Source organism: Bacteroides sp. B1-V-101 (assembly GCF_023656585.1).
GTDB lineage: Bacteria > Bacteroidota > Bacteroidia > Bacteroidales > Bacteroidaceae > Bacteroides > Bacteroides thetaiotaomicron.
Genome location: NZ_JAMOKH010000028.1, coordinates 1 through 57,671, shown reverse-complemented (window position 1 = coordinate 57,671; position 57,671 = coordinate 1). Strand labels below are relative to the sequence as shown.

At 42.8% G+C, this 57,671-nt stretch carries 46 protein-coding genes and 4 pseudogenes; 27 read left to right on the top strand and 23 right to left on the bottom strand.

All coding sequences use genetic code 11. The features are described from left to right. The first annotated feature begins 234 nt into the window (after positions 1-234). The 3 genes and pseudogenes from NBH01_RS18650 to NBH01_RS26715 form a co-directional block, all read left to right on the top strand. Positions 235-1,440, top strand: coding sequence for a hypothetical protein (locus tag NBH01_RS18650; RefSeq protein WP_004308143.1), 1,206 nt, complete (start codon positions 235-237; stop codon positions 1,438-1,440). A gap of 33 nt (positions 1,441-1,473) precedes the next feature. Next, positions 1,474-1,743, top strand: a complete 270-nt coding sequence (locus NBH01_RS18645; protein WP_004318665.1) for a hypothetical protein — start codon at positions 1,474-1,476, stop codon at positions 1,741-1,743. Positions 1,744-1,808: 65 nt separating this feature from the next. Then, positions 1,809-2,937, top strand: a pseudogene (locus tag NBH01_RS26715) (transposase); the annotation flags it as partial. A 154-nt stretch (positions 2,938-3,091) separates the two neighbouring features. Here the strand turns inward: NBH01_RS26715 and NBH01_RS18630 are convergent. The 7 genes from NBH01_RS18630 to NBH01_RS18600 all read right to left on the bottom strand — a co-directional run bounded on the left by NBH01_RS18630 (position 3,092) and on the right by NBH01_RS18600 (position 11,001). Then, complete coding sequence (locus NBH01_RS18630) at positions 3,092-5,251, bottom strand: BACON domain-containing protein (protein WP_250700214.1); 2,160 nt, start codon at positions 5,249-5,251, stop codon at positions 3,092-3,094. A gap of 83 nt (positions 5,252-5,334) precedes the next feature. Then, positions 5,335-6,225 carry an Lcl C-terminal domain-containing protein gene (locus NBH01_RS18625; RefSeq protein WP_004308146.1) on the bottom strand — a complete coding sequence of 297 codons (891 nt, stop codon included), beginning with the start codon at positions 6,223-6,225 and terminating at the stop codon, positions 5,335-5,337. 54 nt (positions 6,226-6,279) lie between these two features. Continuing rightward, positions 6,280-6,786 carry a hypothetical protein gene (locus NBH01_RS18620; protein WP_004308147.1) on the bottom strand — a complete coding sequence of 169 codons (507 nt, stop codon included), beginning with the start codon at positions 6,784-6,786 and terminating at the stop codon, positions 6,280-6,282. Continuing rightward, complete coding sequence (locus tag NBH01_RS18615; protein ID WP_004308148.1) at positions 6,787-7,695, bottom strand: fimbrial protein; 909 nt, start codon at positions 7,693-7,695, stop codon at positions 6,787-6,789. It lies immediately after the preceding gene. Between the two features lie 47 nt (positions 7,696-7,742). Next, a complete protein-coding gene (locus tag NBH01_RS18610) occupies positions 7,743-8,636 on the bottom strand; it encodes a FimB/Mfa2 family fimbrial subunit (protein ID WP_224202606.1) in 894 nt (297 codons plus the stop codon). Positions 8,637-8,904: 268 nt separating this feature from the next. Then, a complete protein-coding gene (locus NBH01_RS18605) occupies positions 8,905-10,065 on the bottom strand; it encodes a hypothetical protein (RefSeq protein WP_004318672.1) in 1,161 nt (386 codons plus the stop codon). A 108-nt stretch (positions 10,066-10,173) separates the two neighbouring features. Further along, positions 10,174-11,001 carry a hypothetical protein gene (locus NBH01_RS18600; RefSeq protein WP_250700213.1) on the bottom strand — a complete coding sequence of 276 codons (828 nt, stop codon included), beginning with the start codon at positions 10,999-11,001 and terminating at the stop codon, positions 10,174-10,176. A 73-nt stretch (positions 11,002-11,074) separates the two neighbouring features. Here NBH01_RS18600 and NBH01_RS18595 point away from each other — a divergent pair, with 73 nt between their 5' ends. After that, positions 11,075-11,461, top strand: a complete 387-nt coding sequence (locus tag NBH01_RS18595; protein WP_185981525.1) for a hypothetical protein — start codon at positions 11,075-11,077, stop codon at positions 11,459-11,461. Next, entirely contained in the window at positions 11,421-11,933 is a 513-nt protein-coding gene (locus NBH01_RS18590) for a hypothetical protein (RefSeq protein ID WP_171033839.1), read from the top strand. The genes NBH01_RS18595 and NBH01_RS18590 overlap by 41 nt, the downstream gene beginning before the upstream one ends. A 7-nt stretch (positions 11,934-11,940) precedes the next feature. On the opposite strand, the gene NBH01_RS18585 is transcribed toward NBH01_RS18590, so the two are convergent. From NBH01_RS18585 to NBH01_RS18530, 12 genes and pseudogenes are all read right to left on the bottom strand, one after another. Continuing rightward, entirely contained in the window at positions 11,941-12,507 is a 567-nt protein-coding gene (locus NBH01_RS18585; protein WP_004318675.1) for a DUF3575 domain-containing protein, read from the bottom strand. 581 nt (positions 12,508-13,088) lie between these two features. Beyond that, positions 13,089-14,741 (bottom strand): tetratricopeptide repeat protein, encoded by a 1,653-nt coding sequence (locus NBH01_RS18580; RefSeq protein ID WP_138343251.1) that lies wholly within the window; start codon positions 14,739-14,741, stop codon positions 13,089-13,091. 236 nt (positions 14,742-14,977) lie between these two features. Next, on the bottom strand, positions 14,978-16,165 hold the full coding sequence (locus NBH01_RS18575) for a clostripain-related cysteine peptidase (protein WP_008771494.1): 1,188 nt from the start codon (positions 16,163-16,165) through the stop codon (positions 14,978-14,980). Positions 16,166-16,564: 399 nt separating this feature from the next. Then, the gene (locus NBH01_RS18570) at positions 16,565-17,581 is read right to left on the bottom strand and encodes a hypothetical protein (protein ID WP_004313753.1); all 1,017 of its coding nucleotides are present in this window, start codon (positions 17,579-17,581) and stop codon (positions 16,565-16,567) included. A gap of 35 nt (positions 17,582-17,616) precedes the next feature. Continuing rightward, a complete protein-coding gene (locus NBH01_RS18565) occupies positions 17,617-19,956 on the bottom strand; it encodes a TonB-dependent receptor (RefSeq protein ID WP_004318683.1) in 2,340 nt (779 codons plus the stop codon). Between the two features lie 73 nt (positions 19,957-20,029). Further along, the gene (locus NBH01_RS18560; protein WP_008017067.1) at positions 20,030-20,395 is read right to left on the bottom strand and encodes a hypothetical protein; all 366 of its coding nucleotides are present in this window, start codon (positions 20,393-20,395) and stop codon (positions 20,030-20,032) included. 286 nt (positions 20,396-20,681) lie between these two features. Continuing rightward, positions 20,682-20,981 (bottom strand): annotated as a pseudogene (locus NBH01_RS18555) (hypothetical protein); the annotation flags it as partial. Between the two features lie 204 nt (positions 20,982-21,185). After that, positions 21,186-22,589 (bottom strand): hypothetical protein, encoded by a 1,404-nt coding sequence (locus NBH01_RS18550; RefSeq protein ID WP_004318688.1) that lies wholly within the window; start codon positions 22,587-22,589, stop codon positions 21,186-21,188. Beyond that, a complete protein-coding gene (locus NBH01_RS18545) occupies positions 22,589-23,026 on the bottom strand; it encodes a copper resistance protein NlpE (RefSeq protein ID WP_004318689.1) in 438 nt (145 codons plus the stop codon). The genes NBH01_RS18550 and NBH01_RS18545 overlap by 1 nt, the downstream gene beginning before the upstream one ends. Before the next feature lie 151 nt (positions 23,027-23,177). Next, complete coding sequence (locus NBH01_RS18540) at positions 23,178-23,762, bottom strand: pilus assembly protein N-terminal domain-containing protein (RefSeq protein ID WP_004318691.1); 585 nt, start codon at positions 23,760-23,762, stop codon at positions 23,178-23,180. A 2,792-nt stretch (positions 23,763-26,554) separates the two neighbouring features. Next, positions 26,555-27,496 (bottom strand): SecDF P1 head subdomain-containing protein, encoded by a 942-nt coding sequence (locus tag NBH01_RS18535; protein WP_234141651.1) that lies wholly within the window; start codon positions 27,494-27,496, stop codon positions 26,555-26,557. Between the two features lie 299 nt (positions 27,497-27,795). Then, entirely contained in the window at positions 27,796-29,448 is a 1,653-nt protein-coding gene (locus NBH01_RS18530; protein WP_062694790.1) for a tetratricopeptide repeat protein, read from the bottom strand. Between the two features lie 458 nt (positions 29,449-29,906). Here NBH01_RS18530 and NBH01_RS18520 point away from each other — a divergent pair. After that, positions 29,907-31,035 (top strand): annotated as a pseudogene (locus NBH01_RS18520) (OmpA family protein). A 182-nt stretch (positions 31,036-31,217) separates the two neighbouring features. On the opposite strand, the gene NBH01_RS18515 reads toward NBH01_RS18520, so the two are convergent. Continuing rightward, positions 31,218-31,379, bottom strand: a complete 162-nt coding sequence (locus NBH01_RS18515) for a hypothetical protein (RefSeq protein ID WP_004318703.1) — start codon at positions 31,377-31,379, stop codon at positions 31,218-31,220. A 259-nt stretch (positions 31,380-31,638) separates the two neighbouring features. Here NBH01_RS18515 and NBH01_RS18510 point away from each other — a divergent pair, with 259 nt between their 5' ends. From NBH01_RS18510 to NBH01_RS18455, 12 genes are all read left to right on the top strand, one after another. Then, positions 31,639-32,265, top strand: coding sequence for a TetR/AcrR family transcriptional regulator (locus NBH01_RS18510; RefSeq protein ID WP_004309917.1), 627 nt, complete (start codon positions 31,639-31,641; stop codon positions 32,263-32,265). Further along, on the top strand, positions 32,262-32,495 hold the full coding sequence (locus NBH01_RS18505) for a hypothetical protein (protein WP_004318707.1): 234 nt from the start codon (positions 32,262-32,264) through the stop codon (positions 32,493-32,495). The genes NBH01_RS18510 and NBH01_RS18505 overlap by 4 nt, the downstream gene beginning before the upstream one ends. Before the next feature lie 56 nt (positions 32,496-32,551). Beyond that, positions 32,552-32,782 (top strand): hypothetical protein, encoded by a 231-nt coding sequence (locus NBH01_RS18500; protein ID WP_004309916.1) that lies wholly within the window; start codon positions 32,552-32,554, stop codon positions 32,780-32,782. Positions 32,783-32,896: 114 nt separating this feature from the next. After that, positions 32,897-33,712 (top strand): zinc transporter ZupT, encoded by an 816-nt coding sequence (gene zupT, locus NBH01_RS18495; protein WP_004309915.1) that lies wholly within the window; start codon positions 32,897-32,899, stop codon positions 33,710-33,712. Between the two features lie 213 nt (positions 33,713-33,925). Further along, positions 33,926-36,292 carry an efflux RND transporter permease subunit gene (locus NBH01_RS18490; protein ID WP_004309914.1) on the top strand — a complete coding sequence of 789 codons (2,367 nt, stop codon included), beginning with the start codon at positions 33,926-33,928 and terminating at the stop codon, positions 36,290-36,292. Position 36,293: 1 nt separating this feature from the next. Beyond that, positions 36,294-38,048, top strand: coding sequence for an ABC transporter ATP-binding protein (locus tag NBH01_RS18485; protein WP_004309913.1), 1,755 nt, complete (start codon positions 36,294-36,296; stop codon positions 38,046-38,048). Positions 38,049-38,066: 18 nt separating this feature from the next. Continuing rightward, positions 38,067-39,809 carry an ABC transporter ATP-binding protein gene (locus NBH01_RS18480; RefSeq protein ID WP_004309912.1) on the top strand — a complete coding sequence of 581 codons (1,743 nt, stop codon included), beginning with the start codon at positions 38,067-38,069 and terminating at the stop codon, positions 39,807-39,809. A gap of 39 nt (positions 39,810-39,848) precedes the next feature. Further along, positions 39,849-40,634 carry an outer membrane lipoprotein-sorting protein gene (locus NBH01_RS18475; RefSeq protein ID WP_004309911.1) on the top strand — a complete coding sequence of 262 codons (786 nt, stop codon included), beginning with the start codon at positions 39,849-39,851 and terminating at the stop codon, positions 40,632-40,634. Further along, positions 40,634-41,893, top strand: a complete 1,260-nt coding sequence (locus NBH01_RS18470) for a DUF1302 family protein (protein WP_004309910.1) — start codon at positions 40,634-40,636, stop codon at positions 41,891-41,893. The genes NBH01_RS18475 and NBH01_RS18470 overlap by 1 nt, the downstream gene beginning before the upstream one ends. A 215-nt stretch (positions 41,894-42,108) precedes the next feature. Further along, positions 42,109-42,564 (top strand): HU family DNA-binding protein, encoded by a 456-nt coding sequence (locus tag NBH01_RS18465; RefSeq protein ID WP_004318713.1) that lies wholly within the window; start codon positions 42,109-42,111, stop codon positions 42,562-42,564. Between the two features lie 18 nt (positions 42,565-42,582). Then, positions 42,583-44,925 carry a TonB-dependent receptor gene (locus NBH01_RS18460; RefSeq protein WP_004309908.1) on the top strand — a complete coding sequence of 781 codons (2,343 nt, stop codon included), beginning with the start codon at positions 42,583-42,585 and terminating at the stop codon, positions 44,923-44,925. Positions 44,926-44,955: 30 nt separating this feature from the next. After that, positions 44,956-46,194 (top strand): DUF4374 domain-containing protein, encoded by a 1,239-nt coding sequence (locus NBH01_RS18455; protein ID WP_004309907.1) that lies wholly within the window; start codon positions 44,956-44,958, stop codon positions 46,192-46,194. 92 nt (positions 46,195-46,286) lie between these two features. Here NBH01_RS18455 and NBH01_RS26810 read toward each other — a convergent pair whose 3' ends face one another. Further along, positions 46,287-46,466: an IS3 family transposase gene (locus NBH01_RS26810; RefSeq protein WP_029425493.1), complete on the bottom strand. Its 180-nt coding sequence runs from the start codon at positions 46,464-46,466 to the stop codon at positions 46,287-46,289. A 983-nt stretch (positions 46,467-47,449) separates the two neighbouring features. On the opposite strand from NBH01_RS26810, the gene NBH01_RS18445 reads away from it, so the two are divergent. Continuing rightward, on the top strand, positions 47,450-48,289 hold the full coding sequence (locus NBH01_RS18445; RefSeq protein ID WP_004309905.1) for a hypothetical protein: 840 nt from the start codon (positions 47,450-47,452) through the stop codon (positions 48,287-48,289). A 303-nt stretch (positions 48,290-48,592) separates the two neighbouring features. Here NBH01_RS18445 and NBH01_RS18440 read toward each other — a convergent pair whose 3' ends face one another. Both NBH01_RS18440 and yfcE read right to left on the bottom strand, forming a co-directional pair. Further along, entirely contained in the window at positions 48,593-48,748 is a 156-nt protein-coding gene (locus tag NBH01_RS18440) for a hypothetical protein (protein ID WP_004309904.1), read from the bottom strand. Positions 48,749-50,239: 1,491 nt separating this feature from the next. After that, positions 50,240-50,779, bottom strand: a complete 540-nt coding sequence (gene yfcE / locus NBH01_RS18435) for a phosphodiesterase (RefSeq protein ID WP_004309903.1) — start codon at positions 50,777-50,779, stop codon at positions 50,240-50,242. 285 nt (positions 50,780-51,064) lie between these two features. Between yfcE and NBH01_RS18430 the strand changes: the two genes are divergently transcribed. The 8 genes and pseudogenes from NBH01_RS18430 to NBH01_RS18395 form a co-directional block, all read left to right on the top strand. Further along, positions 51,065-52,000 carry an amidoligase family protein gene (locus NBH01_RS18430; protein ID WP_004309902.1) on the top strand — a complete coding sequence of 312 codons (936 nt, stop codon included), beginning with the start codon at positions 51,065-51,067 and terminating at the stop codon, positions 51,998-52,000. Then, entirely contained in the window at positions 51,997-52,224 is a 228-nt protein-coding gene (locus NBH01_RS18425) for a hypothetical protein (RefSeq protein WP_004309901.1), read from the top strand. The genes NBH01_RS18430 and NBH01_RS18425 overlap by 4 nt, the downstream gene beginning before the upstream one ends. 250 nt (positions 52,225-52,474) lie before the next feature. Continuing rightward, on the top strand, positions 52,475-53,254 hold the full coding sequence (locus tag NBH01_RS18420) for a ParA family protein (RefSeq protein WP_004309900.1): 780 nt from the start codon (positions 52,475-52,477) through the stop codon (positions 53,252-53,254). Positions 53,255-53,265: 11 nt separating this feature from the next. Next, positions 53,266-53,679 carry a DUF3408 domain-containing protein gene (locus NBH01_RS18415; protein WP_225694338.1) on the top strand — a complete coding sequence of 138 codons (414 nt, stop codon included), beginning with the start codon at positions 53,266-53,268 and terminating at the stop codon, positions 53,677-53,679. 4 nt (positions 53,680-53,683) lie between these two features. Further along, the gene (locus tag NBH01_RS18410; RefSeq protein WP_004309898.1) at positions 53,684-54,436 is read left to right on the top strand and encodes a hypothetical protein; all 753 of its coding nucleotides are present in this window, start codon (positions 53,684-53,686) and stop codon (positions 54,434-54,436) included. A gap of 451 nt (positions 54,437-54,887) precedes the next feature. Then, positions 54,888-55,154, top strand: a complete 267-nt coding sequence (locus tag NBH01_RS18405; RefSeq protein WP_029425492.1) for a DUF4134 domain-containing protein — start codon at positions 54,888-54,890, stop codon at positions 55,152-55,154. An 11-nt stretch (positions 55,155-55,165) separates the two neighbouring features. After that, the gene (locus tag NBH01_RS18400) at positions 55,166-55,516 is read left to right on the top strand and encodes a DUF4133 domain-containing protein (RefSeq protein WP_004309896.1); all 351 of its coding nucleotides are present in this window, start codon (positions 55,166-55,168) and stop codon (positions 55,514-55,516) included. After that, a pseudogene (locus NBH01_RS18395) lies at positions 55,479-57,563 on the top strand (TraG family conjugative transposon ATPase); the annotation flags it as partial. The gene NBH01_RS18400 and the pseudogene NBH01_RS18395, both read left to right, overlap by 38 nt. Positions 57,564-57,671 lie beyond the last annotated feature (108 nt).

Sequence of the window (57,671 nt, the reverse complement as noted above, 5' to 3'; positions counted from 1 at the left end):
TTATAGGCAAGAATCGGGCTGAATTTAAATCTTTTCGCTTATTTTGCACTTGTCGGTTGAGCCTGCGTCATCTCCAAAAAGAGTAAAACAGGGTTTTATGGGTGATTTTAACGTGTGTAAAAGAAAATGCTACCCAAATAACTTCAAATAAAGACAACTCTATTTCAAGCGGCAAATGAGTTCTACAGCTTGAATTTGAATAATACAAACAATAGGATTCTCCTTTAAAAAGTCATGAAAAAGATTCATTTACTTCATTACTTATTGTTGTGCTACATGGTTCTTGCGGTAGCTACATCGTGCGGCGATGACGAGGATGACTACGCCCCCGACAATGTAAATGATCCCGAGAAACTAACTGATCCTTTGCCTACTACCGACCAGTTAGGCGTAACACACAACAACACGCTTTATTACCTTTCGTTCTGGAGCAAAGAAGACCATATGATATCCGAGAACATGATAAACCGTTACAAGGAGGCGGTTCCTTATGCTCCGGGAAAGAAGATGGAGGTTGGCGACGCGTTCTTCTTTACCCGGCAGGACATTGACCGGATTCAGTCGGATACCGATTTGCTGGCTGACATCAAGGATATGTTCCATAAGCGGAGCATCGTGATGATGATGGAGGGAGGAACGAACGAGGATTTTAATACCGTCTGCACGTTGCTGGATTGCTATAATCCTTATGCGAAGGAAGATGAGTCTTATTCGGACGAACTGCCGCTGTGGGTATTTTCTGGACCGCTTCCGTCGGCGAGCGGATTCTATTCCAAGCTCAATGCGCTCAGTACTGCTACCGGAGCTGATGGCAAAGAATCTGTACAGACGATTAATGAATACGGGCAGGGATTTCATTGCGACATGACAAGTCAAAGTTTACAAAGAGCCCTGGAACCGAAAGCTCCGTCAAACGGTTCGTCGGATTTGAAAAACTTGATATCTGCCTATATCGTTATCGGTCAAAATAGCTATACCGCACCTCCTGTTCATGGACATGAAGGTAAAGGGACAACCGATAATTTTCAAGTAGAAGCTAAGATATGGACCGCTTATAGCAAAGACCGGAAAGAACATTTTTATTTGGTAAATCTGGGTTTTATAGCCTATGTAGAACCTTCTTTTTATGGAGAATGGCATACCAAGGTCAGTACTCTGAAAATGAAAGGGTATGGCTTTTGCCTGACTGACGTAAATTTGGAATTCGCTCCGGTTCACCCGAATGGTGCCATTATTCATGCACATTCCCCGCAAACTACGGAACGCCAGAGCTCTTATACCAGCAGTGTCTCTTTCGAGTTAGGAGGAAGTGTCAGTGTCACTGGACCAGAGATTTCAGGAGGAATAAGCATTTCCAATAGCCATACGGAAACAATAAATGATATTGAAGTTATCAATAGAACCAATCCGGCCCAAGGAAGCCCACAGCTTAGGTGGTAGTTTAATTTACGCGAACCTTCTTCACATTTTAATATGTTTTGTTACGCGTCGAGTGCTGTCAATGGAGGTGCTAAGGCCGGGATAACCACTTGTAGCTTGTCCACAGATTTTATTATTTCTGTACCTGATGGAGCTGACAACGAATGGAAAGTAAGCATGTATCCAACACTGAAAACATATTTCTTTAGTGACCTTTTTGGATTCCATGATCAATATGAAACGCTATTTGATGATGCGGCAGAAAGCTGGATTGGCATCGAAAAAGTTTTTAACTTGCCGACTGTCGATCTGAAAGATGAATGATTTGTTACGTTGATATTAATAATTTCTAAAGTTATTGGATTATGAGAAAAACATTCTTGGTGATGAGCAGGCTTATCGATTTATTTGTGGATATCTTGCCTATAGATGAGCTTGGGTTTAAACATGTCAAACTTCAATCAGAAGGGAGACCACCGTATAATCCTGCAACATTACTAAAATTGTATTTATATGGTTATAAGCACTCAATAAGATCATCAAGAAAGTTGGAACACTTCCTGTAAAGTAAATGTGGAATTATGGTGGCTATTAGGAGGCTTAATGCCCTCTTTTCGGACAATTGCTTATTTAAAAAAAAATAATGCGGAGGCTTTTAGAAAAGTCTTTAGGCAGTTTGTCCTTATGCTAAAGGATATGGGTCTGATAGAAGGCGAAACCATAGGTATAGATTCTTTCAAGATATTTGCCCAAAATAGTCTCAGAAACAATTATACACAAAAGAAGATAGACAGACATCTTGAATATATAGATAACCGTATTGAAGAATTTGAAGTAGCTTTAGATAAGACTGATAAAGAAGAAGAAAAAGAACTTCTTAAATCTAAGATTAAATTACAACAAGACAGGCGTAAGAAATACGAAACTCTTGATACGGAATTGAAGAATAGTAATGATACTCAAATAAGTCTAACAGACAAAGATTCAAGAGCATTAATGTTAACCAATAATGTATCAGGAGTTGAATATGCGGTTCAAGCAGCCTTTGATAGTAAACACAAATTATTGGTTCACTCTCATATTGGAGCATCAACTGATAAAAGAGAACTATCAACAGCGGCATTGACCGTCCAGGAACTACTACAATTAGATTCGTTCAACACACTTAGCGATGCCGGTTATACTAGCGGCGACCAACTACAAGCCTGTAAATATTCAGGAATATGTACTTATTCATCGCCTATGCCATCAACATCACCTAATTCGAATTCCATACCACTGGCTGAATTTCATTATATAAATGACGGAGATTATTATATCTGCCCTTGTGGAGAACAAATGACAACAACAGGGAAATGGAGAATCCGTCCCAATTATAGATCAAAAGTATATAAAACATCAGCTTGTGTAAATTGCTCAATAAGAGAAAAATGTACTCAAAATCAAAATGGCAGAGTAATAGAAAGAAGTGAATATCAAGATGTAATAGATGAAAATAACGCCAGAGTTATGAATCATCTGTTGCAAGGGCGCGCAGCAGACATTCGTAATGTCGCACAACTTCCGCCTCTTCACCGCCCTGACGGGAACTGCCACAGCCCCCCAAAAACAGTCCAAACAAAAAGACTAAAACAGTTGATCGTTTCATGGTGCTGTTTGTTTAATGGTTAAATTACTGGTCATGCACACAACGGACACTACCGCCCAGCAGATAATGATAACCATAATATTCATTAAACCCTGCAGGTAACCCGGCCGGACTATGAATGTCATTACCGGCACCATGCATTAAGGCCCATCTATTACGATTAACCCTATATGTGGGCGCTGTTTTTCCAGCTCCGATATCAGGATTCCAATATATTCCTGTATGTAATACAGAGGCAGGAGAATGTCGTTGAGGTGATGAATATATCATTGGAGTTTGTGTCCAGATAGCTAAAACGCCTTCTTCATATCCACCATCGGGGGCAGATATGGCTGGAAAAGACTTAGCTATTCCCGCACCGCTTTCTATCAATCGAGTAAATACAACAGGATAAGAGCCTGTTATAGACTGTATCAGATTAATAACCTCCCAAGCCGTAGGGAGTCGCCAGCCATCGGGGCAGGCACGTTGGGGAATACTGCCATAATAAATGGGTCCGACCATAGCTGGTGCCAAAGAATATGAACGAGGACGAGCAGCCATATTAGGACCTCCTTCCCTACTGGCGTCTATCATCCAACAAACACCACCATTACCCATACGGGTAGTCTGATAGTTACTGCCACCGATACGCATAAGTTTCATGGAATTTCCGAAACCACAAGCCGGTTGCTGGCTTACATGCAAACGATATTCCAATTCGTTAGCAGAATTTCCTGTTCGTATGGAAAGGACAGCACTACGCATATTCTGGGTAAAGTTCTTACTGTTTGCCGAAATAGTAACCGTGGCTGGTACTCCCGCTGTACCCGAGGTTTGGCTGAGTGAAATCCATGAAGGTTTTCCGGTTATTTGCCAATTGGTATTCTCTGTAGTTATATTTACGGGTAATGAAGCGACACCTATTTGGATATCACCGTCAAAAGCGAACACCCGTTTGTCCACCGTCAGCCGTTTGTTCCCTCGTACTATTACTTCTTCTTGTACCTCGTTCCACGGCACGATACGGCATTTAAGGGTATGGTTTCCTTTGAAAGCTTCCTCGGGAGTTTGGGCCGGCAACCCGTCCACACTTTCCACTTGTACTTTATATTCATGATTACGCAGAATATCCATCGGCACTCCCGAACCGTAGTCCTTGAAGTCGAGGCGGTAGTAACCGTCTACCGACGGCTTAGAGCCGGTGAGATACGGCTTCACGTGCATAACCAGACAAAGGTCGTCCAGCGCATTCCCGCCCGAGGGGCGGTTCTTGTTGTCCACCTCGCACAGGTAGAACGTCTTTTGTGAGCCGTTGAAAATACCGATATTCCCGGGTGACACATCGCTGTTCAATGAGATGAATGTACCCCGTGTCTGCCGTGCCCCGACGGGTACGGTGGGAGTATTCACTTGCTTGCCCGTCACATTATAGTTGTCCGGTGCAATGCGTCCTTTTGCCCGGTAATTGTACAGCCGCAGATCGTTGTAATAATAGAAAAAGCCTTTTAGGTCGGATTCAAGAGGATTGATAAGCGTGAACTTAGCTACCGCACGTATCATCGTCACCTCTTGGGGAGCGCCAGAGGGAGAGAAACCTTCGCCCACCGCTTGGTTGGGAAGCTCGCCCCACATGGGTATGCCATTCGTAAAGTCGGGTGCGGCATCCGTTCCGACATCGAATGCCAGGCGGTTCATTACCCCCTCTTTCTGTTCTCCGAATGCAGCAGCAAGGGTATTCACCTGCTCACGGACATTGGCAAGCACCACGAGTGTCTGATGTTCGGGAGCTCCCATCAGCTGTACACGTACGGTTTGTGTGCCGATATCGTATGTACCCTGTGCACGGTAGAAGAATGTACCTTTCTTTATATTCGTAGGATCTGCAGGATCAACCTTGAATGAAAGTACATCTACAGTATTGATTCCATTTTCATCTATAGCACGTGTCAGCGGCGCACGCGTTTCGGAACTTTGCGAGGTGTTCATTTCAGCAGCCTGTTTTGAAGCACCGGTTTTAAAGTTCAGGTAAATAACGGCTGTATGTCCGTTCGCTTGCGGCACCGACTGCTCCGCATCATCACTGCAAGCGGTCGGAAGGAGCGCCGCCATTGCAATCCACAGCACAGCTGAGGCATGTCGCCTCCACAGATATGCCACACGGGTGAAACCGGATAAACCGGAAGTCTGAAATCCTATATTCATTTTTCTTCTTTTTTTAGTAATATATCTATTTTTTATATCAACTTTCTTACAAACTAAATTGCATCGGTCATATACCGTCTTACTTATTTATCGGCGAACAGACGAACGGAAAACCCGTGGTGTTTAACGTCTCTGTAGTTCGCGAACGCAGAGTACGAGTAGAAAGACACGTTCCAAGCATTGCCGAGGAGGCTGGGAAACTCCGTGCTCGACCAATACCGACCATATTCGCCTCGGGCTTCGAGCAAACCACTCGAAATGAACGTTGGGAAGGAGATATAACCGGCAGCCGGAAAAATACGAACGACAGCCTCGGAAGTATGGCTATCCCACCAAGAATCATTATTGATAGTGCTAATGTTTCCTGTAAATGCGCTGCCCAAGTAAACACAATCCACTTTCAATAGGGAAGTAAAGTCATGGTTGGCAAACGAACCCACGCGGGTGTAACGGTAAGCACAAACCATATTATTATCAGTAGCAAGAGGGAAATCGGATAGGGAAGAATCATCGATAGGATTACCGGTACCTTGTTTGAAACGCAGAGCGTAACAAACACCGTTACCCGAAGAGAAATAATCGTTGGCGAAAGTTTTTTTGATGCCACCGAACTCAATAGCCTCGTTGACATTAGAAGTATTAGTAGGGGAATCATATTGGGTATTACCGCTGTAGGAGAAAACGCCCGTCAACTCCCAGCGGGAAGGCAGGTGGTAACCATAACCGGGATGCCCCAGTTTAAAAAAGACATCATCAAAGAGCTTCTTGGCATTTGGATTGTAAGTATCATTATTCTCTCCTGTGAGCACGTACCAATTATAATAACCGGATTGGTCATTGCTATGGCTCGAAGCCCAATGAAGATTAGGGTCAGTCTGGGCTGCAGTGGGAGAAATACCCGGAGGAACGGAAGAAATGAAAGGAGAATTATAGATAGAGCCACCGGCGAGGTTATATTCGGCAACATAATCCAAAGGCGTACCGATCTGCTTAATATTGATTTTAGTATAAAGTCGTCCAGCCCGTATCTACAGATAACCATCCTTGAATCCCTTGCCATTCGTGATGGCCTGCAATTCCTCCGTAACCGGATTGGTGAGAGTGGCGCCAGCCGCCCCACTGTTTTGACTGGGTTTCAGCCATGAATTAGAAACTGAAATTGTTGTTCCGTCGGCATTATAGGCACCGACCTTCCACCCACTGGGGTAATTGGTGCGCACAGAAAATTTGTTCTGTGTGCTTGTGGCATCGTGCTTGCCTTGAAGTGTCATCGCCGTTCGGGTCACTGCCAAGAAATGCCCCGATTCATTGAACGTTATATCTGTGAATGCGTCTATCACGATGGGCACTACTACGATGTTATGGTTGGTAAAGTTGTCCGGGCTGGTTACAGCCTCGTTCAAAGTGGCAAACCCCGGCCCTTTCACTTCCTTGATGGTGAAAATATAGCGGTGGTTGCGCAGAATGGGCATGTATTTACCCTTTTCGTAAGGACTCGTGCCACCGCCCTTGATACCGTCCCATGTATAATCCATTCAGTAGTAGTATTCTCTTCCTTGATAGGCAAGATTTATAACTATACAAGGACGGCTGCCGCCGGAGATAGCCGACTGTTCATTCAAATAATAAGTGATGACATTCGGAGATGCGGTGTTTGCAGTTCCCTCAAGCGGGTGCCCGCCACTGACTGCTGGCTGCGATGTGGCAGGCAGTGTGGGAGTCATGTATCCCGACTGTGAAGCGGTGGTATTGTATGTAGCAAGATCTACCCAAACGCGTCCGTTGCCTACGGAATTGACGAAGTAAACCTTTCCCGCAGCTGTCGTGGCTCCCGAAGTTGTAGGATTGATGATATCCACCTTCGCCAGCATGCGGATAAGCGGTATTTCCTGCGCAATGGTTTGCGACACACCGGCTTTCAGTTCAAAGCCTCCCGCCGGGGCATGCTCGCCGTACATGGGTATGTATGTGCCCGTACCTTCTTGTCCGAACCTACCCACGACTTCCACTTGCTTAAGAGCATCATAGGTGGAACCGGCTGTTATATTTGCCAGTTCTGTTTGGGCATTAGCTATGAGAGCTATACGTTTGTATCTGCCCGCAATAACGGGCACAGAGAAGTATTTCGTATCCGAAGAGCCTGAAAGTGTATGCAACGAGCTGCCCAGAATATCATATTTCACCTTGACTTTCTCCGTACCGCCTTCATCGGCAAACATCAGTACGGTAATCTCTGTTATCCCTTTCTCGTCTACACCACGAGTATTCGCCGCCCGGAAATCGGGAATCCTGACAGAAAGTGTCACTTCGGCCGTCTCACCTTTGCCGGACACGGGCGGAACAGGAAGAATGAGTTCGTCTTGCCGGCACGAAAGTACGAGCGGCAGTAATAACAGGACCGACAGCAGGTTGCGGAACGGTATGATGATTGAACTACTTGGCATAATATATTGTTTTATGATTTGCATTTCATGATTGACCGGTGCGTTTTTTACACTCCTCCGGGTTTTACATTCTGATTTTCCCAATTCCTGATCGTTATTTTCGCATGACCGTTTGTAAAGGTAATCTCGATAGGAATGGTTACTTCAATATCTTCCTCCATCGGTATGTGGTAGCGGGCAATAAGCCCTGCCAACGAAATCGGGGGCACGATATGGTTTCCCGTGGTGGGATCGATAATTTCCACCATGCCGGGGGTATCGGCCTTGAAACGGGGGATGTCAGTCGTGGCATTAGCATGGCGGTTGGTGACATCATATGCTACGGCAGGCTGGAATGTCTTGTTCCGGCTTACGGACTGGAGACGCCATGTGCCCGAGGTTTCGTCGAACACCGGTCGCAAGGCTGACTCCATGCCCGTGATGTGTACCACAGGCTGCACGCTCACACCATCAAGGTGAAGACTTACACGGATAGTGCCGGGGCTGAAATTGACAGTATGGTCTCCAGTCTCGTGCTCACTGACCGTAAGTGGCGTGACAGCGAAAAGAAGCCGATCAAGCGTGGGGATGGAAGCGGAAGTCTCCGCATGCGGGTGTGAGGCGGAAAGGTTCCTTATGGTTTCTCCTTCGGAAAAGCCGCCGAGCTTGGTCTGTGCATCCGAAGCATTCGCCCAGAGCACGACAGTGTAGTTTCCCTGCGGCAGATACATCTCAACACCCTGCAAACGGTCAAGTTCACTCTTCTCCAGCGTCTGCATATGCTCAATACTGCCATCGGGACGGTACACACACAGCCTCACCCTCTGAACACGCTCTCCGAAAAGGTCAGCGGCAGAGCCGCGAGGCTTGTAGGTAAATCGTAACAGGGTATCCAGAGGGCAGCCCTCCAGGGACTCCCTGATGCACCTCGACAAGACTAAGGTTAAAATACCGGAAAGCATCAGGAAGCGTATAGCTTTATACAATTTCATGCGTAGTATCTTTTAGGTGAATAACTGTGGTTATGACTTTATATGAATATACGTGTTATGATTTAACAGGTTATAGAAATACAGGTCGTGAGGTCAGGGCAAAAGACACCCACGACCTGCTTACATTCCGCCGTGCGAGAGGAACTGGTGAACTAGTAAAATGAGCTAAAAATCTCCTCTACGCAAACGGACTTGTAAAAGAAACAAACAAATACAATATACCTTGATGGTATGACAGTTAGAGATTAGGCTTGACAGGAACGACCGTCCAGGCTTTTACCGTCACCTTCAACCAAACGCTGACAGCACTGGTATTAGGTATTGTGGAAAGGTTGCTCTCGTCAAATGTAAAGTCGGCTTTCGAGATAGTATAAATCTTTCCTTTTTCCAGTTCTACAATATTGCCACTGCCATCTTTGAATCCTCTCACGGTGATAAACTGGTCACCTGTGCCGAAATTCACGCTGCTGCCGGCCTTAGCAGCCAAATTACTCAACTTAAATACGAGCTGGAGTTGCTCGTTCGCGTCAGTACTGTTACCGTTAGGAACAACCTGATATGCCCAACGTTGCCCTGCAGTTGGCGGAATGACTTCCTTTGGGATACCTGTAGCAGCGACGGCAGACTGGTCAAAGAGTTTTCCAGCGTTAGCAGGGGTGTAAAGCCCCTGTCCTTGAGCATAGGCAGCAGGAGTAGCACCATATTGTACTTTCGTTCCCACAACGGTACCGGCCAGGTTGAACTTTTCAAAGAAGTTATTCACATAGATTCCTTCCAGCGTAAAACCATCCACCGCACTGGAGGCCGTAGTCGCCAGACCTTCGATTTCGACACGTGCCACGGCAGGACCGATTTCCACTTCGGCATACTTGTCACCGTCCGTTATTCCAGGGGCATAAGGCAGGGCCGGACTACCGGTAGTCCATGTCTGCAGGGGTTTGTCATCGCCGCTCAACACCACATCCGCAACTGCAGACTGGCTTGTGATTTCCAGTTGTACAGCTTTCAATGCAGCTACGGTTCCACCTGTAGGCAATGAAGTTCCGGCAGGAATATTACCACATACCGTTACAGTGGTAGCCGCCGCGGGTACATCCGTTATTTGGGTACCGGTAGTCAGATTCGCAATCGTGATGGGAGTGGTTGTAGTCGCGTTCACATATTTCAGAATGCTGGTCCCGTCATGGAAGTATACATGCAGATTACTTACCGTAGCAACCGTTCCCGAGGCTACAGGAGGCTCGGTCGATCTCGTCAGCGTCGGCAACTCCAGCTTCATGAATACGCTTCTCGCTTCCCCGTTCTTTACGTCAGGCACTTCGATGTCATCGTTACTGCACGCGGTGAATGCTGCAGCCATAGCAACCATTGTAAACACGCTTAACAAACTTTTTTTCATAATCATTGTAATTAAATTGTTAATAAAAAAATAAACACTAATAAAACACTTGTTAATATTTAATTCGTACTTATACTTTTTTTCCTGTTTTGTTCTTTCTACTTTTTACTATTTCCCTTCCGCTATCCTGTCCAGTTCCATACGGAGCCCGAAGAACTTGGGAATGAGGTCCGACAGTTCCGGATCCAGGGGAATACGCAGGACAAGATTGGGATTCATGCGGCAGGCCGCAAGCATATGTTCCACTGCTAAGTAATCATCGCCCTGCCGGGCGCTTACCACAGCATGCAGGTATTCCTTGCGGGAATCTACGGGTAACTGGTCTAAAAGAGCGGAAGCCTCTTTATGATAACCGAGCTGTGTCAGGCAAAGGGCGGTGTTATAGTCAGGCCGTTTTTCCAATATCGGCAAGGCTTGCCGGTATTGTCGCTCTGAAAGGAGCCGCAAGGCTTCGGCATACTCTTCTCCCTGCGGAGTATATACGGGACCGCTTGCCGCAAGAGAGTCTGTCTCCGCAGAAGCTATGACATATTGGTCCAGAGCGGAACGGTCAACCAGGTCGCTAAGCGAGGCCACAATGAAGAGCAGCGTGTCCGAGGCGGCAGGCCGCCATGTGCTGCGGTCGGTGGCTTCCACGATAGACTCTAGCCGCACATGGAGCTTTTTCATTCCATCGGTGACGGGCAGAGAATATACATAGTTGTAGATATAATCATGTCCGGAAACTGAATCCGAATTCTGGCGGACCATCACGGAGTCGATATAGGGGAAGGGAATCATACGCCGGCGGATTTCATCACGGTTACGGTCATTCATCTCATTTTCGGCAATCCGGTCGTAGAAATAACGGTGGCGGGAGATGTCCATCGAATCGGTGGCGGTGAGGACATAGTTGTGTATGTTGGACAGGCTGCGCCCCCCCGTTATAAAGGTCACGGAATTTCGAAGGTACACGATCGGCGGTAAGCTCGCGTTCCAGCCGGTACATCGGCCAAAAGGAGGCCGTACGATGATATTTACGGTCATAGGAGGCCCACAACCCGAGCGTGTCACGACCAGCCACATAGCGCCGTACGCTTTCTTCGATCCGCTTGCGTTCCAGGCGGTGACGGAGTGTCGCACGGTTGGCCTGCGTACGCGTGTTCCAGAAATTCTGGCGTTCAAGGGCAAGGCGTTTCCACTTCTCGTAGGCAAGCTGACGGTCGCGCTCCTTGCCGTAAAGTTCATAGAAGAACCTCTGCCGGCAGGCGATATCCTTATTGATGCCTTTACGGTCAAGATACACACTATCATAAGCCGAAGGATCGACAATTCCATTAAGAAACAGCCTGTACGCCTTATAGTCCGCTTCCTGCATGCGGGTAAAGGAAGAACCGGAAAGCACAACAGGTGGTAGCGGGAAGCCTGAACTGTCAGAGGTGCAGAGCATCGGGGTGAGTGTGACACGCCAGCAACTGTCAATCAGGAGGGAAGGGACATGGATATTGAATTCCAAACGCACGGAACCTTCCCGCATGGTGACCTGCTTGACGACCGTGCGTGCAGCGACGATGTCAACACCGCCCAGGTGTATGGTTTTCCATACGTCATCCGTACTGTCGGAGACCTCTTCGAACTCACCGGGAAGAGTGTCCGAAGAAGTGGTGAACCCCACCTGTTCGGCAAGCACTCCGGAAGGTGCGCTCTCCTCGTGGGGAAGAAAAATATTAGGACGGCCGGACTGCATAAACAGCCGCATAGTCCGCGGTTCGCGGGAAGTGGAACAGGACACGGCCAGTAACACTCCCGCGCAGAAAGCGGCGGCCGTTATGTGGGATTTGAGATACTTATTCATCATTCAACTTTTTATATCTTGTTTCAACAGATAAGATGGTTTCAGAAAAGATAAACCAGATTAACGGCGGTACGTGTGGGTGTCACATAGACACCGGAGCCCTTGCCGGTACGCTTACCGCAGTTCACGCAACGGTAACGTTCCCAGTCGGCCCAGACAACACCGAGACCCAGTTCGAACTCCAGATTCCAGCGACGCGAAAGGGGGCGCACCAGCCCCGCAGAAAGCCCGCCGCCGAAAGCTGTGCCTTCGTAACGGTAGCGATGTCCGAACAGACCACCCGCATTATATATGGAGAACACACCGTGGAGCCCGATAAAACAACCCCTTCCGTAAGTTTCGCGCATCCAATAACGCACACCAGGCTGGACTGTGAAGTTTTTAAGCTTGCCGTCATCCCAAAGACGGAAAGGATTGTACTGTACGGGAAGATGGGCGGACCAATGCGTGGAAAAAGCCATGGAACCCTCCACATTCAGATTCCCCGTACCTAAACCCACCAGATTGGTTCTGACAGAATAAAACTGCGCGGAAACCTTGTCTGAATACACAAGGCAGGCCAAGACACAGGCAAAACATAAAAAGTACTTTTTTCTATTCAAATTCATAATTCAAACTAGGATAACTCAAACTTTAAGTGGATAAACAAAACATGCACCCAAAGTAAACGGATGAAAAGCTGTGTCATCATAATAAGACTGTTCTTATTCTACGTGCAACCTGTAAAAATGAAGTATTTTAATGAACAAGAAACAGTTTTATATTATCACATCTGTTTTGTTTTTCCTGGTTGCAAAAGTAATAACACATAAATCACGAGTTACAAAATGAAACCACAAATCTAACGTCCGCATTGCATAAAACATTATAATACAGAAACATAAAGACTTCGTTCTTCTTATTTTTCTAACACGACGCTAACAGATGATTTACAACCTTAAAAAATATAGGGCAATCAATAAGTTTCTGACAATTGACTGGAATAGTAACAGATATTATAATGAAAGCATCTTCATACTTTCCGGACATACCTCCCAGGAGAATTAAACCTGTTATGGCTTACCTCCATGACAAAACCATTCTACAATTACATCATTCCGGTATTATGGCAAAAACAATCTGAACATATTCTAGATTTAATTACCGGATGATGCATTAGTCATTGGAACCTAGTATAAAGTTGAAATACCTATCCCAGAAGGCTTAAGAATAATTCTTTATTAGCTGTTTCCGTAGATTTAATACGTGATTTGAGCCGTGACTTGCGAGCGTATACATTAGCCACCGTATCCTTCATGAATAAGCTAATTACTTGCGGTGAAAATCCTACAAAAATATAGCATAATAACCTGGTGTCGGAAGCTTTCATAGTTGGAAAATCTTCCTTGAGCTTGTACATGGCATTGTCATGACAAGTGTTTACGATTTTTTCCAGTTCTTGCAGTATGCCATTGTTTTCTGCAAAATCTGTAATTATCTGCTTTACTTCATTAAATATGACTGACTGTTGCGATGTTGTATTTTCACGTTCATAGTAGGTCTTTCCAAGTTTATCGACAATGTCAAAGCGTGAAGCAGCCAATCCTCTTAAATAACTTTCCGTAGTCTGCTGTTTTTTCACGCGTTCAGTAAGAGCCTTGTACTCGGAATTGGCTTTCTCTGTCAATAACAAATAATGGTTGGTACGATCACGTTGCATGCGTAAACGTTGGCGGACGATATACCAGGCAATTCCAATAATAAAAAAGGTAGCGGCTGCTATAGCTATTTCCCAGACAGTCCGGTTTTTCATTCTGTATTGGGCGAATTTTGTTCGCTCTTTAAAATAGTCCCGCTCGACCATACCGGCGGAGAATTGCATGTTTGAGCGCATTATTGAATCGTTCAAGTAGATATAGCGATGTACATTGTCCGTTGCTTTTTCAAAATTTTTAGCCTGCACTTCGATATGGTATGCAGTGTATTGTAGTTCTGCCATGTCGCAAATATCAGTAGTGTGCGCCTTTGCAAGCTCCAGATAATACCGTGCACTGTCTATATGATTCTTCAAAAGACTTACATCTGTCAATGTGTGATATCCATATACCGTATCCTGTCGGGCGGAAAGTTCGATTCGCTGTAACAGGTCATTGGATATATGCCGTTTGGATATCACATATAGTGATGCAAGATTAGTAAGGCTGACTTCTATCAGATTACTGTTATTATGTTCATCGGCCAAGTCAAGAGCCGCCGAATACAGCCTTATTGCTTTTTCTATATCTTTTGAGTGAAAAGTAGCGGCTGCCATGTCAAGGGTTGCCTTTGTCTCCTCCTGGATATCACCCGATTGGCGGAAATTATTTCTGGCTTCGTGGAAATAATGATATGCCCGGCTGTAGTTCATTTGTTTATAATATACTTCACCGATCTGTCTGTATAAAAGCCCTTTGTAATAAGATTCATCGGTATCTGTCAGTTTCTTTTCTATTTTGAGAAAAAGACGTAATGCTCCCGGTTTATCACCTGTGCGTAATTTAATTCTTCCCCAATAATATAGAGTTTTACACTGGTGACGTAAATCTTTGGGGTAATGTTTATAATATTGCCAAGCCTGGCGGATCAATGAATCGTCAGTAACTTTCATTTGTTTTTTTTCCAAAGCTTCGGAATAGAGCAATGCATATCTGGCCTGTTCAGCCCGGTTGCCTTCTGGTTTGAGTTTTTGTAGTATTGCTAATGCACTATCCGGGTTGTTCTGCATTAGCTTTTCAGCCTCACTAAGGCGAGGGGTCTGTTCCCTGTTATAACAACCTGTAAAATAGAGAATAGCTGATAGTCCAATTATAATTTTATATTTCATATTGCGAATATTAGGAGTAACAAACACATTTCGATGCGGAAAGCTTTTATTAGAAGAAATATAATTATTATTACATTCTTTGTATCTCAACAGAAACCATAAATACTTTTTTTGCATGATTCCCTGCATGATAGTTCTCAATTCCTATATATACCATTTCCAAAAACAGACAATAACCAAAAAGTTATAAAATATGCAGGCTTGGGAGTTTAGTATTCTTCATCTTATTATCAACTTTAATTATGCGCTGCTTTATACCATAATGTATTTTCTTTCAGCACAGTCATAGGATTGTCACTCGGATCGGATGTTGTTATACCGGAAAATGTATTGATAGGAATAATACCTTTGGCCATAGTGTAGAAATTTTTTGTATGGGTTTTATATGGAACAAGATGATTTAGCTGCTCTCTAAATTGGTTTAATAATATAGGATCGTTACAGAGTGAGGTTATATAATCTGCAAAATCATAAAATATTACAGGAGTATAACCATCTAAACGTTGGATTGTTCCCCTCAGGGATTTGTCAAAAGAATATTTACTATTGATACTTTTTATGATGGCTGCCATATTCTCCAGTTCTGAACAGTCCGTTACTGCTAATGTCCCACAAGGCATTATTTCATAGGTTGAATAAAAATTGTAAAATTCTTCACATCCCGATTGATAATCGGGATTCCCCAGTAAATATTCCCCAATAGCGGCATAAGGCATTCCGTATGCCATCATCTCACTGGTAGAACCAATCAAATATTTTGTAACATCCTTTAATTCATAGGCAACCTCTATAGATGACATATAACAGTCATCAAATAGAATATATTCCATTTTCATGCCTGCATTAGCAATACCGGAGGCTAGAGATTTTATATCTGTTTGGTATTCGGCGGTCAGTCCTCCAAAATAACGTGTCAATGGAACACCCTGATATTCCCAATGCATTTTCATGTGAGGTGCGGAACGCACTTTCATCTCATAAACAGGAAGCCATCCCATACCGTGACATCCTATAATCATGGTATAAACAGAAGCCGGAGCAAATGCCTTTACATCATTTAAAATTGCTGTTATCCCATCGATTGTCGTAAAAGGCGGAGACTTATATTTTTTAAGTATTTCACGTTTACATCTCCCGTGAGAAGACACAATTTCAAACATCATGGCCTCCGTACTACCGGTAGAAATAAAAACAATTACTTTCTCATTGTTCAGCCCTATTTTCGTTATACATTTTTCCAGGTCAGATATGTTATTATAAAAATAGTTCGTCAAATTTGAGGACCATGGCAAATACATGAATAATGTTTTCCGGTTGGCTTCTATCTTTTGATTTTCCTCCTTCTCGCATGAAGAAAAAAGTAAAATTCCTCCCAATAAAAAGATAATGCTAACCTTTACGTAGATTTTTTTCGTTGTTTTCATCCTGCAAATTGTCCAATAACTCATTATTACTTTTTTATTATAGCCTTCCATTGTAAAATCTCTATTTTATCTTAAATGTGAATTGTAAATAACCATTTCCTGATATTCATAGAATCAAATCCTCTTATAATCTTACAATATTATGACTCATTATCTCACAATATATTGAATATTCTAATAAACAGCATGAATTTAATCGTTTATAACACGAGATGATTTTCTTTTCAATGCCCTATGGCAGTTCTCATTGGAGACACTGCCGAATGGCACTTGTTTCCGTTTCATTCTTGCAAAAAAAGATGAAACGGTTTAACAGGAACAACTGCCTGTTGAAACAATACCGGCACCAATGTCACAACAGGCAGTTTTATGGTTACTTATGGCAGTCCAAACCGATTTTCAAAGCCAAATCGCTCCGGCTTCCACATCCCCTGACTTATAAGTGTAAATTATAAACTCTTCAAGCGCTTCTTTCCATGTAAGATTGAAGGTTCCCATAATTGAATGTATGGCACGATTACTTTTTTCATCAAGCCCGTCTTCTTCCACCCCTTCGGGGTTCGTGTCTTCGTCTACCCCCACAGTCTCTTCACGGCTCCAGAACACCACTACCGGAATGTTTAGGTTGATATCCCATGTACCACGCTGGATCAATATTCCGGAAGGTTTATAGAACGGATCAAAAGTACCTGTTTCCGGATTGCCCTTGGATTTGTAGCCGTGATAAAGACGAATTTTCAGGTCGAATTCCTTACGGTCTTTCAAAAAACGGATAACTCCTTTCAAACCTATCGGGTTACTGTCTCCTGTTATTTCAGCTTCCTTGCTATGTTTGGTCTTGTCCCAGGGGGTAGTGTCCACATAAAGATAATCCACCAATTTCTGCGGTTCATTGTCATCGGCTTCCGGCTGACCGTCAAATGTGGGTTTTACATTTTCAGGCGTGAAGAAATGTTGATGAATATTATCCTGCCCGTTTTCTATAAACTGGCTGTTCATCAAATCTCCTTTGGCGTTATAGTAATAGATGAACATCAAATAAACGGGAGCCGGGGTGTATTTCCCATAAGTATAGTAGTCTCCATTTTTCTGCACGTAGAACTTGCTTTGACTGCCTTCGGCAAGCCTCCAACCCTTGCCGGCTTTCAGCTCATAAGTTATTTCCTGAATACGTTTCATGTGCTTGGCCGGAGATTCCGGATTCTGGTGAGGTCCACCGACTTTCTGTATTTCATTCCAGTCTGCATGCAGGTGACATTCCACAAGACGGATAGTCATTTTGGAAGGATCTTCATGCAATTTATTATCTGTCTCATTTTCAGGAATTACAGGATCTTTACTGCATGAATTGAACAACAACGAAAGAGCTGTTCCTATCAGGAACATCAATGCGATTTTACATACATTTGTTTTCATTTTTTATTTATTTGGTTAATAATAATTGTTATAAATCAAAAACTCCAGTTCACTACACAACGTACATCAGATCCCATGTCATGTGCATAGTAGCGTGAACGGTTAGTGTATTCTTTATATTCTTTGTTCAAGATATTGTCTGCCGCTATCATGAATTGTAGTTTGTATCCGTATTTTACAGGACACTCAAAGCTAGCAGCGAACCCCAAGAGGTGGTATGCCGGAGGGGTATAGGGAATAAGATCCGTATTCGAGTCAAACCGGGTCTGTTTTGCCACGAATCGATGTCTGATACTCAAACGTAATTTGGAATGCGATTTGGTTTCGTGAAGCCATGAGAGGTCATGGCTGAAACGGGAAGAGGGGATATAAGGAAGGTAATTTCCTGTCGTCTGTTCATTTGCCCGTATAAAAGAAGCAATCAGGTGATAATCCCATGAATTTATGGGCATGAAGTGAAAGTCAAAATCCATTCCGCGAAAGAAAGCCGGGGTCTGTTTGTATTGGAATACAGGGTATACCCCCGAAATAACAGTGATGGTTTCTTTCTTCGGTTCATCATAGATATAGCCGCTTATCCATTGCAGGTAACCGTCCATTCGGGCACTGAATACCTTATTGCTGTAACTGATGGAAGATATCCATTTATAGCTCCTTTCGGAGTGCATGGTAGAATCTCCTTTGACAAACATTCCGGATCCGAGTTCATTTCCGTTGCTATATAATTCATACACGTGAGGAGCTCTCCAGGCCAGCCCGAAATTAGTGGTGAGCTTCCATTGGTCAGAGAAATGATGATGACCTCCCAGACTGTATGATACGTTATTGAACTTTCTTGTTCCTCCATAGAGACTTCCTGTCCAGTCATAACCACTGGCACGGGTTTCCTGTCCGTCAAAACGAATACCTGCTTCAATTCCTCCTTTACTGTAATTATACTTCCCGATACCATATATTCCCATCTGTGTCTCCGTATAGTTGGGAATAACGGGAACAATACCTGTTCCTGCCTGACTGTGATTATCAATGAACATAATTTGTCCCCCAACCTCTGTTTGCCATGAATTATAATTCAATTTCCAGCAGAGAGAGTTTTGTAATGAGTTTAAGTGCAGGGAAACAGCTGGAATGTCGGAACCCAGACGCCGGATGCGGTTTTCCTGTCGGTCGTCCTTCTGCCAGGAACTTTGCCAGTAAAGATTTCCTGCGTTCCGCATACTGAACTTCATTTTACCAATGGCTGTCTGATGGGTAACTTTTTGATATGGGTATGCGATACTTCGCGTGAAAGGATCTGTGTACAGGGGACGTCCCAATCGGATACGTTCTGCCAGCAGATCTTCACTTCCCATCTGGGCACTGAACATTACTCCCGTCCGGTTGTAAAAGTGACTGTAGAATCCTTCTATTCTTAAACGTCCACGGTCATAGCCGAGTAAAGCGGAGGTATGATGTTCTCTGGCTCCAGTGTTATTTAGAAGATAGTTTGCGGTGGAACGGTCTCCGGAATTTGAATATGTCCCCTGTACTCGCCAGGCAAGGTCACGGAGAAAAGGGAAAGTGCCTTCCAACTGTCCGGTCAGCACATAACGGTGACCATTACTTCCATAAAGTATGGAAGTCTTTCCTTTCAAGGCCTTCTTCCGGAAGGGTAAGGGAGCCTGTTCCATGACAATAATTCCTCCCAAAGCTTCTGAACCATATCGTACCGCGTCAGAACCTTTTATCACCCGAATGGAAGCGTTTCCGTTCATATCCACTTCAGGAGCATGATCAACTCCCCATTGTTGGCCTGTCTGGCGGGAACCATTGTTTATGATTAATATCCGGTTGCCATACATTCCTTGGATGACAGGTTTGGCAACTGTCGTCCCCGTACTGATGGAACTTACGCCACTGACCTGTTCAAGCAGAGAGGTGAGAGAAGTTCCCAATGCGCGATTGATTGCGAAGGAAGTAAGGTTGTTGCTTACCGTATTCCGAGTCACTCCGGAGCACTCACCGGTAATAATGACTTCTTCCAGAATTTTTATCTCCGGATAAAGATATACTGTTTGAATATTCACCTTTTTGAATGCCTCACTCAAATATATATATTGAGATTTGTAGCCCAAACTCTGTACAAGAACTGTATCCTTGGAATTTGTCTTCCAAGGGATAATGATTCTTCCTCCGGTTGAACTGGCAAGGGGTTGATTCTCCAATAAGATGTAAGCTCCTTCAATCGGACGTCCGGTTTCCTTATCTACAACCAACAGTGTCCTATGTGTATCTGATTGCTGTCGGTATTTCTGTGCATACATCCTTGTAGGAGATATTGCACACAGCCAGACAATGAATAGACACACATATTGGAAATATGCATGAAATGTCATACTTTACGAAAATTGTAATGAAGTTATAAATTGTTTAAGATAACCAAAGGGCACAGCATCCCTCTTTCACATGTCATCTTATAATGCATGCAACCCATGAGAGGGATTGTAATAGTTGGACAGGAGGAGCGCGGAGAGACAATAGGGGAAAAGTAACAGTAATGTCCTTCTCCTTTTGGATAAGATATTCAACGGGGTTCTCTGTCTGAACGCAATTGTACTCAAAGCTCTCGGCTTCGGTAAATGAAGATAAAGTGAACAGGCAGATAGCACATTTATCGGCAGAATCATGATGGGAAGATTGTTGCTCATCATGAGATATACATAAATCTTCTTTGTGAACATGAAAGGCTTTCACAAAGAAGAAAGGCATCATAGTCAGCAACAATAAGCATGCCACTATGGCTCTGTATTTCCGCTTTTTTCTTGCATTATCCATTAGGTTGTAAAGATAGCAGATTGCATAATTGTACGCAATACCTATAAATGATGATTTTACGATCAAGTACGATTAAATATATTGTCCCGATTATTTTGATATGGGAATCAAATAAATCGACACATCGTTACCGGCTGTATGATAACAGGCTATAATAAATCTTCCTATTTTTATTCCTGTTCATATTGGAGGGCCTGTGTAAGATGCCCCCTAAAACCAAAATGATTCTTCTCCCAGAAAATATTCAGTAATGATCTCTTGATAAGTTTTGACCGATGAGCATTATTATTTTAAAATCAAGTACTTCGATTCTCATATAATTGTTTTTAAATTCGTTTAAAATTGAACGGTGTCCAATTGTTACGATAATACTTCAGTTCACGTTGATATTTCGAGGACGCAAAGTACGGCTCATTCCCAAAGCATAAGAGAAAGGATTGATGTCGAAATCGCGTTCAAATGTTCCGGTTACCATATTCTTTCTTTGCGGAAGTGTACCTGGAAAGTTTTGGTTACGCCAATTTCCTTGTACAGATATGCCAGCTTTTATCTTGTCTTCATTCCAATAGAAAGATTTTTTTATATTTATTGGTCGAGAGAGGCTACTACTACCCTCCTGAAGTTAGTAAACGGAATCATTTTTTACTTCCTCTTTTTTTCTTATTGTTGTGCATTAATAAATAAAGCTCTTGCAAGAAAAAAAAGGAATATTTTTGTCTTAGATATCATTGTGAATTTCAATTTAAATATAAACACAATATTGGACCGGATCAATTTGTCACAAATCATTTTATAACGAAGAAGGTATGTGTATGGACATATTAAAAAGAATAGCGTCACTCGTCAATACCAAATCATTAGCACCAATCATTTGAAAAACAATATACAAAAAACGCTTTCCGCCAATCTCCTTTAATTGGGCGGAGTTAAGTTCAAATCTTACATTATCCAAATATATATCCTTTACAGAAGAAAAGAGACCATTCAAGACGTTCTTGCTCCATTTATTCTTTTCCCATTGCAATGAATCATGATCCTTAATTACAAATTCCACATACTGTATCCATCTATCTATAGAATTGGAAAACTTATTTTTCACATCACCATAATTACTATTCTTAAGTTTATTTTTCACAAACTCATGCAAATCCGGTGTTGAGTAGGCTATCAACTCATTCTTCAATTCACTTAAGGGTTTAAAACCGGTGAATATTTTATCAAATTCTGCAAGCAACAAGCCACCATTACCCTTTGCATACATGCTTAAATGTAGTGTAAGCATGTTGCCTGTGTCGCTTTTTTCTTTCAGAGTTGTACTGATTTCCACAGCATACGCACTTTCATCATATGAAAAAATGTGACCATTAAATAGAGATGGATTTTCATATATCCCTCTCATATACTTCTGTTTTATAAAATCTGTATTTACAGTAACCTTTCCTTCATAATATTTATTCTTGTCAAACAGAAGTGATATTCTTTTTTTAGACCTACTATTATTGTACCTAAGATAGAAAGAAAGCTGATTTTGCTCATATTTTATATCTTCAAGAACCGTCTTCTCAAGATCTTCCAGAGTAAAAAGATATTTTTCTCCCCCTACATTTATAGAATAAAAGTCCACTAACCGGCCTAAATTCTCAATTGTAAACATGTTCACTTTATGTAATCTGTAAAAGCTATCAAAATCAAGCTTTGCATAATAATCAGCATTTGCTTTCCACTCAGCTTGTGCACCATTAACCATTTGATAATCGTCAGGTTTGCTCACAAAGCCGGTAAAAGTGAATTCATTCTTAAAAGGTGAACCATTTACCGTGCCTGTAACATATAGCACAAATGAGCCTTTTTGATAATCTTTCCTTTTCACTACAGCCTCAGTTATTTTTATCATTTTCCCGTTTATCTGCAGCGTCTCTTTCTGTGCTTCAACAAGTCCTAACGCAACATTTATATCTCTAGACATATCAAATCTAAAATAAGCTGCAACATCCTCTTTAGCCACAGCGGGAACTGATCCGGATTGTTCACTATGAGATTCTTCCTGTTGCCTGGGATGTCGATTCCGGGATTCAATCGGATCATTCTCACCACAAGCAACTAATAACATTATACAGACAAGAAATAATAGGCACCTTTTTATGTTAAAATTTCCTACCTTAAACAAATCACATGTCCTATCACACATAAACATTACTGTCTTTTCAATATATATTGTGCTGCGAGCCGCCCGCTATTGTTGAAGATTTCCGTACTGTCAGACAAGACCACTGCGTCGTCGAGAACTTTATAATATGTTTTGGCACCCGATGAAGGAGTAACCAGTTCAATGATGTTTTCGCCTATCATATTATATACACCGCTCTCTTCAAAAATACCATTCTCCTCACCCAGATACTCACTCCGCAAATCATAAGTTGCATCACTATTAATTTTCAATGTCGTTTTGATGCCACCACAGTCGGCACAAGGTAATATGCCTTCATAGGTGCCATAACAATCTTTGTTTTTGCTATCCACTACTCCGGCAGCACTATTTTCTTGTTGTTTATATTTCTTCCCAGATCCAACACAGCCTGATGTTACTATTATCATGGCTGCTACCAATAAATGCAATTTAATCAATTTCATAATTTAAAATATTTAACATATAATTTGAGGTTAATTATAACTCGCAAGATCATTATATACAAAGACTTATTGTAAATGCATAGCAGTATATAACGAAATTATCTTCGTCTCACTCGCTATGCATTACAATAAAATTAGAAAAAAAAGAAAACTATTTAACCGTCACATTGATAGTTCCCGTTTTCTTATCCTTATCTGTAACTGTAATAGTAGTTTTTCCTGCCTTAACTCCTCTTATGTTGACTTTATTTTCCTTGACTGATACCGTAGCAATATTGACATCTTTCGCAACGGCAGAATATGGCTGTGCACCACCTTTTACTGTTACTATACCATCTTTTCCAACACTCACAGTAATAGATTGTTTATCAAAATCCAGTCCTTTTGGAGTTTTTGGGGTCTCTTTTACAGTTCTTACAGTTACAGCAACTTTTCCTGTAACTCCCTTCCGGTCCGTAATAGTTATCATTGCTGAACCATCTTTTACACCGGTAATTACAATCGCATTTTTATCTGATTTCGCAACTGCGATTTTTGCATCACTTGATTTCGTCGTATATGGTGCAGTACCATTACTAACAGACACAGTAACCGTTTTACCAACTGCAACTTCTACTTTATTAGGACTGATTTTTAAATTGGGCTTATCATCATCCTTATCACATGATACCAATACAAAAGAAGTTAAGCAACAAATCACTAATGCCATCGATTTTAAAAAAGGTTTAGTTTTCATTTTTGATAAATTTAAATTAATAGATAAAATGCTAATGAGTACTCATAAATAAAAAAGTCAGATTTTTCTTACTTTTTCTTTGCCAACAAAAATAATAAAGCGAAATTGTATTTGAATTATAAAATGATTTTAAAAATCTAACACCTCAATTCATATACATCTAACAATCAACACCTTAGTGTTATGAAACATTATTTTATCTCACATTGAACTAACATCTGTTCGAAAAGCATAAAAAAACAATATTATTCCAATATCAAACTTAAAAAAATATGTTTCACATTGCTAATTCTGATTATATGGTCAATCTTCATAATAGAGTGATACACTATTATAACACCGACTGTTACAGTATCCCTAACAGTGTTTGAAAAAGACCCTTTTTATGATATTTCACAAATACCATATATTCCCTATAATATTATTCTTAATTAGTGAATGAGCCATTCAAAGTAAAAATTGAATGTATTTTTAGCATATTCTATAAAAATCAAGAAAGGATGGCCAATTCAAAAAGTATTTTATCCAACAAACGGAACATTCTTTTTACAAGTTGAAGGTGGTATCACTCAACTATAATTGTGGATGATCAAAAACGTGTGTTCAAACCATACACAATAAATCTTCTATAGCACAAGATTTCTTGAACAGCAAGAGATAGGTACTCGCAAGTCCACGACAAAACGTTTTCCGAGGGGATACTGACGAACTTAAGGATATTGAAATGAGGTACCATACAAAAGTCGGTTGTTGTCACCAATATTATCTTAAAATAACTCATCTACAAAAGCTATGTGTTGTGACATCGTATTGTTAAAAAAACATTGTCATAAACGTCTGACGTCTCTTGATAGATTTACTTTTAGAGGGTATCATATAGCTATCTTCCATATCGTTTCGAGTCGCTTTCTGTACTCATTTGATATCATTCAGGCCATACTCTTGAACATTCACTCATGCAATAGGGGCACTTAAGTTCTAATAAATAGATTATCTCGCTAGCAGTCTCATCTCTCACCACACAGCTAGATTTATTATAAAGTTAAATTCAATGCTCGTGCAAACGGCTGTTTGTTCTGATTTAATGTACTCTTTGTTTGAAGGCACAAAGATATAATGAGTATCTAATATTCAAATAAACTTTGTTTTAAGACTTTTTATGACACAAACAAATACGAATGATTTGAAAAATAAATTGATTCTCTTTCATAAGATGTTCTTTCCTATAAGTTAATAAAAAAAACACTTTATATAATTTTTTTTCTCTTCATTTTTTCGAAAAGCCCCAGTCTTCCATTTTTTATAGAATATCATTTACATATTCCTATTTTTTCCATCCATGCATTATATACCTCATTTTTAGGTGAAGTTCACCCACTCTCTCCTCTTATTTTAGTCAGATTATGCTGCCGTTCTTTTTTTTTCTTCGTGACCTTTTCAATCATACATACCGCATTGAACGTATGTACTCCAAAGAAAATCCAAAATATTTCCACTTCCCTGTTTCTGGCTTTTTATTCTGGTCTGTAAATAATATTATTTCTACATTTTAAAACTTCCTTTCAATCTGGTAGCACTTTCATGGCTGAGTTCTGACCATCAAATCTTACGAAATGGAGCAATTTAGATAGCTCAGACCTTGTACTTAAAGAAGTGTTTTGTAAAACTTTTTAAATTGATATTATTAGTGTAGCTTGAATCCGCAGCAAGTACCTTAATCCTAACTTTGATCAGTTGTTGTAAATGAATACAGTCTTTCAAATGTATTACTTCGTTAAAAGCCGTAAAGGAGATATGTTCTATAAAGGAGATTTCATCTATCTGTATACTGTTGACTTTGCCTCCGAATTAAACGGATTTGTTTTTTCTTGCCTTAATAATAGTCTGGAGGGACTAAATATTAAGGAAATTTGCTAATTACTGACGAATCACATTAACGATTTAGGATTGGTTAGTGAATGAAGAGGGGCAATCTGAACACCACTAAATAACTGGTAACGAATATTACTAGTTAAATATTTAATCAGTTATGAATATGAAAAGTTGATATAGGACTTCAAGACTACCAAGGCCATTTTATTTTCAGGAGAAAAAAATAACTTTTACCCCCCCCCCAAAAAAAAAGGAGAGGATGTCAAGCATCTGTTGGGTTATTCCCAAGAAAGTGAACAGAGTATGGAAGCTGCTGATTTATTCGTTACAACTTTGACGATAATTTTTAAGCATATCGAGCGGTGTAAAATCTACCTAAACAAAACACGATTTCTTTTATATCTTTATCGTGTATTTTTATTTTAGATTTTCATCGGTTGGATTTAACCGATTGAAGAATAAACTTTTAGCAGAGTATTTGAGAAATAGAGGTAACGAATTAGCAACCGTGCAAATTTCAGCGATTTGCGGTGCTATGTTGTCAAATAACTCTTTGTAAATACAAATAAAATATTTAGTACAATTTTGAAGACATCATTAATAACCTTATTTATATCCATACACCTTTGGTTTGTTTCCCTATATTTATTGATAATCTTTTATTCACATATTTGGTAAATATTTCAATCTACGTAGATTTTATAACTAATAGAGTATAAACAATACAAGCTATTCCAACAAATAAAGCTACGGCAGAGCATTTGGTAAATATTGTATCTTTATTTTTAATACCATACATAAGCCCAATAATAGCACATAAAGGAATACCGACAGGAATAATCGTCAGAAACCAAATGAGTATTTTATGATACCCATTGCTGTTAATACTTTGTTTTTCAAATTACTCATAGCTACCATTCTCATTGCTTGTTACTCTTCGCATCTCTTTCTTTATTCATCAACCGCCAAATAGCTTTCTGATATTTCAACTTGGCGAACATCTCGTCATCTTGGTTATCTATCTTTAAGGTCATTACCCGAATACTTGGGGCAGTGGGATATCGGCTTCTCACTATATCATCCACTAGAAACCCGCATAGTCCGGTAGCCGGTTCTGTAAACAAGAAACCTTGAAACATGAGATTAATATAGTCTGCATTTTCGCAAAGATACGCCTTGTACCTCTTATATGTATCCAACTTCATATAATCTTCTGCACGGCTGCTGAAATTTGGCTTGGCAATTTCTTCGCATAAGGTAGATTCTAATTTGCTGTAGGTGGCAGTATCTAAATCTCCCCACCAATAATGATCTTCGGGATTGACCGACATATCCACCCATTCAGAAGCCTCCCAGTAGTCTATCGCAAACACAATTGAATCGGCTTTCTCTTTGGATGAGTAATAGATGGAATCTTTCTCCCAACCTTTGAATATACTTTCAATAGAATCTATTTTCTCTTTCCTAATTTTATTATATATGTTTTTTAAATCGTAGCCATGAGGTAACGATATTTGAAAAACACCGTTTTCAATTCTTGCATTCACCTTTGGATTTGTGATTACCGTATCGTCAAGTACAAAAGCTATATGTTTGCCAATTGCTTTTTCTGTTTCTTTTGCCCATTTTTTTAGTTTATGCTTGCTTATTTGCCCCACAATTACGCATGTCCCATTTTCATCAGAATCCATTCGTAACGAAACAAAATCTTTTACTGTTACAATAGACTCTTTAGCAATACTGTCTTTTTGCTGTGATAGGATGTGATACCATCCATTCTCATAGTGGGTTTTATGTATTTGATTACAGGAAGCGAAATAAGCAATTAAAATAAGTATTCCGAATAAATTCTTTTTTTGCATGTTCTTATATAATAAAAAAATAAACTGTTATCTGTTCCTGAATTGTATCCGTCAGATATATTTAAAGCATTATGTTTCAAATTAGCTACTTCTCCAAATATATAAGCAAAAGTAGATTGTTTGCCTTTTTAAGAAGACTGTTCAAATCTGTTTTGATATTGTTTTTCTTGATCACAACTTATAAGATGGATTGTGTATAGTTATTTCATCTCGCCAAGCATATTCCTTGTTTTATCCATATAATTACTGAAATGCGCCTTTACCTGTCAAAAATATATTACCGTAAATAATGTACCGTTTTATCCCAAAAGATTTAAAAACAGTTCTTTATTTACTATTTTTGCAGATTTGATACGTGATTTGAGCCGTGATTTTCGAGCATATACGTTAGCCACCGTATCCTTCATGAATAAGCTAATTACTTGTGGTGAGAATCCTACAAAAATATAGCATAACAGCCTGGTGTCAGAAGTTTTCATGGTCGGAAAATCTTCCTTGAGCTTGTACATGGCATTGTCATGACAAGTGTTTACGATTTTTTCCAATTCTTGCAGTATTTCATTGCTTTCTGCAAAATCTGTAATTATCTGCTTTACTTCATTAAATATGACTGACTGTTGCGATGTTGTATTTTCACGTTCATAGTAGGTCTTTCCAAGTTTATCGACAATGTCAAAGCGTGAAGCAGCCAATCCTCTTAAATAACTTTCCGTAGTCTGCTGTTCTTTCACGCGTTCAGTAAGAGCCTTGTACTCGGAATTGGCTTTCTCTGTCAATAACAAATAATGGTTGGTACGATCACGTTGCATGCGTAAACGTTGGCGGACGATATACCAGGCAATTCCAATAATAAAAAAGGTAGCGGCTGCTATAGCTATTTCCCAGACAGTCCGGTTTTTCATTCTGTATTGGGCGAATTTTGTTCGCTCTTTAAAATAGTCCCGCTCGACCATACCGGCGGAGAATTGCATGTTTGAGCGCATTATTGAATCGTTCAAGTAGATATAGCGATGTACATTGTCCGTTGCTTTTTCAAAATTTTTAGCCTGCGCTTCGATATGGTATGCAGTGTATTGTAGTTCTGCCATGTCGCAAATATCAGTAGTGTGCGCCTTTGCAAGCTCCAGATAATACCGTGCACTGTCTATATGATTCTTCAAAAGACTTACATCTGTCAATGTGTGATATCCATATACCGTATCCTGTCGGGCGGAAAGTTCGATTCGCTGTAACAGGTCATTGGATATATGCCGTTTGGATATCACATATAGTGATGCAAGATTAGTAAGGCTGACTTCTATCAGATTACTGTTATTATGTTCATCGGCCAAGTCAAGAGCCGCCGAATACAGCCTTATTGCTTTTTCTATATCTTTTGAGTGAAAAGTAGCGGCTGCCATGTCAAGGGTTGCCTTTGTCTCCTCCTGGATATCACCCGATTGGCGGAAATTATTTCTGGCTTCGTGGAAATAATGATATGCCCGGCTGTAGTTCATTTGTTTATAATATACTTCACCGATCTGTCTGTATAAAAGCCCTTTGTAATAAGATTCATCGGTATCTGTCAGTTTCTCTTCTATTTTGAGAAAAAGACGTAATGCTCCCGGTTTATCACCTGTGCGTAATTTAATTCTTCCCCAATAATATAGAGTTTTACACTGGTGACGTAAATCTTTGGGGTAATGTTTATAATATTGCCAAGCCTGGCGGATCAATGAATCGTCAGTAACTTTCATTTGTTTTTTTTCCAAAGCTTCGGAATAGAGCAATGCATATCTGGCCTGTTCAGCCCGGTTGCCTTCTGGTTTGAGTTTTTGTAGTATTGCTAATGCACTATCCGGGTTGTTCTGCATTAGCTTTTCAGCCTCACTAAGGCGAGGGGTCTGTTCCCTGTTATAACAACCTGTAAAATAGAGAATAGCTGATAGTCCAATTATAATCTTACATTTCATATTGCGAATATAATAATGTGTTTTATTTTTTGCATGGGCGATTAGGAATATTTTACCAATATAAATTATTCTTTAACTTATATGATTATCGCTCGCTATTTATATATATTTTTTATTGGGCCTAACAATATATAATTGCTTATTAGCATATTATATAATATGTATAATCGTAATAGTACAAAATAGCAGTAAGTTATTGCTATTCAGAGTAAAAGTATCAGTTCACTCGTTGTTGTTAAAAAATAAACTTGACTACCCTAAAGGTGTAAGTGTAAGTGCTTTTTTGAATTTTATCAAGGGTGTTAGATATGTGTTAGATTATTAATTGAACCATTTTTGCAAACTACTGATTATAAGTAAAATAAAAATCAATGTATTAGATTTATTCTTTTGTCCTACAACTAAAAAGCTCTGCAATCTTTTTACTTTTGCATTCGAAAAAAATAAAACAATAGATTATGAAGAAAATTGCTATTTTATTAGTTTTTACTTTGGGAACATTTATTGTAAATGCCCAATCAGTTGTAGAAGGAACAAAGTTTATGGACAATTGGTCTGTAGGAGTGAATGCAGGAGCAGTTACCCCTCTCACTCACGCCTCTTTCTTTAAAGGGATGCGTCCCGGTTTCGGAGTTGGAATATCCAAACAATTAACTCCTAGTTTTCGGTTTGGAATTTCAGGGAATGGGATATATCAATACAACTCCGAGTAAAACAGCTTTTGATGTTTTAGATGTCAGCTTGTTAAGTAAAATTAACTTAATAAATCTATTTGCAAGCTATCGGGGCAAACCTCGTTTGTTTGAGATAGAAGCTATTGCCGGAATGGGGTGGTTGCATTATTATGTAAATGGTAAAGGAGATGACAATTCATGGTCTACCCGTCTCGGATTGAATCTTAATTTCAACCTCGGTGAAACAAAAGCATGGACATTGGGAATTAAGCCCGCTATCGTATATGATATGCAAGGTGATTTTAATCAGGCAAAGAGTCGTTTCAATGCAAACAATGCAACATTTGAACTGACTGCCGGATTGACTTATCACTTCAAGATGAGTACTGGGAATCATTACTTTACTAAAGTAAAAGTCTACAATCAGAGCGAAATTGATGATTTGAATGTTGCTATTAATGCACTTCGCGAACAGGTGGGCAGTCGTGACAGAGAACTAAACAATGCTAACCAAAGAATTAGCGGTTTGCATAAAGAGTTGGAAGAATGTCGTACAAAGGTCGTTCCCATTGAAACAGTAGTCAAGACTGCCCGCGTTCCGGAATCTATCATTACTTTCAGACAAGGTCGCTCATCAGTGGATGCATCACAGCTACCGAATGTGGAACGTGTAGCCTCCTACATGAAGAAATATCCCGATTCAAAAGTCATTATTAAAGGGTACGCTTCTCCAGAAGGCAATGTTGAGATCAACGCAAAAATTGCTACCGCACGTGCAGAAGCTGTAAAAACAATCCTTGTTAATAAATACAAGATTAATACGTCTCGTATTACTGCCGAAGATCAGGGAGTAGGTGACATGTTTACCGAACCGGATTGGAACCGTGTAAGTGTATGTACTATCGAAGATTGATGTAATAAGAATATTTGGAGTTGTTGAAGGTAAATAAAAAAGGAAGCCCGAAATCTGAGGGCACTGAAAAAGTTCTTTTTCTCCGTTAGCTCCTCTTCTTATGAATTGGCTCCAAAGTTGCATGGCGTATGATAAATTTCATTTGCATGCAACTTTTCCTTATATTGGTAGTGAGTAATCGTCTATTGGTATACATGCACGCTGGCAACGACACTCTCAAAGGAGACTTTGAAAGAATGCAACTTCAGTCCGCTTTTCCCATCTGCTCCGACTACGGCTCGGAGGCTATCGTCCTTCTGATCTTTGACCAAAAGAACTTCTTGGTCTTTGATTTTTTTGCTCATATTACTATGTATTTAATGACGTCAGTAGCGGTTTACAGACAAAAGTAAACAAAAAAAAGTGAGTGCTAGAGATTGTAAATAAGTGAGTATTTGTAGCTTTGATATGATTAGGAGTAGCATATTGAAAGTTATAAATTTCATTTGCTGAATTACCATAAATGGGGAATGGTAAGTAAAAAAATCATCATTTTAAGGTATTGCAACCGAAAAAATATGTGACTAATTTTGCGTTATAAAATAAAGAATTATGTTCTGACCTATGCAAACAACGAAGGATTATATACGTAAGCTATTGCTGGAAACAGCGCAGAAAGCTTTTTTCGAAAAGGGCTTCAAGTCGGTGTCTATGCGTGAGATTTCTAAGTTGTCGGGCATTGGTCTGAGCAATATATACAATTACTATCCCTGTAAGGACGATTTACTGGTTGATGTGTTGCGTCCTCTTTTGGCTGCTATGTACAGGATGCTGGAAGATCACAACCGACCGGAGAATTTCTCCCTTGACATATTTATCTCAGATGAATATCATCGTGCATCTTTGCAGGAGCTTATGGGCATTATAACTCGTTACCGAAGTGAATTAAATTTGCTGTTTTTCTCTACGCAGCATTCTCGCCTCAAAGATTATTTGGAAGAGTGGATTGAGAAGAGTGCCACAATAGGGATGGAATATATGGAAAAGATGAGAAGACTCCATCCGGAACTACATACCGATATTTCTCCGTTCTTCATGCACTTCACCTGCTCTTGGTGGATTAATATGATGAAAGAGGTGGTGCAACATAAGGAACTTTCCTGCGAAGAGATAGAGTGTTTCATCAGTGAGTATATTCGCTTTAGCACGGGAGGATGGAAGAAACTCATGAATGTAAAGAATGAAAGATGAAGGCAGAACTATTGAAACATCCTGTCTGTCAAGAGATAACTAATCAAAACATCCGTTTCTCGTCTTGTCTGCAATGCAAGCCTTGCGGAAATGATTGTACGATTGTAAACAATCGAATCTCTTTTGTATTTGATTCCGAGACAATAGGCATCAGCTACCTTCTGCTCGACTCCACACCTATAGCCTGCATGGACAGATGCTGCAATCTTGTCAGGCAGCGTTTCGTTTGATGCAGGAGTTGGAACGCCGAGTCATTCCAGAAGAATCACTAAATAATAATCAGCATATGAGTATCATCAACATCATCAGCAACGACGAATTAACACTCGTACAAGGAGTCAACGGGCTTTTCTTCTGCGAGGAGTCATGGGTTACGCAAAGCAGGGCAGTCTCCCGTATCGGAAAGGTTTTGCCCAAAGAAATTATTGGGACGAAAGATCAAAGTACCAACATCGTACATCCGCAGACTGACCGAACTAAACTTAGTTGCCAAAAGCATGAAACGTCTTATTTCTAAATCTAACTGTTTCTCCTACCGAGCGAGCCGCCTGCAAAGAGCGGCTCGCTTTGCTTCTGAACAAAACAAACTTTTGTTCTCTTTTGACGCACTAACTTCCAATCCATCATAGCCATGTCTCAACCAGTACTTATAGCATTTTTCCTAACATCGTTTGCCGGTATATCCACAGGGATAGGCAGTGCGATTGCATTTTTTGCTAAGCGCACCAATACTTCATTCCTTTCTCTTTCATTGGGATTTTCAACAGCAGTAATGATTTATATGTCTTTCGCCAATCTGTTTGCCTCTTCTTTGCAGACTCTTGCCAATATACATGGCAAGGACGACGGAACTCTTCATTCCACACTTTCTTTTTTCGGGGGAATCGTATTGATTCTACTTATTGATAAGCTAATTCCTCACTACGAAAATCCACACGAAATGCATCGGGTGGAAGAAATGAGCTTAAAGGAAGAACGAAAGACTGAAATAAAGCCTCAATTATTACGCGTCGATGTAGTGACAGCCTTGGTGCTGGCAATACACAATTTCCCGGAAGGTATGGTTACGTTTCTTGCAGCATTGAAGGATATAAACATTGCTATACCTATTGCCTGTGCCATCGCCATACATAATATACCCGAAGGCATTTCCGTCTCCGTTCCGATCTATTATGCTACAGGTAATCGTAAACGGGCCTTTTGGCTTTCATTTCTATCGGGATTGGCCGAGCCGGTAGGAGCCGTCATCGGCTATCTTATCTTGGCACCATTCCTCAATGACCATGTTTTCGGCGTTATTTTCGGGATGATTGCCGGTATCATGGTATTTATCTCGCTTGATGAGTTACTACCCGCTGCCGAAGAATACGGTAAGCACCATCATACTATCTATGGTTTGGTAGCAGGCATGGCGGTTATGGCACTCAACCTGCTGATGTTGTGTTAGCAAGACTAAGTAATATAAAAAACATAAGTAAAAAAAAGAAAGAATATGAACACTTCTCACTCCTGCCGTTGTCACGTGCATGATGCCCACAAAGAGCATTCTTGTGTCCACGCACATTGTCACCATTATCATATGTAGCCCCAAAGTGGAAAGCTATTTCTCGTCACGCTGCTGAATGTGTTGAAATGAATGAACTTACCAATAACAAACGATATGAAAATAGAAAGAATCAATGACTGGTTTGCCCGTCAGGGCAGATGGATGGTACAAAAACGATGGCTTGTACTAAGCTTGTTTATCCTCGTCTTCGCCATAGGATTTACAGGGTTAAGATATTTCAAGGTGAGTGCTTCGTGGGAAAACTACTTCCTCGAAGACGACCCGATGCTTGTCAAGACCAAAGAATTCAAGGATATATTCGGCAATGACAATTTTGCCGCCGTACTGACCCAATGCGACAATTCGTTTATGAAAGAGAACTTAGAGCTCATCCGCGAACTCACGAACGAAATGATGGATAGCATTTCATACGCCGACAAAATCACTTCGCTCACTGACATCGAATTTATGGTAGGGAATGAAGAAGGAATGACTATCGAGCAGATAGTGCCTGACCTTATTCCCACTGATGCGGCAAGTCTGGAAACGATACGTCGCAAAGCCTATATGAAGCCACATATTGCCGAGCGGCTTGTCTCCAAAGATGGTACGCTCTCGTGGATTATTCTCAAGTTGCGTACCTTTCCTAAAGATTCAGTGTGGAATAAAGGTAAGAATGCCGTTTCTCCTGAAGTGCTAACGGGGAATGAGCTGGAGCATATCATCACTAAAGACAAATACCAAAAGCTCCATCCCAAAGGCACAGGCTTGCCCTACGTTACCGCCATGAAGATGAAATGGATTGGCAAAGAGATGCCCCGTGTGATGGGCATTGCCGCACTCGTTTCCATTCTTATTTTGTTACTCATAACACGCTCCCTACGGGGCGTTGTCGTTCCACTTATCACGGCGGCAGGCTCAATTGTGATTGTGTATGGACTGTTGGGATATGTCGGCATGACGATAGACAGCGGTATGATGATGATACCTATGCTGTTGGCGTTTGCCGTCTCGATAGCCTATAACATACATATCTTTTCCTATTTCAAACGGCAATTCCTTCTACACGGAGAACGTCGACGAGCCGTAGAAGAGACCGTGGGTGAAATGGGCTGGCCTGTGTTGTTCAGTGCACTCACCACCTTTGCCGCCCTGCTGTCGTTTCTCGCTATTCCGATGCAGCCCATGCGGTTCATTGGTATCGCTACCTCCTCGTGCGTGATGCTGGCTTTCTTCATTGCCATTACACTGATGCCCGTGCTGTTGAGTTTTGGCAAGAACGGCAAACCTCATCCCAAAGTGCAGGAAACCGGCGGACGGTGGCTCGACCATCAACTGGGGCGTTTGGGAGAAAGCGTACTCCGGCATGGCACATTGATCCTATGGATTGCAGGGCTGCTTACCGCAGCACTCATTTATCAATTCACCAAGATAGAGACCGCCTTTGACATAGAACGCACCATGGGACGTAAAATAGCCTATGTAAACAATCTGCTGGAAGTAGGTGAAAGCGAACTGGGATCCATCTACACCTACGACGTCATGATAGACCTGCCCGAAGACGGCTTGACAAAATCGCCGGCAATGCTTGTACGCTTAGACTCTCTGGCACAAAAGGCCGAAGGCTATAAGCTAACCAAGCGAACGACTACAGTGCTGAATATCCTAAAAGACCTGAATCAAACCCTGCACGAAGGAGATGCGGCTTATTATCGTATTCCGACGAATCCGGAAGAGGTGGCACAACTGCTGCTCCTTTACGAGAATGCAGGCGGTAGCGAAGCGGAATATTGGATCGATTACGACTATCGACGTTTGCGCCTGATGGTGGAGATCAGCAGTTTTGACTCCGGCGAGGTAGAACGAGAGTTGAACGATATTGCAGCCAATGCCGCCAGGCTCTTCCCCGAAGCTTCTGTCACTACAGTGGGTAGTATTCCGCAATTTACCGTGATGATGCAGTACGTGGCTCGCGGGCAGATGGTTTCATTTGCCATCTCTCTCCTTATTATCGGCATCCTAATGATGTTGGTCTTTGGCAGTGTACGCATCGGGCTTATCGGTTTGATACCCAATATCACTCCGGCTTTGGTGGTCGGCGGACTGATGGGATGGCTGGGCTACCCGTTGGATATGATGACCGCAACCATTATGCCGATGATCCTCGGTTTGGCTGTCGACGACACCATTCACTTCATCAACCACGGGCATTTGGAGTTCGACCGTCGAGGTAATTATCGGGATGCCATTCTCCGCTCGTTCCGTACGATCGGGACACCAATCATTCTGACCAGTGTCGTGATATGTGCGAACTTCGCTATTTACATGACTTCCGAAGGCCTCTCTTTTATACACATGGGTCTGCTCTCCGTAGCGGGTATCGTATCGGCACTCGTGGCCGACCTCTGCGTTACACCCGTGTTATTCCAAAAGTTCCGGTTATTCGGGAAAGAGATAGAAACCAATGAAACAATCAATTAATATGAATACATTAAAGAAACTTCAATTTTACATGGGCAAACGCAAGGTGCTTATGCCCATAGCCCTGACACTGTCGGGATTAAGCGGTCTGCTCTCGCTTATGCCGTTCATCTTCATTTGGCTTATCGTACGCTCGCTACTATTGACTGGCAGCGTTGCCTCAGGAATCCCTATCAACGTCTATGCATGGTGGGCGGTAGGCACAGCCGTTGCCGGCCTTGTCATTTACTTTGCCGGGCTGATGCTTTTGCACTTAGCGGCGTTCCGGGTAGAAACCAATATGCGACGTACGGCTATGAGAAAAATCATGCAGATGCCGCTTGGCTTCTTCGACCGGAATACCAGCGGACAGATGCGTAAGATTATTGATGAAAATGCTTCTGAAACCCACACGTTTGTCGCACATCTCTTGCCCGACCTGGCGGGGAGTTTTATAGCCCCGCTGTCGGTTATAATATTGATCTTCGTCTTCAACTGGCAACTTGGTCTGGCGTGCCTGATCCCCCTCACGGCGGCTGTCTTCATCATGACACGGATGAATACAACTGCTCAGAAGGCGTTCCAAAATGAATACCTCGGAGCACAAGAGCATATGAGCAGCGAAGCGGTGGAATACGTACGTGGTATTTCGGTGGTGAAAGTGTTCCAGCAAACGATATTCTCTTTCAAACGTTTTTACGACAGCATCATCGCCTACCGGGATTTAGTTACCAAATACACGCTGGGTTGGCAAAAGCCGATGTCACTCTACACGGTGGCCATCAATAGCTTTGCTTTCCTACTTGTCCCCGTAGTCATATTGCTTATCGGCAACAAAAGCGAAAACATTGCCCCCATCATCACCGATATGTTCCTGTATGTGCTGATTACTCCGGTGATAGCAACCAATGTGATGAAAGTGATGTATCTGCAACAAGATATGTTTCTGGCAGATCAAGCCATAAGCCGGGTGGAAAACCTGACGAGTAGCGAACCACTCCCAATAGCCGAAAATCCGGAGAAAATCACCGCTTGCGATGTGACATTCGAGAACGTTTCGTTTGCCTATCCCAATGCCGGTCAAAATGCCGTAGACGGTATCAGCTTCCACCTCCCCGAAGGGAAGACTTTTGCCCTTGTGGGGCAATCGGGAGGAGGGAAGACCACCATTGCCCAACTCATTCCCCGCTTTTGGGACGTATCAGCAGGTAGTGTGACGATTGGCGGAATAAATGTGAAAAACATTGCCAAAGACAACCTGATGAACCACATCGCTTTCGTCTTCCAGAATACAAAACTCTTCAAGACCTCTTTGCTGGAGAACATCAAATACGGTAATCCGGCAGCGAGTGATGAAGCCGTGCAACGTGCCATAGACCTTTCCCAAAGTCGGGAGATCATCGACCGGCTACCCAACGGATTGAACACGAAGATAGGAGTAGATGGAACATTCCTTTCGGGAGGGGAACAGCAACGCATTGTCTTGGCCCGGGCCATCTTGAAAGATGCGCCGATTGTTGTCCTGGACGAAGCAACAGCTTTTGCCGACCCCGAAAACGAACACCTGATACAAAAAGCCCTGCACGAGCTGAGAAAAGGAAAGACAGTGTTGATGATCGCCCATCATCTGACTAGCGTACAGGATGCCGACAAGATACTGGTGATAGCACAAGGCAAGATTGCCGAAGAAGGCACACACAGCGAGTTGATAGCCCGAAACGGCATCTATAACAGCATGTGGAATGAATATCAACGAACCGTGACATGGACGGTATAAACCTCAGGAGACAACATTATGAATATTAGTAAATATTTTCAACACAGATTCACCTTATCGGAAGACGGGGCAAAGACCTTTATAAAAGGGGTTATAGCTTCTCTTTTTCTCAACCTGGCACTGATGCTGCCGGTAATCTTCATCTTTCTGTTCATCACCGATTACCTGCACCCTGTTATCCAAGCCGGGAACAGCACGACGCACGGGCTCTGGTACTACGTGCTGACGGCTCTCTGTTTTATGACGGTACTCTTTGTGATTGCGATGATACAGTACAAGAGCACCTACACGAAAATCTATACCGAGAGTGCCAACCGTCGTATTGGCATTGCCGAGAAGCTGCGTAAATTGCCTTTGGCTTTCTTCGGAGAAAAGAATCTTTCGGATCTCACCGCTACGATGATGGAGGATTGTAACATGTTGGAAACCCTCTTCTCTCACACAGTTCCACAACTCTTCGCCTCTGTCATCAGCATTATCTTGATTGCCACCGGGATGTTCTTCTACAACTGGCAACTGGCCCTTGCTCTCTTTGGGGTCGTACCGGTAGCGACAACGGTCATCTTCTTAGGAAAAAGGCTTATGGATAAAGCTAATAAGGAGTACTATCACGTAAGGCGTGATACGACCGAGCAGATACAGGAAGGGCTTGAAGCAGCGCAGGAGATTAAATCGTACAACGGAGAGGCAGCCTATTGCGACCGTTTAGACAAACAGCTCGAGATATATGAAGCCACTCTGCAGCGAGGCGAATTTCTCGGAGCGGGGCTTGTGGGCAGTGCACAGTCTATCCTGAAACTTGGTTTGGCAAGCGTTATCATTGCGGGAGCTTATTTACTTGGTTTGGGCAGCATCGACATGTTCACTTACTTGGTCTTCCTGCTCGTTGTAGCCAGCATCTACAACCCCATCATGGACGTGTTCAACCATATGGCGACACTGATACTACTCGATGTGCGTATCGACCGCATACGTGAGATGAACGACATGCCCGCACAGCAAGGCGATGAGGATTGCACGGTAGAGGGTTACGACATCTGTTTTGACAAGGTCGATTTTGCTTACGAGACAAGCAAGCAGGTGCTGCGCAACGTCTCTTTCACTGCCAAGCAAGGCAAAGTAACGGCACTTGTGGGACCTTCGGGGGGAGGCAAAAGCACTTCGGCAAAATTAGCTGCCCGCTTTTGGGATATTCATGGCGGAAAGATCACACTTGGCGGACGGGACATCTCAAAAATAGATCCCGAAATGCTCTTGAAAAACTATGCCGTAGTCTTTCAGGACGTGTTGCTTTTCAACGCTTCCGTCATGGACAACATCAAAATCGGGAAGAAAGACGCTACCGAGGAAGAGGTGAAAGCGGTAGCACGTCTTGCCCGTTGCGATGAGTTCATCGCCCGGCTGCCCAACGGTTACGACACCTTGATAGGCGAAAACGGAGAATCGCTATCGGGAGGCGAACGCCAACGCATATCCATTGCCCGTGCGCTTCTCAAAGATGCTCCTGTCATCCTCTTGGACGAAGCAACGGCAAGTCTGGACGTAGAGAACGAAACGTTGATACAGGCCGGTATATCGGAGTTGATCAAGAACAAGACCGTCGTCATCATCGCACACCGTATGCGCACCGTTGCCAACGCTCATCATATCGTGGTGCTGAAAGACGGAACCGTCGCAGAACAAGGAGCACCCGACGAACTGCTTGCCCGAAACGGCGAATTTGCCCGCATGGTAGCACGGCAGAAGGAGACCGGAATATAAATCGAATCAATCAGAATCAATTATAAAGAAAAAGGACAAATGAAGAGATCAATCGCAGTAGTAGCCATGCTTGTGGTGGGGTTCGCTGCCACAACATGCGCACAAACGGGCAGAGAGATTGCCCAAAAGGTAAAAGACCGTCCCGACGGCGATACCCGTCGGTCTGAAATGGTTATGACGTTAATCAACAAACGCGGAGCGGTGCGCGAACGCAAGCTCATTTCCTACTCCATCGATGTGGGCAAAGAAAAGAAAGACCGCAAGAGCATCATGTTCTTCCAATATCCCGGCGATGTAAAGGGGACGGGCTTCTTGACGTGGGATTATGATGAGCTAAACAAGGACGATGACAAATGGCTCTATCTGCCCGCCATAAAGAAAACGCGCCGTATCAGCGGTTCGTCTGCCAAGCAAGACTACTTTATGGGTAGCGACTTTACCTACGACGACATGGGCAGCCGCAACGTGGACGAGGATACGCACACGCTCCTGGGCGAAGAAACCGTCGACGGACAGAAGTGCTGGAAACTGGAATCCTTGCCTAAGGACAAGCGTGATATTTACTCCAGGAAAACGGCCCTGATACGTCAGGACTGTCTGATACCTGTCAGGGTGGAATATTACGACAAGATGGGCAAGCTGCACCGTCGTCTCGAGATGTCGGATATTGCCAAGGTAGAGGGCTTCTGGGTAGCCCGGAAGATGCACATGACCAACGTGCAAACCGAGCATCAGACGGTTCTCGAAATCAAGAATCCGACGTACAACATTCCCATGGAGGAGAGCAAGTTTAACGTGACCACGTTAGAGAAAGGCAGGTTCTGATGAAAGCGTTCAATCGTCTTTCCGCGGGGCTTTGCCTCTCGGTCTTTCTGTTTTGCCCCGTGCATGGAGTTTGGGGACAAGGAGCGGGCGAATCGTCGTGGCAGCTCAAAGGCCTTGTCGACACCTACCACGCCTTCCGCTCCGAAAAGCCGAACGATTGGATGTCTTCCCGTACCCGACTCAGGGGCGAGGTCGGCAAAAACTTCGCAGGCTCTTCGCTCTTCGTCTCGTTCAACGCTACCTACAACGCCTTGCTGAAAGAGCGCACCGGCTTTGAACTGCGGGAAGCATACCTTGACCATCGGCAGGAGCACTGGGGCTTTCGTCTCGGGCGACAACTTGTCATCTGGGGTGCGGCCGACGGCGTACGTATCACCGACCTCGTCTCACCCATGGATATGACCGAGTTCTTGGCGCAAGACTACGACGACATCCGCATGCCCGTCAATGCCCTGCGGTTCTTCGTCTTCAACGACAAGATAAAGCTCGAACTGCTTGCCGTTCCCACTTTCGAAGGATACAAGCTGCCCACCGATGCCGCCAATCCGTGGAGCGTGTTGCCTAAAGAAACACCCCGGTCCCTTGTCTGGGACGCGGAGGGAAGCCGCCCCGAGCTACGCCTCTCCAACGTAGAATACGGGGGCAGGCTCTCTTTCGCCCTGCCGGGGGTAGACTTCTCGCTTGCCGCGCTGCATACGTGGAACAAGATGCCCGTCATCGAGTACAAACCATCGGGCTCCCAACTTACGGTTTCGCCCCGATACTACCGCATGGGATTCGTCGGAGGCGATGTCTCAAAGCCCTTGGGACAGTTCGTGCTGCGCGGCGAAGCGGCCTTCAACCTCGGGAAGCATTTCAGCTACATACAGCAAGCCGCCTCCACCCCTCAAAAAGGATTCAACACCATCAATTGGTTGGTGGGGGCCGACTGGTATGCCCCTCATGAATGGACAGTGATGGCTCAGTTCTCTTCCGAGAGTATTTTCAAGTACGAAAGCTACGTCGCACAGCCCCGCCATAATTCGCTCCTTACGCTCTGCGTGTCGAAGAAGTTACTGGACAGCAACTTACAGCTTTCCGACTTCACCTATTTCGACCTCAACCACAAGGGCTGGTTCAGCCGTTTCACGGCTGACTATGCCCTGAACGACCACATCCACCTCTTGGCAGGCTACGACTGGTTCGGAGGAAGCGAGGGTATGTTCGGCCCGTATAAGCACAATTCGGAAGTATGGGCAAAGGCTAAATACTGCTTTTGAGATCCACACCATTTTAATAACCATAAACAAAATTTGAAAAGATTATGAAGAAGACATACGACAGCAGTTAAAGAGAATGCGGACTTAAGCAATCGGAATCGTTTAAGTTAAACGGTGAAAGACGTTCCAATGGAGCGATCAAAGCCGTTTACTGAAGCTGTTTAAGTAGAACAGCAAAATTATTCAAAGTATAACCATCAAAAACATCAAAAGTCATGTTACTATACAACGTAAAAAAAGAAGAGATGCGCATCGGTAAACACAAGGGCAAAACCATGTATTACGCCTCTCCCATTGCACAAGACAAGATTACCACCAAGCAGCTAGAGGATCGGATTGTCAATGCCACAGCCCTGAGCCGTGCCGACGTGCGGTCAGCCATCACCGCCTTGGCGAAAATCGTACGTGAAGAGATGCTCAGCGGCAGAACCGTTGACCTGGCCAACCTCGGGTCATTTAAGGTTGTATCCAACGGGAAACGCGTGGAAACGGAAAAAGCCGTTACCGCCGAAACTCTCAAAACACCACGCATTCAGTTTTTTCCCAAACTCGAAATGCGCAATCAGGCAAAAAACGTACAGCATGTGGTGATACGTGAAAGCGAGGCCGGATCGGCTAAACCGAGTCCGAATCCCGGAGATTTGCCCGAAGCACCCGATTCTGCTCTTTAATATTCATAACAAGAAACAATGAAGCAGCAAGTATTATTTTTCTTTTTCACGCTGATGCTCACAGGTATCAGCGTGTCCGCCCAAACAGGTGGAGGACGGATTGCAGGCGTGGTCATCGACAATGCAGGCGAAGAACCACTGCCCGGCGCAACCATCTTCATCGAAGAGCTGAAAAAGGGCATTGTGACAGACGGGCATGGCGAGTTCTTACTTTCCGATGTTCCCGCAGCCACTTATACGCTTACTGTAAGGTTTATAGGCTACCACACGCAAACCCGCAAGCTCACGGTGGGTAAAGAGAGAGGGAAAAAAATCATCATCCGCCTGAAAGCCGAAGCAAAATCGTTGGACGAGGTGGTAGTGATGGGTAAGAGCGAAGCCCGTAAGTTACGGGAGCAGGCCATGCCCATATCCGTTATCAGCATGAACCAGATACAAGGAACGGTTAACAATGTACAAGACATTCTGGCAAAAACTGCCGGAATCACCGTGCGTGCCACGGGTGGAACGGGCAGTACCTCTCGCATATCGGTGCGCGGACTGGAAGGCAAACGCATCGGGCTTTTCATTGACGGGAATCCGATGAACGACAATTCCGATTTTATCGACATCAATGATATTCCGGTCGAAATGATCGACCGCATCGAGATATACAAAGGAGTTGTCCCTGCCAAGTTCGGAGGTTCTGCCGTAGGTGGTGCGGTCAATATTGTCATCAAAGAGTATCCGCCTAAATATTTGGACGTGAACTATTCTTACGGCAGTTTCAATACGCACAATGCATCCGTTGTGAGCAAGATGAACATTGCCCCAAAAGGAATCGAGTTCGGGCTGGGAGGTTTTTATACCTATGCCGACAACGACTACAAGATGAAGTCTCCTTTTCAAGAGGGGCTTACTATAACCCGCGATCACGACAAGTTTAAAAAAACAGTCATCGGCGGTAGCTTTAAGGCACGGAAGTGGTGGTTTGACTTGGTGGAGTTTGAACCCGTTTTCATACATACTTACAAAGATATACAGGGGATAGAATCGAACATCCGGCATGCACACAGCCATTCCAACGCCTTTATTTTCGCCAATAAGATGGAGAAAGAAAACTTCCTCTTAGACGGCCTGGACTTGGACTGGCAGCTGGGGTATATCTATACCGACTATCATTTTGCCGATACCGCCTCGCACCGCACACATTGGGATGGAACGCATTATCCGGCAGTTTCCGAATTCGGCGGCGAAATCGGCAAATGGGCTTCATTATTGACGAATGAAAAGCATCAATTGCAGCACAAATTGAATCTCAACTATCTTGTCAATGAGAACCATTCGGTAAACTTCAACTCTTTGCTGAAATACGCTCATGCCAACCCTCGTGATGGGATGAAGGACAAGGTCATAGGTTATCGTACCGACTTTCCAAGCAATATGTTCAGTTGGGTGGCAGGCTTGAATTACGACTATCGCACCTCGAACGATAAGTTCCTTAACTCTTTCAACGTCAAGTATTACTACTACTCGATGAAAACGCGGATGGCAAGTGTCCTGGTAAAGACAGCAGAGGATATAGACACACACAAGAATGATTTCGGCATCAGCAATGCACTTCGCTACCGCATCACACCCAGTCTGATGGCAAAAGCTTCGTTCGGATATGATGTAAGGCTTCCATCGGAAGAGGAACTGTTGGGTGATGGATACGTGATAGCTCCTGCCGGCAATCTCACTCCCGAACGCAATATAAGTGTCAACATAGGAATGTTATTCGATTTAACTGGAAAAGCCTCCTCTAACTTACAGATTGAACTGAACGGATACTATATGCATCTCAAAGACATGATTCGCTTTACGGGCGGATTCTTGCAGTCGCAGTATCAGAACTTCGGCGAGATGCGGACTCTTGGTATGGAAGCAGAGGTGAAAGCCGACATGACACGGTGGCTCTATGGCTATGTGAACGCCACTTACCAAGATCTGCGAGATGTGCGTAAGTATGAACAAAATACAACTGTTGCCAACCCTACCAAAGGTAGCCGTATGCCCAATATACCCTATCTGATGGCAAACGCAGGATTGGAGTTTCACAAAGAAAATCTGTTCGGAGGCAGCGGGATGAATACGCGCATATTCACCGATGCTTCATTTGTGGAAGAATATCTGTACGACTTCGAACAAAGCCAATTCCAGCAGCATCGCATACCTCGAGCCCTCTCGTGCAATATAGGCTTTGAGCAAAGCTTTGGCAATGGGCGCTACTTCATTATGGGAAAAATAAACAACCTGACCGATACAAAAATGATCAGCGAGTTTAACCGTCCTTTACCCGGACGTAGCTTCACTATCAGATTCAGATACGTATTTAAGTAACAAATTAACAATCATTAAACAAAAAAAGAAATGAAAAAGAATGTATTTTTTGTAGCAGCGATATTCGCTGCATTGTGCCTTAACTCATGTGACAAGAATGATCCGGACAATCCTATTGCAGGAGGTTCGGGAAAGATTCTCCTAACAACAGCCCTACCCAATGCAACAGGTATGGATGGAACGGTTTATATGCAACTCATTGATGAGCCTGTATTAGGCAAGACGATGGCTACCAATAACAACAATGGTATAAATGTTCCCTTTGGCAGTTCTTATCCTATGATAATAGGTCAGGAAGTCTATGTCTTCCCAAGCTATCATTTGACAATGGACAAAAACGAACTGATTAAATACCGTCGCACGAATGGAATTTTACAAAGAGAGGGAAGCTTGCAATTGCCTGCCAATAACAGTGCCAACAATCTTGTCAAACTATCTTCCACAAAAGCCTATCTATCGCTTGCCGGACTAGGACTGATTTACATATTTAATCCCGAAACGATGCAGAAGACAGGAGAGATCAACCTGACCTCTTTGGGTATTCAAGATAATAATCCGGACATCGGAATCATGATTGAGCGTGACGGATATGTGTTTGCTGGTCTAAGCCAGATGGTGGGAGGTTGGACAAGCCCTGAGAATTACAAACAAGCAGATGTAGCCGTCATTGACACCAAGACGGACAAGTTGGTCAAGATGATTTCAGAGAAAACCAGTGGTTTTTCTCAAGCCACACGTCCGATCGACCCCAAGTCTTTATTCATGGATGAAAAAGGCGATATATACATTTCTTGTCTCGGGAACTTCGGAATGGTGGCAGGTCATAAGGCCGGCATACTTCGGATTAAGAAAGGAGAAACAGACTTTGATCCAACATACCATTGGACGATAACCGGAGCTTCTATCGAAGGAGAAGAGAAAGTAGCTGGTTTTGCCGCTTCAATTTGTTATGCAGCCAATGGCAAAGCCTACGGATACATTGATATTCCCGGTTATTACAAACCAGGAGAAACGGGACATGGCGCTATAGCGAGCCGAGCTGTAGTCTTTGATTTATACAATCAGAAGATGAAGAAAATAGAAGGATTGGATTTGTCCAATGGCTATGGCGTGTTAGTGTCTAAATATAAAGACGGTTTGGCAATCGCCAATGCTTCAACGACAACAAAAGGCATCTATTATCTCAATCCTCAGACAGATAAGATTAATCCTATTCCTATGATAACCACCATAGGAAATCCCATGGCTATAGAGTGGTTCGGCAACTAAACTTATAACGCGAGTTCGGGATAGCCTCCTTCCAAAAATAAAGAGGGTGTCCGACTGATGAAGTGACCCCAAAAATTTGGACTGGTTAAACACTATCCAGTTATAGAAAGAGTTCGGTATTGTACTGGACTCTTTCCTTTTAACCGGGACTTAATTCTTTTATTATTATAATAATCTATATATCCTTCCAAAGCCTTTGTGAAGTCTTCCGGAGACTCGAACTTTTCAGCGTATAGAAGTTCAGATTTCATAATTCTGAAAAAATTCTCCATCATAGAGTTGTCCAGACAGTTTCCCTTTCTCGACATACTTTGAATTATATGATGCTCTTCAAGCCTTTTCCGATATCCGAAGTGTTGGTATTGCTAACCTTGATCAGAATGAAGTACGAGTCCGTCAAGGTTATCACACTTATCAAATGCTTTATCGAGCATGTCATATACTTGTTCAAGATGAGGTGCACCCTCTTACATTTTATTTTTTTAGGAATATCCCCAAATAACTTGATGTCTGCTTTAACGATAGAACCTGTTAGGTGTTTGCAGCGGACATCACCATAACCCATTGCCATTACCACTACTTCTTGCAGTTGTTGTGAGCCCTCTCTTAAGTTGATGAAAAACTTCCGCTAATTGTTTACCGGAACTTCTTGTGTTTGATAACCAATGAATGAAATGACCAAGGTTTCTTCGGAAGATACATTGGCTAATGCAGTCGGTGATACAACCGTTGCTTGTACCTTTTACGAAGACTGACGCACCGGTAACCAGACCGAAATCATCATTCACGGTACCGGAAATGCTTAGCTAGAAATAGCTTGTGAGCTGATTCTATTTTAAAATATAAATGTTAGTTTTATGTTAGATAATTCCGGATACTTTAATCTTAAGAATTTGATTATAATACATATATAAATTTATTTGTTAGATTTAAAGTTTTTTTTTATAACTGTAAAATACAGATTTAGCCTTATATTTACAATATGATATTATTGATTTTATCTAGTAAAAAAGCTTTTGCATTATAAGGACATTCAATTCTTCTTCCAGAATTGTAGTATATGTTTTATAATCATACCAATAAGATAAAAAAGATAATGGTCAAAATAAAGCTCTCAAAACAAAATACTTGTTGTTCAATTATCTTATAATAGTAAAAATGAATTTGTTGATTCCGCAAAAGAGTTTGTATCAGATGTTGAGGTTTCAACAATATTAAATATTACTTTTATTTATAGTAACTAATTTGCATTAATATGAGAAAGGTATTTATTCTTTTGTTTATTTCTTTAGCATTGTTATCCTGTCAAAAAGAGGAAAACAATAGAAAAACAGAGTATCAAGTATTAACAAGTAAGGACGCATCCAAACCGTTTAGCTGTCTTGGAGAGAAACGTATTATTACGATTACGATTATAAAAAAAACATTAATAGATGATGTTTTAAGTTCAGAGGTTCCGATTATTCCCAGGGATGTTTCGGTAGAATTTGATAAAACTCTTTTTTCTGATATAGAAACAAAAGTGGAGGGCGATCAGGTAGTATTAAATATAACCTCAAATATTAATAAAGAAGATAAAATTTTGAATGCTGATTTACAGATTTCTTACTCTACTATTAATGGCATAAAAGTAGAAAAAATTCCACTAATTATAGATAAAGGAAAGTTGACATTTGTGTATAAAATCCATTCGGAACAGAATCCTTTTATTCTACCAGCTGAAGGTGGTAGATTTGAGTCACCTTTTACTTGTAAAAAACAGACATATTTGAATGGCCAGTTTATAGAGGAAACTTATTCATCATTAAACGGATTGAGATTTAAAACGATAAGTAGTGGTAATGTCTGGTTCCTTACAGTCAGAAAAGACGGAGAAAAAATTGGTTTTTACAAATTTTCTTTTGTGGGAGAAGGACCATATAACCAAAAAACAGATCCAGAGTGCTATTTTAACATATATACCCATGATGCAGATTTAATTACAGATAATCCTACAGAAATATTCAGACAAGATTTTATACAACCCCAGACCCCGGGTGAGGATTATTATAAACCTTCCCGGTCCTCTTATAAACATGGCACTTTTGACTTTTAACGTATTCAGTATTAACCTTAATTATATTAATTATAAAACAGTATACACGTTTGTTGATTTTGACAATTATGTTTTTAACTTCATATTTCGATGACAGAGAAGTAATGAAACAAGAATCTTCGCCACCATCTTTAGTAAAAAAAACTCGGCTTATCGTAACTAGTGTATATTCACTACTTTCTATATACTAATGCACTTCTTAATGTAGGTTATGTAGTAATTCATTATTTGAAAGCTGATAAAATATTTTTTTTTGAATATTTTATCAGCTTTGTATATTGCATAATATGATATAAATGAGATTTATTTTTGCTGCCTCTTGGCACGCAGCATTTCTGCCGCCTTCATTTCCGTCCAACGCTCGAAGTCCTCCACCTCTTTCCTTATTTTCCGTATCAGTTTCCTGTCCCTGTTCCACTCGAAGCAGTTCTCCAGTATGTCAAGCACCTTAGCGTCCATTCCCCCGTCACAGACAGCTTCCCCAACAAAACCCGTTAAATCATTGTGTTAATATATATTTCATGTATCTTTGCGGCATAGATATCTGTTGTGAAACAGGAATCTGCTTATATTATTCTTGCTTGTGACAAGCCGGAATCTTATAACTTAGTACAAAATAAAAAAATAAAAGAGGAGAGCTTCCGTTCTATGGAGCTCCTCTCACTTTTTATCTCTAGTGCCCGACTGCCTTTTATCTTTCTACTTTCCCAAAAGGAGTATCCTTCCCGCCAGCATACAGCACAGCGAAAACAGTATAGCCACTAAATTCTTCTCATTTGTGCAACCCCTTCTGTATTCATCTTCCAACCTTGTATATCGCTACCGAGATAGAAAATGGACAGATGCACAGCTGGTACGTCAATTATCAATACCAATATATACCAGTTCATACGTTCTCCCCAATAAAAAGATCCCCTAATTTATTTCTAGTTCACAGTCCAAATTTATACTTTCCTGTAAAATACAGGATATAGTCAAGTCTTCAAAGTTTTTCCCCTAAAGACACAGAAATATTACAAAAATCAATTATCACATTATATCTTATTTCTGATGATACAAAAGGAGATGGCAATCTATTTTTTAATTCTTTAGATGACATAAAGAATGCCTTTAAAATTAATTATTCAGAATCTAATTTGGGACTTCCTATTTTTTGTAAGGGATATTACAAAAAACAATTCCGTTTTTACTTTAACTATAAGTTCTGGTAGGGACCATCCAAACATGTTACCAGACCAACAAGACCAAGGGGAAGAGTTTAGAAGGATGTATTACAGCTACTAAAGATGATAAATGCCAAAACCAAATTCATTGCAATTGGAATTGGGGTAACAGTTATTTTTTATTTTTAGTTCAATCAAGCCGGGAAGAATGATTAATAATAAAAGAATCAAGTCTTTAAAGGAAGATATCAATAAATAACTCTTGCAACATGCAGTTTCTTTCTGGCTGAATTTGCGACTCTGGAGCTATATTCTGAGGAACGGTTTGGCGGCGGAATATGCCGTTAAACCGTCCGGTTTTCGTTAAACGAAAACACAACTTGCTGTCCCCTCTACGGGGACAACGTTTTTAAGTAGAACTGTAGATTGCCCCGACTGGTGCCTCCCTCCCGATGGCAACCTCTCCCGATTTCGGTCTGCTTCTTCAGGAAAGTTGGCGTTTTTTACCAATATTCCGGAGGCGGAATAGGCTGTAGCTTCCTGTAATAGTAGAGCATTCTACGATTATCCGACACATCAGATGGCTTCTTTTTCGTGATAATTGAATATTCAGAGAACTGAATATTTTGATAATCGGATAATCCGAATACTATTATATCTGTAGTCTCTTGGAATGTTACACAGTGACAACTGAATAATTGGCGTTTTGGATATTGCTATATTTGTATAATGGATAAGCAATTATAAAAGGCTACAATTATAATAGGCTGTTATTATACATTCCCCATCAGAGAGAAAGTTCCTTGAGCCTGCTGCCGTCCAGCCGGTGAACGGATACCGTACCGTCACAGTAAATAGCGAATGTTGGCATGTTCCCGTCCTTCGGGAAAGTGATGGAGCCGGTATTGCAGACCGCTGTATGCTCAGTCCGTTCAAGTTTCCACCGGTGGGTGTGACCATAAAAAAGACAATCGAACCTTCCCTTCGGCAGTCTGTCCTCATTGTAGATATGTCCGTGGGTGAGAAAGAAACGTTTTCCATTATCCACCAACAGGGTGTAATCGGACAGGATGGGAAAGTCCAGCAGCATCTGGTCCACCTCCGAATCACAGTTTCCACGGATGGCGACAATCTCACCGGCCATCGCATTGAGACGTTCTGCGATCCCTTTCGGGTCAAGTCCTTGAGGTATCCCGTTCCGGGGACCATAATTCAGGATATCTCCCAAAATACAAAGCATTCCGCATTGCTGCTCCCTGTAAAATGCCAGCACTTGTTCCAGTGCCGGTAACGAGCCATGTATGTCGGACACAATCAGGTATTTCATCATAATCTATTCGTTACGGGTTAAGTTTTCAATGCACAAAAATAAGCATAATTATCTAATCTCCCTAACCGGGGAAACGATGAGAAAAAAAGACAGGTTCCCTGAACTGTAGATTGCTGTATTGCTGTCCTTGTAGATTGCTGCAATGTTATAATCGGATACATAAAATAAGGGTATTTAGCCTTAGCTAAACTAAGCTAACAGTCTGACAATAAGGCTTCTAATACTATGACATGTGGGTTTATTATGCTACCTTAGTGGTATAATAATAAAGGATAAAAAGCTATGAACGAACAAGTTAGAAATATCTTAGAACAGAGTACCACCAAGACGAGCAAGATTGAGCAGCTGCTCCGTCTGGGCCTGATGCGCAGGGAAATTGCCGATTTGGTGACACGTGGCAACTATGGTTTTGTATATAATGTTGAGAAGAAAATGCTTGAAAGAGAAGGTGGAGTCTTGCTGAACAGGGCAGCAACCACCCTGATGGATTACACCTTCACCCACAAGTTCGGTATTGAGATTGAAGCCTATAACTGTAATATGGAAAGACTGGCACGCGAATTGAGGGAGGCCGGTATCCATGTTGCCGTTGAGGGTTATAACCACACGACCAAGGATCATTGGAAGCTGGTGACGGACAGCAGCCTGCAGGGAAATAATACTTTCGAGCTGGTCAGCCCGATACTGGTGGGTGAGAATGGCCTGAAAGAGCTGGAAACGGTATGCTGGGTGCTTGACATCTGTAATGCAAAAGTGAATGACAGTTGCGGGTTCCATGTCCATATGGATGCGGCTGGTTTCAATCTGGACACCTGGAAGAATCTGACTTTGACCTACAAGCATCTCGAACACCTGATTGATGCCTTTATGCCAAGGACACGCCGGAACAATACCTACTGCAAAACCCTCTCCGGTGTTTCCGACGAGAGAATCAAATCGGTAAGGACGATAGACGGCCTGCGGGAGGTCTTTAATAATGACCGATACCACAAGGTCAATTTTGAGGCTTATTCTAGGCACCGGACCGTTGAGTTCCGCCAGCATTCCGGTACGACCAATTTCACAAAGATGGAGAATTGGATCCGGTTCTTGAACGGATTAATTACCTTTGCGAAAAGATCCAGCCTTCCCAGCCGGATGACATTGGAGGAGTTACCCTTCCTGGACGGGAAACAGAAATTATTTTTTAAACTTAGAACTAAAAAGTTAGCGGTATGATACAGACTTATCATTTGCTGGATGGCGGTCAGATAACCGCCGCCAGCCCGGAAGAGTTCGTCCGGCTGCTCCGTGAGGGGAGCCGGTTCGACTATGATTGCACGGATCAGGAGTATATGGAGAACTTTGCCCGGCGTTACGGGGAGCTGCATGGCGTGTCAGTTGCCACCGATACCCCTGAACATTTCCTGACGGACTTGCAAGCCGCCGGTTACGTCCGGTAACCGGTATCGCTCCTTTATTATTAGTCCCTGCTTCAAAGATGAGGCAGGGATTTTTCTTTTTTCATTGCAACCTTTCCTGTCTGCCTGACGGCGTTTCCTCCTGTCAATTCCTGACTATCCATGACTATCCGTGACAGGGTATTTCATCTTTTCCCGGCATTCCTTTCTTTTGCAGTGTAGAACGATATACAATTATAAGCATTACAGTTTTACAGCATTATATTTTTATCTGATTATATAAAGAAAGCGTATGAAAAAAGAACCGTTATTAATTGCCTTTGCCAGCCAGAAAGGAGGAGTCGGAAAGTCTGCCTTCACAGTTCTGGTGGCCAGTATCCTTCACTACCAGAAAGGTTTGAAGGTGGGTGTCGTGGATTGCGACTCCCCCCAGCACAGCATCTCCCGGATGCGTGACCGGGACATAGAAAGCGTGCAGGAAAGTGATTTTCTCAAAGTGGTCCTCTACCGGCAGCATGAACAAATCCGGAAACGTTCCTATCCGGTAATCAAAAGCAATCCGGAGAAAGCGATAGAAGACCTGTACCGCTACATCGAAGAGCAGGATGCCGTCTTTGATGTCGTACTGTTCGACCTTCCGGGAACCCTCCGCAGCGAAGGGGTTGTCCATACCATTTCCGCAATAGATTACATTTTCATCCCCCTAAAGGCCGATAATGTCGTCATGCAGAGTTCCCTCCAGTTTGCCGAGGTGGTGGAGGAAGAACTGATTGCCAGGCACAACTGTAACCTGAAAGGCATCTATCTTTTCTGGAACATGGTCGACAAGCGTGAACGGACAGAAAGCTACGAGTCCTGGAACCGTGTCATACAAAAAGCGGAGTTACACCTGCTGGAGTCACGGATACCGGATACCAAACGCTATAACAAGGAGTTGAGCTCCCTGAAGAACAGTATCTTCCGTTCCACACTGTTCCCTCCCGACAACCGCCAGATAAAAGGTTCGGGTCTCTGTGAACTGATAGAGGAGTTATGTGCCGTAACACATCTGGATGCCTCCCATACCTTATAATAAAAGGAATTATGGACAGCGGAAAAAAGAAATTTGACCCTCGGAGCATTGATGAGAAGGCCATATTGGATATTGTCGCCAGGAAAGGGACGATACGACCGGACTCCCCTGCAACGAGTGTATCCCCTAAGCCGGAGGATACGGCAGAGGAGATTGCCGGGAGTAGCGAAGCTCCGGTCTTTACCACCGGGGAAATCGACGCTTACAGGGCATCCTTCCTGAATACGGTCAGGACCAAATCCCGTAAATCATTGCATATCGATGCCGACCTGCATCACCGCATCTCTTCCTTGGTATGGGCGGTGGGACGTGGCGAGGTGACCGTAGCCGGTTTTGTAAACCAGGTGCTGGCACATCATTTCGAAGAGAACGGCGGATTGATAAACGCTGTGCTGGAGAAGTATTACCAATCACTAAAATCATAAGGACATGGAATACCTTTTTATTATCCTGTTCATCTATGCCTCTTACCTGAGCATTGAAAAGTATGTGCATACAGGCAGCATTTTCACATGGAGAGGCAGAAAGGACAAGAAGGAACGTCGGACTGCACCTGCCGCCATCCATCCGGCAATTGCTCCGTCTCAGGCGGGAATAATAGGCAAAAGCCGATACCAAATGCGACATTCACTGACAATAGATGACAATAGCGGACAGCCTGAATCAGGCATAGAAAAGAGTGATACCTTTACTCCCGAAAAGAAAACAGAGCCGGTTCTCCGAGTACACGAACCCCTTGATAAGAATACGAAATTCCCGGAAGTTCCGGCTCTTTTTCAAAAACTGAATTATCCTGAAATTGATTATATGCAGGAGCCCTCTCCTTCTTCCGGTGAAGAAAAAGAGGAGATTCCCGAACGCTACGAGATTACGGGATACGTACAGCGGAGCAATCCCCACCGGGCAACCGGTGTCACCTTTGACGATATGGATATGATTGAGAAAGCAATGGCATCGGACGAACTTACGGAAGCGGAACAGGAACAGGCCCGGCAGACTTTCCAAAAGCTGGAAGGCACGAACATGGAAAGGGTACTGCAGGCGAGCGTCTTGGGAAGCAGCGATAAACTGAAACGCTATATGCGTTTGTATGTAGACCGGGGTGAACCCCATTTATTGACTGGAAAGAATAGGGACGACATTCTCCGGGAATTTGATATTACGGAGCATGTGCCCCAATAAAATAGAACAAGTAAGGAATATGAGACAGTATTATGATTCCGGTTGATCCGGGTGCAGCGAGTTTTAAAACAGAATGTATAACCTAAAAAGACGAAAAAGCATGATAGATTTCTTTGACTCCGGTTGATCCGGGCAGGACGGGTTCTTGAAACGTAGTGTATAACCTGTTAAAAGGAAGATATAGATATATGAGAGGCTTCTATGATTCCGGTTGATCCTTACCCTTTACCGGAGCGAACATTAAAAGAGTGATTAACCCCTTAAAAATGGAGGTATCTATGATTGGTTACTATGACTCAGGTTGATCCTAAAAAGACATCGTGGTTGCAAGGACAAATCCGCAGGCAGGAAACTTCCTGCGGTTTGTTTGAAACAAGGTTTTTATTCACATTAAAAAATTAGATTGTATATGAAAAGACATTTTAAAAAGACGGTTGCTCTTATCGCATGAATAGCTGTTTCCACCCTGAGTGCCTATGCCGAAGGGGACGGAAGTGCCGGTATAACAAAGGCCACATCCATGCTTACCGGTTATTTTGACCCCGCCACCAAGTTGATATATGCGGCAGGGGCTATTGTGGGGCTGATAGGTGCCATTAAGGTATATTCGAAGTTCAGTAGCGGCGACCCCGACACCGGTAAAACCGCCGGGAGCTGGTTTGGAGCCTGCGTCTTCCTCATCGTCGCGGCGACAGTCCTTCGTTCCTTCTTCCTGTAATATAGCAGGCTATGGAATACAATATCAACAAGGGAATCGGACGCAACGTGGAATTCAACGGCTTGCAGGCACAATACCTGTACTTTTTTGTCGGGGGCTTGCTGGCCATTTTCCTGCTGTTCGTCATCTTCTATATGATAGGTATTGACCGGTGGTTCTGTATCGGTTTCGGTGTCCTCTCCGCTTTCTCTCTGATCTTCGGGGTGTTCCACCTGAACAAGAAGTATGGTCCCAACGGCTTGATGAAGCTGGCCGCAGTCAAGTACCACCCGTCCTATATCATCAATCGCAAACGTATATCTTCCTTATTTAAAAAACGCATTCATGAGAAATATATTAAAAGCCGCAACGCTGGAAAGTAAGTTTCCAATCCTGTCCGTGGAGGAAGGGTGCATTCTCTCCAAAGACGCGGACGTGACCATCGGCTTCAAGGTCTTTCTTCCGGAGCTGTTCACGGTCACTTCCGCAGATTATGCATCCATGCACGGCACATGAACAAAGGCAGTCAAGGTACTGCCGAATTATACGATAGTACACCGCCAGGACTGGTTTCTGAAAGAAAATTACAAGGCCGACACGCAGAAAGACGGGATGAGTTTTTTGGACCGTTCTTTCGAACTTCATTTTAATGAACGGCCTTTCCTAAATCATTTCTCTTACCTGTTTATCACCAAGACGACTAAGGAACGCAGCCGCAGCCAGAGCAATTTCTCCATCCTCTGCCGGGGGAATATAATTCCGAAGGAAGTCCGGGACAAAGAAACGGTCAGCCTGTTTTTGGAGAGTGTCGACCAGTTCGAGCGCATCCTGAATGACTCGGCCTTTATCCGTCTGGAGCGGTTGACCACCGATGAGATAGTCGGCACACCGCAGCAGGCCGGATTGATTGAAAAGTATTTTTCTCTTTCGCAGCAGGACACGACCACACTGAAGGATATACAGATGAGCGCGTCGGAGATGCGCATCGGGGATGATATCCTCTGCGTACATACGCTTTCCGATGTGGATGATCTTCCCGGTTCCGTCCAGACGGATACCCGGTATGAGAAATACTCCACCGACCGCAGCGACTGCCGTCTAAGTTTTGCCGCTCCGGTGGGGCTAATGCTCTCCTGTAACCATATTTACAACCAGTTCCTGTTCATCGATGATTCGGCAGAAATCCTGCAACGCTTTGAGAAGACGGCACGCAACATGCACTCGCTTTCCAAATACAGCCGAGCCAACCAACTTAACAAGCAGTGGATTGATGCCTACCTGGACGAGGCGCATTCCTTCGGGCTGACCGCCATCCGTTGCCATTGCAATGTCATGGCATGGTCGGACAGCCGGGAGAAGCTCAAGGTGATAAAGAACGATACCGGTTCTGCTCTGGCCCTGATGGGATGCAAGCCCCGTTATAATACCATTGACGCACCTGCCTTGTATTGGGCAGGTATTCCGGGAGGCGAGGGCGATTTCCCTTCCGAGGAGTCCTTTTTCACTTTCGTCGAACAGGGAGTCTGCTTCTTTACGGAAGAGACGAACTATGCGGATTCCCTGTCGCCATTCGGTATCAAGATGGCAGACCGGACAAACGGGAAGCCCCTGCATCTGGATATTTCGGACGAACCGATGCGTCGTGGTATTACAACCAACCGTAACAAGCTGGTCATCGGGCCTTCCGGTTCGGGCAAGTCATTTTTTATGAACCATCTTGTGAGACAGTATTGGGAACAGAATACCCACATTATATTGATCGACATCGGTAACAGTTACAAGGGATTATGTGACCTGATTCACCAGCGCACAAACGGTGAGGATGGCATATATTATACGTATAGTGAAAAACATCCGATAGCTTTTAATCCATTTTTCACCGAAGACAAGGTCTTTGACCTGGAAAAGAAAGAGTCCATTAAAACGCTGATCATGTCGCTCTGGAAAAGGGATACGGAAGTCATTACCCGTGCCGAGGAAGTAGCACTCTCAATGGCGGTTAACCTGTTCCTTGAAAAGATAAAGGAGGACAATGAGCTGGTTCCTTCCTTTAATACTTTCTACGAGTTCGTACAGGGAGAGTTCCGTGGAATACTGGAGGAGAAGCATTACCGCGAGAAGGATTTCGATCTCACTAACTTTCTGAATGTATTGGCTCCTTATTATCGTGGTGGAGAGTACGATTATCTGCTGAACTCCGACGAGCAGCTCGACCTCTTGAACAAGCGTTTTGTGGTATTTGAAATTGACGAAATTAAGGAGCATAAAATTCTTTTTCCGGTAGTCACTGTCATCATTATGGAGGCTTTCATAAACAAAATGAGACGTTTGCATGGGGTGCGAAAGATGATAGTTGTAGAGGAGGCTTGGAAGGCAATCGCACGTGAAGGCATGGCTGACTATATAAAGTTTTTATGTGCGCCCGTAAAGGTTGCATCGTAAATATCTCTTTGGCAAGAGATTAGGAAAGTGTTCTTTGAAAATGACCTATCATCAGCCGACTTATCTGTTTCGGGAAAACTTAACCGAGCAGGGAGT

Coding starts and splice junctions, on each gene's coding strand:
- NBH01_RS18650 (WP_004308143.1), top strand. CDS start 235: ATGAAAAAGATTCATTTACTTCATTACTTATTGTTGTGCTACATGGTT.
- NBH01_RS18645 (WP_004318665.1), top strand. CDS start 1,474: ATGTTTTGTTACGCGTCGAGTGCTGTCAATGGAGGTGCTAAGGCCGGG.
- NBH01_RS18630 (WP_250700214.1), bottom strand. CDS start 5,251: ATGAATATAGGATTTCAGACTTCCGGTTTATCCGGTTTCACCCGTGTG.
- NBH01_RS18620 (WP_004308147.1), bottom strand. CDS start 6,786: ATGGATTATACATGGGACGGTATCAAGGGCGGTGGCACGAGTCCTTAC.
- NBH01_RS18615 (WP_004308148.1), bottom strand. CDS start 7,695: ATGCCAAGTAGTTCAATCATCATACCGTTCCGCAACCTGCTGTCGGTC.
- NBH01_RS18610 (WP_224202606.1), bottom strand. CDS start 8,636: ATGCTTTCCGGTATTTTAACCTTAGTCTTGTCGAGGTGCATCAGGGAG.
- NBH01_RS18605 (WP_004318672.1), bottom strand. CDS start 10,065: ATGAAAAAAAGTTTGTTAAGCGTGTTTACAATGGTTGCTATGGCTGCA.
- NBH01_RS18595 (WP_185981525.1), top strand. CDS start 11,075: ATGATATTTACGGTCATAGGAGGCCCACAACCCGAGCGTGTCACGACC.
- NBH01_RS18590 (WP_171033839.1), top strand. CDS start 11,421: ATGCGGGTAAAGGAAGAACCGGAAAGCACAACAGGTGGTAGCGGGAAG.
- NBH01_RS18585 (WP_004318675.1), bottom strand. CDS start 12,507: ATGAATTTGAATAGAAAAAAGTACTTTTTATGTTTTGCCTGTGTCTTG.
- NBH01_RS18580 (WP_138343251.1), bottom strand. CDS start 14,741: ATGAAATATAAAATTATAATTGGACTATCAGCTATTCTCTATTTTACA.
- NBH01_RS18575 (WP_008771494.1), bottom strand. CDS start 16,165: ATGAAAACAACGAAAAAAATCTACGTAAAGGTTAGCATTATCTTTTTA.
- NBH01_RS18570 (WP_004313753.1), bottom strand. CDS start 17,581: ATGAAAACAAATGTATGTAAAATCGCATTGATGTTCCTGATAGGAACA.
- NBH01_RS18565 (WP_004318683.1), bottom strand. CDS start 19,956: ATGACATTTCATGCATATTTCCAATATGTGTGTCTATTCATTGTCTGG.
- NBH01_RS18560 (WP_008017067.1), bottom strand. CDS start 20,395: ATGGATAATGCAAGAAAAAAGCGGAAATACAGAGCCATAGTGGCATGC.
- NBH01_RS18550 (WP_004318688.1), bottom strand. CDS start 22,589: ATGTTTATGTGTGATAGGACATGTGATTTGTTTAAGGTAGGAAATTTT.
- NBH01_RS18545 (WP_004318689.1), bottom strand. CDS start 23,026: ATGAAATTGATTAAATTGCATTTATTGGTAGCAGCCATGATAATAGTA.
- NBH01_RS18540 (WP_004318691.1), bottom strand. CDS start 23,762: ATGAAAACTAAACCTTTTTTAAAATCGATGGCATTAGTGATTTGTTGC.
- NBH01_RS18535 (WP_234141651.1), bottom strand. CDS start 27,496: ATGCAAAAAAAGAATTTATTCGGAATACTTATTTTAATTGCTTATTTC.
- NBH01_RS18530 (WP_062694790.1), bottom strand. CDS start 29,448: ATGAAATGTAAGATTATAATTGGACTATCAGCTATTCTCTATTTTACA.
- NBH01_RS18515 (WP_004318703.1), bottom strand. CDS start 31,379: ATGAGCAAAAAAATCAAAGACCAAGAAGTTCTTTTGGTCAAAGATCAG.
- NBH01_RS18510 (WP_004309917.1), top strand. CDS start 31,639: ATGCAAACAACGAAGGATTATATACGTAAGCTATTGCTGGAAACAGCG.
- NBH01_RS18505 (WP_004318707.1), top strand. CDS start 32,262: ATGAAGGCAGAACTATTGAAACATCCTGTCTGTCAAGAGATAACTAAT.
- NBH01_RS18500 (WP_004309916.1), top strand. CDS start 32,552: ATGAGTATCATCAACATCATCAGCAACGACGAATTAACACTCGTACAA.
- zupT (WP_004309915.1), top strand. CDS start 32,897: ATGTCTCAACCAGTACTTATAGCATTTTTCCTAACATCGTTTGCCGGT.
- NBH01_RS18490 (WP_004309914.1), top strand. CDS start 33,926: ATGAAAATAGAAAGAATCAATGACTGGTTTGCCCGTCAGGGCAGATGG.
- NBH01_RS18485 (WP_004309913.1), top strand. CDS start 36,294: ATGAATACATTAAAGAAACTTCAATTTTACATGGGCAAACGCAAGGTG.
- NBH01_RS18480 (WP_004309912.1), top strand. CDS start 38,067: ATGAATATTAGTAAATATTTTCAACACAGATTCACCTTATCGGAAGAC.
- NBH01_RS18475 (WP_004309911.1), top strand. CDS start 39,849: ATGAAGAGATCAATCGCAGTAGTAGCCATGCTTGTGGTGGGGTTCGCT.
- NBH01_RS18470 (WP_004309910.1), top strand. CDS start 40,634: ATGAAAGCGTTCAATCGTCTTTCCGCGGGGCTTTGCCTCTCGGTCTTT.
- NBH01_RS18465 (WP_004318713.1), top strand. CDS start 42,109: ATGTTACTATACAACGTAAAAAAAGAAGAGATGCGCATCGGTAAACAC.
- NBH01_RS18460 (WP_004309908.1), top strand. CDS start 42,583: ATGAAGCAGCAAGTATTATTTTTCTTTTTCACGCTGATGCTCACAGGT.
- NBH01_RS18455 (WP_004309907.1), top strand. CDS start 44,956: ATGAAAAAGAATGTATTTTTTGTAGCAGCGATATTCGCTGCATTGTGC.
- NBH01_RS26810 (WP_029425493.1), bottom strand. CDS start 46,466: ATGGAGAATTTTTTCAGAATTATGAAATCTGAACTTCTATACGCTGAA.
- NBH01_RS18445 (WP_004309905.1), top strand. CDS start 47,450: ATGAGAAAGGTATTTATTCTTTTGTTTATTTCTTTAGCATTGTTATCC.
- NBH01_RS18440 (WP_004309904.1), bottom strand. CDS start 48,748: ATGGACGCTAAGGTGCTTGACATACTGGAGAACTGCTTCGAGTGGAAC.
- yfcE (WP_004309903.1), bottom strand. CDS start 50,779: ATGAAATACCTGATTGTGTCCGACATACATGGCTCGTTACCGGCACTG.
- NBH01_RS18430 (WP_004309902.1), top strand. CDS start 51,065: ATGAACGAACAAGTTAGAAATATCTTAGAACAGAGTACCACCAAGACG.
- NBH01_RS18425 (WP_004309901.1), top strand. CDS start 51,997: ATGATACAGACTTATCATTTGCTGGATGGCGGTCAGATAACCGCCGCC.
- NBH01_RS18420 (WP_004309900.1), top strand. CDS start 52,475: ATGAAAAAAGAACCGTTATTAATTGCCTTTGCCAGCCAGAAAGGAGGA.
- NBH01_RS18415 (WP_225694338.1), top strand. CDS start 53,266: ATGGACAGCGGAAAAAAGAAATTTGACCCTCGGAGCATTGATGAGAAG.
- NBH01_RS18410 (WP_004309898.1), top strand. CDS start 53,684: ATGGAATACCTTTTTATTATCCTGTTCATCTATGCCTCTTACCTGAGC.
- NBH01_RS18400 (WP_004309896.1), top strand. CDS start 55,166: ATGGAATACAATATCAACAAGGGAATCGGACGCAACGTGGAATTCAAC.